General features: G+C 37.7%; 58 protein-coding genes and 3 pseudogenes (1 of these 61 running past the window's edge). 50 read left to right on the top strand and 11 right to left on the bottom strand.

Annotation, left to right across the window (positions count from 1 at the left end):
• Window positions 1-55, bottom strand: the beginning of a protein-coding gene (lacA, locus tag B7695_RS02255) for a galactose-6-phosphate isomerase subunit LacA (protein ID WP_084889529.1). Its footprint begins 374 nt before the window's first position; the window shows 55 of its 429 coding nt (coding positions 1-55); its start codon is at window positions 53-55; its stop codon lies beyond the left edge, outside the window.
• A gap of 152 nt (window positions 56-207) precedes the next feature.
• Window positions 208-684, bottom strand: a complete 477-nt coding sequence (locus tag B7695_RS02250; protein ID WP_001239965.1) for an RrF2 family transcriptional regulator — start codon at window positions 682-684, stop codon at window positions 208-210.
• Window positions 685-879: 195 nt separating this feature from the next.
• On the opposite strand from B7695_RS02250, the gene B7695_RS02245 reads away from it, so the two are divergent.
• From B7695_RS02245 to B7695_RS02210, 8 genes are all read left to right on the top strand, one after another.
• Window positions 880-1,794, top strand: coding sequence for a DMT family transporter (locus tag B7695_RS02245; protein ID WP_084889528.1), 915 nt, complete (start codon window positions 880-882; stop codon window positions 1,792-1,794).
• A 3-nt stretch (window positions 1,795-1,797) separates the two neighbouring features.
• Window positions 1,798-2,502 carry a methyltransferase domain-containing protein gene (locus B7695_RS02240; RefSeq protein WP_192855710.1) on the top strand — a complete coding sequence of 235 codons (705 nt, stop codon included), beginning with the start codon at window positions 1,798-1,800 and terminating at the stop codon, window positions 2,500-2,502.
• A complete protein-coding gene (locus B7695_RS02235; protein WP_033683558.1) occupies window positions 2,480-3,202 on the top strand; it encodes a class I SAM-dependent methyltransferase in 723 nt (240 codons plus the stop codon). Before B7695_RS02240 ends, B7695_RS02235 begins: the two co-directional genes overlap by 23 nt.
• 305 nt (window positions 3,203-3,507) lie before the next feature.
• On the top strand, window positions 3,508-4,344 hold the full coding sequence (locus tag B7695_RS02230) for a PRD domain-containing protein (RefSeq protein ID WP_084889527.1): 837 nt from the start codon (window positions 3,508-3,510) through the stop codon (window positions 4,342-4,344).
• Window positions 4,345-4,379: 35 nt separating this feature from the next.
• Window positions 4,380-4,697: a PTS lactose/cellobiose transporter subunit IIA gene (locus B7695_RS02225; RefSeq protein WP_084889526.1), complete on the top strand. Its 318-nt coding sequence runs from the start codon at window positions 4,380-4,382 to the stop codon at window positions 4,695-4,697.
• Complete coding sequence (locus B7695_RS02220; protein ID WP_084889525.1) at window positions 4,697-6,388, top strand: lactose-specific PTS transporter subunit EIIC; 1,692 nt, start codon at window positions 4,697-4,699, stop codon at window positions 6,386-6,388. The genes B7695_RS02225 and B7695_RS02220 overlap by 1 nt, the downstream gene beginning before the upstream one ends.
• 463 nt (window positions 6,389-6,851) lie before the next feature.
• Window positions 6,852-8,258 (top strand): 6-phospho-beta-galactosidase, encoded by a 1,407-nt coding sequence (gene lacG / locus B7695_RS02215; protein ID WP_084889524.1) that lies wholly within the window; start codon window positions 6,852-6,854, stop codon window positions 8,256-8,258.
• 42 nt (window positions 8,259-8,300) lie between these two features.
• Window positions 8,301-8,558 (top strand): DUF3884 family protein, encoded by a 258-nt coding sequence (locus B7695_RS02210; RefSeq protein ID WP_084889523.1) that lies wholly within the window; start codon window positions 8,301-8,303, stop codon window positions 8,556-8,558.
• 104 nt (window positions 8,559-8,662) lie between these two features.
• Here B7695_RS02210 and B7695_RS02205 read toward each other — a convergent pair whose 3' ends face one another.
• The 4 genes from B7695_RS02205 to nrdH all read right to left on the bottom strand — a co-directional run bounded on the left by B7695_RS02205 (window position 8,663) and on the right by nrdH (window position 13,192).
• Complete coding sequence (locus tag B7695_RS02205) at window positions 8,663-9,430, bottom strand: DeoR/GlpR family DNA-binding transcription regulator (RefSeq protein ID WP_000917573.1); 768 nt, start codon at window positions 9,428-9,430, stop codon at window positions 8,663-8,665.
• A gap of 142 nt (window positions 9,431-9,572) precedes the next feature.
• Window positions 9,573-10,535 carry a class 1b ribonucleoside-diphosphate reductase subunit beta gene (nrdF, locus tag B7695_RS02200; RefSeq protein ID WP_000451386.1) on the bottom strand — a complete coding sequence of 321 codons (963 nt, stop codon included), beginning with the start codon at window positions 10,533-10,535 and terminating at the stop codon, window positions 9,573-9,575.
• Between the two features lie 198 nt (window positions 10,536-10,733).
• The gene (nrdE, locus tag B7695_RS02195; RefSeq protein ID WP_084889522.1) at window positions 10,734-12,893 is read right to left on the bottom strand and encodes a class 1b ribonucleoside-diphosphate reductase subunit alpha; all 2,160 of its coding nucleotides are present in this window, start codon (window positions 12,891-12,893) and stop codon (window positions 10,734-10,736) included.
• An 80-nt stretch (window positions 12,894-12,973) separates the two neighbouring features.
• A complete protein-coding gene (gene nrdH / locus B7695_RS02190; RefSeq protein ID WP_000259240.1) occupies window positions 12,974-13,192 on the bottom strand; it encodes a glutaredoxin-like protein NrdH in 219 nt (72 codons plus the stop codon).
• A gap of 349 nt (window positions 13,193-13,541) precedes the next feature.
• Between nrdH and B7695_RS02185 the strand changes: the two genes are divergently transcribed.
• From B7695_RS02185 to B7695_RS02095, 19 genes and pseudogenes are all read left to right on the top strand, one after another.
• Window positions 13,542-13,805, top strand: coding sequence for a phosphocarrier protein HPr (locus tag B7695_RS02185; protein ID WP_000146947.1), 264 nt, complete (start codon window positions 13,542-13,544; stop codon window positions 13,803-13,805).
• Between the two features lie 5 nt (window positions 13,806-13,810).
• The gene (gene ptsP / locus B7695_RS02180) at window positions 13,811-15,544 is read left to right on the top strand and encodes a phosphoenolpyruvate--protein phosphotransferase (protein ID WP_023941216.1); all 1,734 of its coding nucleotides are present in this window, start codon (window positions 13,811-13,813) and stop codon (window positions 15,542-15,544) included.
• A gap of 134 nt (window positions 15,545-15,678) precedes the next feature.
• Entirely contained in the window at window positions 15,679-16,173 is a 495-nt protein-coding gene (locus B7695_RS02175) for a YkgJ family cysteine cluster protein (RefSeq protein ID WP_000031476.1), read from the top strand.
• A gap of 172 nt (window positions 16,174-16,345) precedes the next feature.
• Complete coding sequence (locus B7695_RS02170; protein WP_084889521.1) at window positions 16,346-17,389, top strand: bifunctional glycosyltransferase family 2/GtrA family protein; 1,044 nt, start codon at window positions 16,346-16,348, stop codon at window positions 17,387-17,389.
• On the top strand, window positions 17,386-18,297 hold the full coding sequence (locus tag B7695_RS02165; RefSeq protein ID WP_084889520.1) for a phosphodiester glycosidase family protein: 912 nt from the start codon (window positions 17,386-17,388) through the stop codon (window positions 18,295-18,297). The genes B7695_RS02170 and B7695_RS02165 overlap by 4 nt, the downstream gene beginning before the upstream one ends.
• Window positions 18,278-18,673, top strand: a complete 396-nt coding sequence (locus B7695_RS02160) for a hypothetical protein (RefSeq protein ID WP_192855709.1) — start codon at window positions 18,278-18,280, stop codon at window positions 18,671-18,673. The genes B7695_RS02165 and B7695_RS02160 overlap by 20 nt, the downstream gene beginning before the upstream one ends.
• A 112-nt stretch (window positions 18,674-18,785) precedes the next feature.
• Window positions 18,786-19,330, top strand: a pseudogene (locus tag B7695_RS02155) (ClbS/DfsB family four-helix bundle protein).
• Window positions 19,331-19,686: 356 nt separating this feature from the next.
• Window positions 19,687-20,322: a TetR/AcrR family transcriptional regulator gene (locus B7695_RS02150; RefSeq protein ID WP_084889518.1), complete on the top strand. Its 636-nt coding sequence runs from the start codon at window positions 19,687-19,689 to the stop codon at window positions 20,320-20,322.
• A 169-nt stretch (window positions 20,323-20,491) separates the two neighbouring features.
• Entirely contained in the window at window positions 20,492-21,232 is a 741-nt protein-coding gene (locus tag B7695_RS02145) for an ABC transporter permease (RefSeq protein WP_084889517.1), read from the top strand.
• Between the two features lie 131 nt (window positions 21,233-21,363).
• Window positions 21,364-22,083 (top strand): ABC transporter ATP-binding protein, encoded by a 720-nt coding sequence (locus tag B7695_RS02140; RefSeq protein WP_084889516.1) that lies wholly within the window; start codon window positions 21,364-21,366, stop codon window positions 22,081-22,083.
• A gap of 21 nt (window positions 22,084-22,104) precedes the next feature.
• Window positions 22,105-23,787 (top strand): ABC transporter ATP-binding protein, encoded by a 1,683-nt coding sequence (locus B7695_RS02135; protein ID WP_084889515.1) that lies wholly within the window; start codon window positions 22,105-22,107, stop codon window positions 23,785-23,787.
• Window positions 23,788-24,137: 350 nt separating this feature from the next.
• The gene (locus tag B7695_RS11340) at window positions 24,138-24,350 is read left to right on the top strand and encodes a hypothetical protein (RefSeq protein ID WP_025169680.1); all 213 of its coding nucleotides are present in this window, start codon (window positions 24,138-24,140) and stop codon (window positions 24,348-24,350) included.
• Between the two features lie 118 nt (window positions 24,351-24,468).
• On the top strand, window positions 24,469-25,161 hold the full coding sequence (pynA, locus tag B7695_RS02125) for a pyrimidine 5'-nucleotidase PynA (RefSeq protein WP_084889514.1): 693 nt from the start codon (window positions 24,469-24,471) through the stop codon (window positions 25,159-25,161).
• Window positions 25,162-25,222: 61 nt separating this feature from the next.
• Entirely contained in the window at window positions 25,223-25,876 is a 654-nt protein-coding gene (locus B7695_RS02120) for a uracil-DNA glycosylase (RefSeq protein ID WP_084889513.1), read from the top strand.
• A 9-nt stretch (window positions 25,877-25,885) separates the two neighbouring features.
• Window positions 25,886-26,350 (top strand): NUDIX hydrolase, encoded by a 465-nt coding sequence (locus tag B7695_RS02115; RefSeq protein WP_001135786.1) that lies wholly within the window; start codon window positions 25,886-25,888, stop codon window positions 26,348-26,350.
• 12 nt (window positions 26,351-26,362) lie between these two features.
• Window positions 26,363-27,631 (top strand): dihydroorotase, encoded by a 1,269-nt coding sequence (locus B7695_RS02110; protein ID WP_084889512.1) that lies wholly within the window; start codon window positions 26,363-26,365, stop codon window positions 27,629-27,631.
• Between the two features lie 41 nt (window positions 27,632-27,672).
• A complete protein-coding gene (gene pdrM, locus B7695_RS02105) occupies window positions 27,673-29,034 on the top strand; it encodes a sodium-coupled multidrug efflux MATE transporter PdrM (RefSeq protein WP_084889511.1) in 1,362 nt (453 codons plus the stop codon).
• A gap of 154 nt (window positions 29,035-29,188) precedes the next feature.
• Window positions 29,189-30,157, top strand: a complete 969-nt coding sequence (locus B7695_RS02100; RefSeq protein ID WP_084889510.1) for a thiamine pyrophosphate-dependent dehydrogenase E1 component subunit alpha — start codon at window positions 29,189-29,191, stop codon at window positions 30,155-30,157.
• 15 nt (window positions 30,158-30,172) lie between these two features.
• Entirely contained in the window at window positions 30,173-31,165 is a 993-nt protein-coding gene (locus B7695_RS02095) for an alpha-ketoacid dehydrogenase subunit beta (RefSeq protein ID WP_000448714.1), read from the top strand.
• A 214-nt stretch (window positions 31,166-31,379) separates the two neighbouring features.
• Here the strand turns inward: B7695_RS02095 and B7695_RS11615 are convergent, their stop codons facing one another.
• Window positions 31,380-31,508, bottom strand: coding sequence for a hypothetical protein (locus B7695_RS11615; RefSeq protein ID WP_275655678.1), 129 nt, complete (start codon window positions 31,506-31,508; stop codon window positions 31,380-31,382).
• A 68-nt stretch (window positions 31,509-31,576) separates the two neighbouring features.
• On the opposite strand from B7695_RS11615, the gene B7695_RS02090 reads away from it, so the two are divergent.
• The 19 genes and pseudogenes from B7695_RS02090 to msr(D) all read left to right on the top strand — a co-directional run bounded on the left by B7695_RS02090 (window position 31,577) and on the right by msr(D) (window position 53,368).
• Window positions 31,577-32,620: a dihydrolipoamide acetyltransferase gene (locus tag B7695_RS02090; RefSeq protein ID WP_084889509.1), complete on the top strand. Its 1,044-nt coding sequence runs from the start codon at window positions 31,577-31,579 to the stop codon at window positions 32,618-32,620.
• Between the two features lie 45 nt (window positions 32,621-32,665).
• Window positions 32,666-34,369, top strand: a complete 1,704-nt coding sequence (gene lpdA, locus B7695_RS02085; RefSeq protein WP_084889508.1) for a dihydrolipoyl dehydrogenase — start codon at window positions 32,666-32,668, stop codon at window positions 34,367-34,369.
• 59 nt (window positions 34,370-34,428) lie between these two features.
• A complete protein-coding gene (locus B7695_RS02080) occupies window positions 34,429-35,418 on the top strand; it encodes a lipoate--protein ligase (protein WP_000873998.1) in 990 nt (329 codons plus the stop codon).
• A gap of 520 nt (window positions 35,419-35,938) precedes the next feature.
• A complete protein-coding gene (locus tag B7695_RS02075; RefSeq protein WP_084889507.1) occupies window positions 35,939-37,198 on the top strand; it encodes a UDP-N-acetylglucosamine 1-carboxyvinyltransferase in 1,260 nt (419 codons plus the stop codon).
• A 15-nt stretch (window positions 37,199-37,213) separates the two neighbouring features.
• Complete coding sequence (locus tag B7695_RS02070; RefSeq protein ID WP_049524053.1) at window positions 37,214-37,765, top strand: GNAT family N-acetyltransferase; 552 nt, start codon at window positions 37,214-37,216, stop codon at window positions 37,763-37,765.
• The gene (gene spxR / locus B7695_RS02065) at window positions 37,758-39,035 is read left to right on the top strand and encodes a CBS-HotDog domain-containing transcription factor SpxR (protein WP_084889506.1); all 1,278 of its coding nucleotides are present in this window, start codon (window positions 37,758-37,760) and stop codon (window positions 39,033-39,035) included. Before B7695_RS02070 ends, spxR begins: the two co-directional genes overlap by 8 nt.
• A gap of 15 nt (window positions 39,036-39,050) precedes the next feature.
• Window positions 39,051-39,911, top strand: a complete 861-nt coding sequence (locus B7695_RS02060) for a methionyl aminopeptidase (protein ID WP_084889505.1) — start codon at window positions 39,051-39,053, stop codon at window positions 39,909-39,911.
• A 267-nt stretch (window positions 39,912-40,178) separates the two neighbouring features.
• A complete protein-coding gene (gene ccdA2, locus B7695_RS02055; RefSeq protein WP_060805537.1) occupies window positions 40,179-40,886 on the top strand; it encodes a thiol-disulfide oxidoreductase-associated membrane protein CcdA2 in 708 nt (235 codons plus the stop codon).
• 10 nt (window positions 40,887-40,896) lie between these two features.
• Window positions 40,897-41,463 (top strand): thiol-disulfide oxidoreductase-associated lipoprotein SdbB, encoded by a 567-nt coding sequence (gene sdbB / locus B7695_RS02050; protein ID WP_084889504.1) that lies wholly within the window; start codon window positions 40,897-40,899, stop codon window positions 41,461-41,463.
• 96 nt (window positions 41,464-41,559) lie between these two features.
• Complete coding sequence (rlmD, locus tag B7695_RS02045) at window positions 41,560-42,918, top strand: 23S rRNA (uracil(1939)-C(5))-methyltransferase RlmD (RefSeq protein ID WP_084889503.1); 1,359 nt, start codon at window positions 41,560-41,562, stop codon at window positions 42,916-42,918.
• A gap of 182 nt (window positions 42,919-43,100) precedes the next feature.
• Window positions 43,101-43,529 (top strand): aminoglycoside 6'-N-acetyltransferase, encoded by a 429-nt coding sequence (aac(6'), locus tag B7695_RS02040; RefSeq protein ID WP_084889502.1) that lies wholly within the window; start codon window positions 43,101-43,103, stop codon window positions 43,527-43,529.
• 57 nt (window positions 43,530-43,586) lie between these two features.
• Window positions 43,587-44,195, top strand: a complete 609-nt coding sequence (locus tag B7695_RS02035) for a Type 1 glutamine amidotransferase-like domain-containing protein (RefSeq protein WP_084889501.1) — start codon at window positions 43,587-43,589, stop codon at window positions 44,193-44,195.
• 419 nt (window positions 44,196-44,614) lie between these two features.
• Window positions 44,615-45,214, top strand: coding sequence for a hypothetical protein (locus tag B7695_RS02030; protein WP_084889500.1), 600 nt, complete (start codon window positions 44,615-44,617; stop codon window positions 45,212-45,214).
• A 588-nt stretch (window positions 45,215-45,802) separates the two neighbouring features.
• A pseudogene (locus tag B7695_RS11335) lies at window positions 45,803-46,618 on the top strand (ZIP family metal transporter).
• Between the two features lie 14 nt (window positions 46,619-46,632).
• Complete coding sequence (locus B7695_RS02020; RefSeq protein ID WP_049495785.1) at window positions 46,633-47,010, top strand: ArsR/SmtB family transcription factor; 378 nt, start codon at window positions 46,633-46,635, stop codon at window positions 47,008-47,010.
• Window positions 46,979-49,066, top strand: coding sequence for a heavy metal translocating P-type ATPase (locus tag B7695_RS02015; protein WP_084889499.1), 2,088 nt, complete (start codon window positions 46,979-46,981; stop codon window positions 49,064-49,066). The genes B7695_RS02020 and B7695_RS02015 overlap by 32 nt, the downstream gene beginning before the upstream one ends.
• A 945-nt stretch (window positions 49,067-50,011) precedes the next feature.
• Window positions 50,012-50,182, top strand: coding sequence for a hypothetical protein (locus B7695_RS02010; RefSeq protein ID WP_000873143.1), 171 nt, complete (start codon window positions 50,012-50,014; stop codon window positions 50,180-50,182).
• A gap of 385 nt (window positions 50,183-50,567) precedes the next feature.
• Window positions 50,568-51,785 (top strand): macrolide efflux MFS transporter Mef(A), encoded by a 1,218-nt coding sequence (mef(A), locus tag B7695_RS02005; RefSeq protein WP_084889498.1) that lies wholly within the window; start codon window positions 50,568-50,570, stop codon window positions 51,783-51,785.
• Window positions 51,786-51,904: 119 nt separating this feature from the next.
• Window positions 51,905-53,368 (top strand): ABC-F type ribosomal protection protein Msr(D), encoded by a 1,464-nt coding sequence (msr(D), locus tag B7695_RS02000; protein ID WP_000420313.1) that lies wholly within the window; start codon window positions 51,905-51,907, stop codon window positions 53,366-53,368.
• Between the two features lie 117 nt (window positions 53,369-53,485).
• On the opposite strand, the gene B7695_RS01995 is transcribed toward msr(D), so the two are convergent.
• From B7695_RS01995 to B7695_RS01980, 4 genes are read right to left on the bottom strand one after another with little or no spacing between them, the layout of a single operon-like run.
• Complete coding sequence (locus B7695_RS01995; RefSeq protein ID WP_001072467.1) at window positions 53,486-53,785, bottom strand: DUF5960 family protein; 300 nt, start codon at window positions 53,783-53,785, stop codon at window positions 53,486-53,488.
• Window positions 53,772-54,140, bottom strand: a complete 369-nt coding sequence (locus B7695_RS01990; protein WP_000567222.1) for a hypothetical protein — start codon at window positions 54,138-54,140, stop codon at window positions 53,772-53,774. Before B7695_RS01990 ends, B7695_RS01995 begins: the two co-directional genes overlap by 14 nt.
• Before the next feature lie 12 nt (window positions 54,141-54,152).
• Window positions 54,153-54,488, bottom strand: coding sequence for a DinB/UmuC family translesion DNA polymerase (locus B7695_RS01985; protein ID WP_000806926.1), 336 nt, complete (start codon window positions 54,486-54,488; stop codon window positions 54,153-54,155).
• Complete coding sequence (locus B7695_RS01980; protein WP_001813542.1) at window positions 54,485-54,730, bottom strand: hypothetical protein; 246 nt, start codon at window positions 54,728-54,730, stop codon at window positions 54,485-54,487. The genes B7695_RS01985 and B7695_RS01980 overlap by 4 nt, the downstream gene beginning before the upstream one ends.
• A gap of 351 nt (window positions 54,731-55,081) precedes the next feature.
• On the opposite strand from B7695_RS01980, the gene B7695_RS01970 reads away from it, so the two are divergent.
• The 4 genes and pseudogenes from B7695_RS01970 (at window position 55,082) to B7695_RS01955 (ending at window position 57,419) form a co-directional block, all read left to right on the top strand.
• Window positions 55,082-55,699, top strand: coding sequence for an SAP domain-containing protein (locus tag B7695_RS01970; protein WP_084889497.1), 618 nt, complete (start codon window positions 55,082-55,084; stop codon window positions 55,697-55,699).
• Window positions 55,698-55,871 (top strand): annotated as a pseudogene (locus B7695_RS01965) (ADP-ribosylglycohydrolase family protein); the annotation flags it as partial. The gene B7695_RS01970 and the pseudogene B7695_RS01965, both read left to right, overlap by 2 nt.
• Before the next feature lie 111 nt (window positions 55,872-55,982).
• A complete protein-coding gene (locus tag B7695_RS01960) occupies window positions 55,983-56,864 on the top strand; it encodes a diacylglycerol/lipid kinase family protein (RefSeq protein ID WP_084889496.1) in 882 nt (293 codons plus the stop codon).
• Window positions 56,865-56,927: 63 nt separating this feature from the next.
• The gene (locus tag B7695_RS01955) at window positions 56,928-57,419 is read left to right on the top strand and encodes a phosphoribosylanthranilate isomerase (RefSeq protein ID WP_084889495.1); all 492 of its coding nucleotides are present in this window, start codon (window positions 56,928-56,930) and stop codon (window positions 57,417-57,419) included.
• Window positions 57,420-57,671 lie beyond the last annotated feature (252 nt).

The raw sequence follows: 57,671 nt of genomic DNA, 5'->3' as shown, positions 1-57,671 counted from the left end.
TGACGGTTTCTTTCAGTTGGAAACTATCTTGGTCAGTAGCTAAAATAACTTTCATAAGAACCTTCTTTCTTTAGCTATCCAAAAGTATGCAATGAAATATCATTATTGAAGATATAGAAGATAGATTATATCTTCAAATATAGTATAGTCCTTGTAAAATTATTTGTCAAGGATTTATAAAAACTAGCTGAAGAATTTTTTCTCCAGCTAGTTTTGGCATTTATTGACCCAATTTCTGATATCGGTTAAATCATAGTTAATCTCAGATTGATGGGCTACCTGGCTGAGTGTAATAGAAGTCAGGGTTGCAACTAAAGTGTTTTCAATAATATCAAGAGAGTTGGTTACGACGCATCTTTTAGCCTTTTTACTTTCCTCGTTGCCTAAGAATTTTTTTAGAAGATTTTGACTTTCAAAGATTCGATTTTTTCCTTCTATAGCTACAAATACATCGTAAAAGGTGATTTGGCTGAGGGGTTTAGAAAGAGCAACGCCTCCATTTTTCCCTCTAACGGATTTAACCAATCCTTCGTTGTCTAATAGTTTTATAATTTTTTTCAAATAAGAATCTGAAACTTCTAGCCGTTCACTCAAGGAAATTGTATTGATATATTTTCCTTCAGGGAGCTGATCTAACATGAGTAAGACATAGACTGACTGTTCCCAACCTGATGACAATCGCATGTTTGTACCTCCATATAAAAAGATAATCATTATCCACAATTACCAGTATAGTCTTTTTTTGTTTTTTTCTCAATACATAGGAGTTTAAAAAAATAATCTTGGAATTTTTTGATAAATCTCTTGACATTCATTTTTAAAAGAGTAGAATAAAAGACAAAAAATATCATCAATATCTTTTGAAAGAAGGCGAAATAAATGAAACGAGGTTCAAATTTTATTTTTTTGATTTCTATATTACTTACCACACTTTTTATGGGGTCGTCTTTTCCAACTGGGAAATATCTTATAGTAGTTGAAAAGACTCCTCCATTATTACTTGGGGGTGTTCGATTTATTATTGCTGGGTTAGTGATGTTAGTATTATCGTTTTTATTTTGCAAGGGAGGGACGATCATTCCTAAAAGTCAAGGTAGCAAGATAAAGGGGTTTATATTGGTTGTGACTATCGGGCTCTTACAGACAGCTGGAACCATGGGATTTCTTAATCTTGCCCTAGCTCATGATGTGTCGTCATCTATGTCTTCCATTATCTTATTTACGAATCCTCTTTGGTTAGCTTTCTTAGCACATTTTTTGTTAAAAGATACATTGACTATTCAGAAGATAAGTGCCTTAATATTAGGTGTGGCTGGAGTTGTTACTTGTATTGGACTAGATGTATCTGCGTTTAGTTTAGGTGCTTTGTTTGCTTTACTCGGTTCATTTTGTTGGTCAATCAATACAGTTGTCGCCAAGAAAATTCCTTTTGATAACGGTCCATGGATATTTACAGCTTGGCAATTGTTATTAGGTGGGGTATTCCTTTACTTATTCTCAATACCTGTGCATGAAAGTTATAACTTTCTAAATTTAGGATTTTGGGGCTGGGTTTGGTTTATATGGTTAATTATTCCTGCATCTGTTGGTTCGTTTGGACTGTGGTTTTATAGTCTAGGACAAAGGGGAGCAACAGTAGCTAGCAGTTTCTTGTTTTTAGTTCCAGTATTTTCAACTATCTTTTCTATTATGGGCTTACATGAGCCGTTTACATTGAATTTGGTTCTTGGGGGTTCGATGGTTGTGTTAGCATTGGTATTAGTAAACTGGAAAGTCAAGGGAGAAGAGGAGTAGTCTATGGAAGTTGGAAATGATATTGTTATTCAAAATGGAACACAATGGAGTTTTGGTAATGGTGTAGCTCAACATTTTGATGAGCATGTTAGACAATCTATTCCTTTATATGATGAAGGACATAACCTTGTTTGTCATCTAAGCGATTTTTTTATTCGTGACCATTCCTTATGTTATGAGCTAGGCTCTGCAACGGGTAATCTGATTGGTAAATTATATCAGCGTCATAAGTCTAAAAAAGAAGTTCGTTTTATCGGGATAGAAGAAATTCCAGAAATGAATCAGGTGGCACAATCAAAATTTCCTGAGCTTGAATTTATAACAAGCTCCGTGGAGGAAGCCAGGTTAGAACCCAGCGATTTAATTATTAGCTATTATTTCCTTCAGTTTATTCTCCCAGACAAGAGAATAAAGATTTTATCAAAAATATATGAATCTTTAGTTGAAGGTGGAGCGTTTATTCTATTTGAGAAAGAAATCATGACAGATTCGAAGGTAAATAAGTTGATAGTTTCCAATTATATTAAATTCAAGCAAGAACATGGATTTAGTCCAGAAGAAATTCTATCTAAGCAATTGAGCTTGGAGGGAGTTATGATTAACCATACTCACGCTGAAAATAAAGAAATGTTAAAGAGTGCTGGATTTCATCATGTAGAAACGATAATGAGATATGGAGAGTTCAATGGATACATTTGTTTTAAATGAAGATAATCACAAGAAATGGGAAGAATTACACGCCCAATCATCAAAAACAGAGACACGCTTAGTTCCTAATGATGCAGTTCAAAAGATTTTTTCTTTGAGAAATCAAATCGTTACTCAAAACGATGAGTGTAGGGTATTAGAAGTTGGTTGTGGTTTTGGAAGGAATCTTTACTATTTAATTGAAAATCATTATGCGGATACTTATTGTGGTGTAGATTTAACAAAAGAGGCCGCTGATAGTGCAAAACGATTATTGACTAAGTCATTTCCACAATTTAATTGTCATATAACACAGACAGATGTAGGTAAAGGTTTAGATTTTCCTGACAACCATTTCGATTCTATATTTGATATAATGTCTGCGATTACATTTATAGTGGATGAAAAAGATAGACAGAACTATTTTTCAGAGGTAAAAAGGATGTTGAAAACAGGAGGAATGTATTATTTTTATTGTCCACGGAAAGATGGAATTTTCCGAGACGCAATTCCGGATAATTCTTTACTAGAAAAAGGTTATATACGTAGAAAACTAGATTCAATGTTAGAAAGAGTTTATACAGAAAGTGAGTTAATTGAATTATTGGCTCCTATGCGTCTTGTAAAATTAGAAATCGGTTCAAAACATACTAGAGCTTTTGGTGATGAGTTGTTTATTAGGAATAATGGATTTTGGTTTGGAGCTTTCAAAAAAATATAGAGTTATTAGTACACTTGTTTTTGAATTGAGATGAAATTTTCTGCGCTATAAACACTTGTTTTCTAATTTTGTTTACGGTTTTATTTTTTGATAAAAATATGCTCAAATAAAGTAAAAAAAGTTATTCGTAAGGGTTTACAAAACAACCTACTTGTGCTATACTTAAATCACAAGTTAATACAAGGTGAGTGTTACTAAGTAAGATTAGGCATGATCACAGGTGAATTAGAAATCAGCTGATTTTCTAGTTCATTTGTGGTCATTTTTTGTACTCATATACCTTTAAGATATAAAAGGAGGTTGACATGTATCGAATTCTAAATCCAATGAATCATAATGTCTCGCTTGTCAGAAATGATAAAGGAGAAGAAGTGATTGTGATTGGTAAGGGGATTGCATTTGGAAAGAAGAAGGGGGATTTGATTGCTGAACATCAGGTTGAGAAAATCTTTCGGATGAAGACCGAAGAGTCAAGAGAAAACTTTATGGCTCTTCTCAAAGATGTTCCGCTAGATTTTATCACAGTGACCTATGAGATCATTGATAAGCTATCAAAGAAATATCACTATCCGATTCAAGAGTATCTCTATGTAACCTTGACAGATCATGTTTACTGTTCTTACCAAGCTCTAGCACAAGGAAGGTACAAGGATAGTAATCTACCAGATATTTCCACTAAGTATCCTGTCGCTTTTCAAATCGCAAATGAAGCATTTGAAATTTATCGCCAGAAGCTAGCGGATCATTTTCCTGGGGACGAAATTATTCGGATTGCTTATCATTTCATTAATGCCGAAGGTGAAAATGAAGTGGAACTTGTGGAGTCGATTGATAAGAGGAAAGAAATTCTCAGGAATGTTGAAGAAGTTTTAACGGACTATGCAATTCAACGAACTAAAGAGAATAACCATTTCTATGATCGTTTTATGATACATTTGAATTATTTCTTGGATTATTTAGACAGATCTAGAGATGATAACCAATCACTTCTGGATATGGAAGATCACATTAAACAATCCTATCCAAAAGCGTTCGAGATTGGTTCCAAGATCTATGATGTGATTACGCAACATACGGGTCTTGATTTGTATAAAAGTGAACGAGTTTATCTAGTTCTACATATCCAACGTTTATTGTCATAAAAATTTATTTAAAACTATATAAGGAGAATTCTATCATGAATAGAGAAGAAGTAACATTGTTAGGTTTTGAAATCGTAGCCTATGCTGGCGATGCTCGTTCAAAATTATTGGAAGCCTTGAAGGCTGCTGAAGCTGGCGATTTTGCGAAAGCAGATAGATTAGTCGAGGAAGCTGGTTCTTGCATTGCAGAGGCTCACCACGCGCAAACAAGTCTATTGACTAAGGAAGCAGCTGGTGAAGATTTGGCTTATAGTGTAACCATGATGCATGGCCAAGACCACTTGATGACAACCATCTTGTTAAAAGATTTGATGCATCATTTAATTGAACTCTATAAGAGAGGGGTTAAGTAATGAATAAATTAATTGCATTTATTGAGAAAGGAAAGCCTTTCTTTGAGAAGCTATCTCGTAATATCTATCTTCGTGCCATTCGTGATGGTTTCATTGCAGGTATGCCTGTTATTCTCTTCTCAAGCATCTTTATCTTGATTGCCTTTGTGCCAAACTCATGGGGCTTTAAATGGTCTGATGAAGTTGTAGCCTTTCTGATGAAACCTTACAGCTATTCAATGGGGATTTTGGCTCTATTGGTAGCTGGTACAACAGCTAAGTCATTGACTGACTCAGTAAACCGTAGCATGGAGAAAACTAATCAAATCAACTATATGTCAACATTGTTGGCAGCAATTGTTGGTTTGTTGATGTTGGCAGCTGATCCGATTGAAGGAGGCTTTGCAACAGGTTTCCTTGGAACAAAAGGTTTGCTTTCAGCCTTCCTTGCTGCCTTTGTTACCGTAGCTATCTATAAGGTCTGTGTTAAGAACAACGTTACCATTCGTATGCCTGACGAAGTTCCACCAAATATTTCACAAGTCTTTAAAGATGTGATTCCATTCACTCTATCTGTTGTTTCTCTTTATGTTCTTGATCTACTAGCTCGTCATTTTGTTGGCTCAAGTGTGGCAGAATCAATCGGTAAATTCTTCGCACCACTCTTCTCAGCAGCAGACGGATACCTTGGTATTACCATTATCTTTGGTGCCTTTGCCTTCTTCTGGTTTGTTGGTATCCATGGTCCATCTATCGTTGAGCCTGCTATCGCAGCTATTACCTATGCAAATGCCGAAGTCAACTTGAACCTTCTCCAACAAGGGATGCATGCAGACAAGATTCTTACTTCTGGTACACAAATGTTTATCGTTACCATGGGTGGTACTGGTGCGACACTGGTTGTTCCATTCATGTTCATGTGGTTAACAAAATCAAAACGTAACCGTGCAATCGGTCGTGCTTCAGTAGTTCCAACCTTCTTTGGTGTAAACGAACCAATCTTGTTTGGTGCACCGCTTGTATTGAACCCAATCTTCTTCATTCCATTTATCTTTGCTCCAATCGCAAACGTTTGGATCTTTAAGTTCTTTATTGAAACACTTGGAATGAACTCATTTACTGCTAATCTACCATGGACAACTCCAGCTCCACTAGGTCTAGTTCTTGGTACTAACTTCCAAGTTCTATCATTCATTCTTGCTGCCCTTCTAATCGTGGTTGACGTAGTCATTTACTATCCATTCCTTAAAGTCTATGATGAACAAATTCTTGAAGAAGAGCGTTCAGGTAAGTCTAATGACGAATTGAAAGAAAAAGTTGCTGCAAACTTCAACACTGCAAAAGCAGATGCTATTCTTGAAAAAGCGGGTGTCGATGCAGCACAAAATACCATCACTGAAGAAACAAATGTCCTCGTTCTCTGTGCAGGTGGAGGGACAAGTGGACTTCTTGCGAATGCTTTGAATAAGGCAGCTGCAGAATACAATGTTCCTGTGAAAGCAGCAGCAGGTGGCTATGGTGCTCACCGTGAAATGTTGCCAGAGTTTGATCTTGTTATACTTGCTCCTCAAGTTGCTTCAAACTTTGAAGACATGAAAGCAGAAACAGATAAGCTCGGTATTAAACTTGCGAAAACAGAAGGCGCTCAATACATCAAATTAACTCGTGATGGAAAAGGTGCTCTTGCATTCGTACAAGCTCAATTCGATTAACGATAGGGACTGTGAAACAGTCTCCTCTCGTTACGGAAATCGCTATGGCGAATTTCCTAATCGCCTTGTTAATTCGTCGGTAAAAAGATATCGTTTTTACCTCCTCATGTCACAATTCGATTAATAATAGGGACTCTGAAATAGTCTTCTATCGTTACGGAAATCGCTATGGCGAATTTCCTAATTGCCTTGTTAATTTGTTGGTAAAAAAATATTATTTTTACCTCCTCATGTCACAATTCGATTAATAATAGGGACTCTGAAATAGTTTCCTCTCGTTACGGAAATTGCTATGGCGAATTTCCTAATCGCCTTATTAATTCGTCGGTAAAAAGATATCGTTTTTACCTCCTCATGTCACAATTCGGTGACTTGGTACAAGAAGTGAGATGGAGAAGGATGGCTCACTGACTCCTCTCCTCTCACTTTTACTTTATTTTAAATCAAGAAATAGGTGAAAAAAATGACAAAAACACTTCCAAAAGACTTTATTTTTGGTGGCGCAACAGCTGCCTATCAAGCAGAAGGTGCTACACATACTGATGGAAAAGGACCAGTTGCGTGGGATAAATATCTTGAAGATAACTATTGGTACACTGCCGAACCAGCCAGTGATTTTTACAATCGATATCCAGTTGACCTCAAGCTAGCAGAAGAGTATGGTGTCAATGGCATTCGAATTTCTATTGCTTGGTCACGTATTTTCCCAACAGGCTACGGTCAAGTAAATGCTAAAGGTGTTGAATTCTATCATAATTTATTTGCAGAGTGTCACAAACGTCATGTTGAGCCCTTTGTAACTCTTCATCACTTTGACACGCCAGAAGCTCTCCACTCAAATGGCGACTTCTTAAACCGTGAAAATATTGAACACTTTGTAGACTACGCTGCCTTCTGTTTTGAAGAATTTCCAGAAGTAAACTATTGGACAACCTTTAATGAAATTGGACCAATCGGTGATGGTCAATATTTAGTTGGTAAATTCCCTCCAGGTATTCAGTATGACCTTGCCAAAGTCTTCCAATCGCACCACAATATGATGGTTTCTCATGCGCGTGCTGTAAAGCTATATAAAGATAAAGGATATAAAGGTGAAATTGGTGTTGTTCACGCTCTGCCGACCAAGTATCCTTTGGATCCTAAAAATCCAGCAGATGTTCGCGCTGCTGAATTGGAAGATATCATCCACAATAAATTTATCTTGGATGCAACTTATCTAGGTCACTATTCAGCTGAAACGATGGAAGGTGTCAACCATATCTTATCAGTCAATGGTGGTAGCTTGGATCTTCGTGAAGAAGATTTCACAGCATTAGAAGTTGCGAAAGACTTGAACGACTTCCTTGGAATTAATTACTATATGAGTGACTGGATGGAAGCATTTGATGGAGAAACTGAAATTATTCATAATGGTAAGGGTGAGAAAGGAAGCTCTAAATACCAAATCAAAGGTGTTGGTCGTCGTGTAGCTCCTGACTATGTACCACGTACGGATTGGGATTGGATTATCTACCCTCAAGGTTTGTATGACCAAATCATGCGCGTGAAGAAAGATTATCCGAACTACAAGAAGATTTACATCACTGAAAATGGTCTCGGCTATAAAGACGAGTTCGTTGATAATACTGTTTACGATGATGGCCGTATTGATTATGTCAAACAACACTTAGAGGTCTTGTCTGATGCTATTGCAGATGGAGCTAATGTAAAAGGCTACTTCATTTGGTCATTGATGGACGTCTTCTCATGGTCAAACGGTTATGAGAAACGTTACGGTCTCTTCTATGTAGACTTTGAAACTCAAGAACGTTATCCTAAGAAATCAGCTCACTGGTACAAGAAAGTAGCAGAAACTCAAGTGATTGAGTAGTAGAATTAGTAATTAGATATAGAATTTTAGTGAGGCAAAAAGATGTTCAAAGATTTTATCCAATCTATTTATGAAAAAGTTTATATTATCAATTTTGATAAATGTTCTCAAATACCTTGTTTGACGAATGAAGAGCTGAAAAATCTTGGGAAATGGTATGTCTCTACCGGTAAAGAATGGATTTGCCATTCAGACTATGAGCTAGAAGAATTTAAAAATATCTTTTTAAGTTTTATCAGTCCTGAAGAACGGAATAATATCTCCTTTGATTCAGATTTTATACCGTTTCAACAATCATAAATAATCTAGGAAACTCTTTGTAAAAATCTTCATCCAAAAATGCGTCATATCAAGATCCTTATTTTCTTGATATGACGCATTTTATTTTTTATCAATCCTCAGTTTTATGGTTTAGAAAGAATAATTTTTGTTTGTTTTGAAAGTTGTTCGAAGGTTTCTTTGCTCAGTTTAGAGTCTGAAACGATGGTATCAATATCAGAGATATTGTAGAAGGTATAGAAATCAAATTTATTGAACTTACTGTTGTCAGCTAGTAAGTATTTTTTATTGGAATTATTGAGGGCGATGCGTTGGGATTCACCTTCCTCTTCACTAAAGGTCGCAATCGCATTGTCCTTAATACCATTACAGCTAACGAAGGCTTTAGAAAATTGTAGATTGGCCAAGTTTTGCAAGGTTAGTGTTCCTACAAAAGCTCCAGTGATAGAGCGATAGTTACCACCAATTAAAATCAAATCTGTTAGTTTTCGTTCGTTTAGGATGAGAAAGACTGGTAAACTGTTTGTTACAACACGAATATTATCAATTGGAAGTTCACGGGCAAAAGATTCTAAGGTTGTACCAGGGCCGATAAAAATAGTTTCACCCTCATCAATTAAATGGCCTGCGAAACGGCTGATTTCTTGTTTTTCTGCAATCTGTAAGCTTTGTTTTTCAATATTGGAACGTTCATTGTTTAAAATAGAACCTGTGCGAATTTTCTCAGCTCCACCGTGAACCCGAACAAGTAGATCCTTGTCTGCCAACTCTTGCAAGTAGCGTCTAGCAGTCATATCTGACACATCCAAGCGAGTCATGATTTCTTTTACAGTAATAGTTCCCTTTGTATTTACCGTTTCTAGAATATTATCTAGTTTTTCCTGCTTTAACATCGTTATCACCTCTATTTCTATTACTATTTTATCATAAAGTATTCAATCAATCAATTTAAAAAACAAAAGAAAACAAAAACAAAAATATCATGGTTGTTTTAAACAAACCATGATATTTGTTATCAGTTCTGGGATAATTGAATTAGTCCAAACCGTAGTTGTAGTCATCGTCTTGCATGGCTTCAACTTCACCAAGAAGGTAACCATTTCCGACTTGAGAGAAGAAGTCGTGGTTGGAAGTTCCTGTTGAAATACCGTTCATAACGATTGGGTTGACATCATCAGCCGAATCTGGGAAGAGTGGATCTTGTCCCAGGTTCATGAGTGCCTTGTTGGCATTGTAGCGAAGGAAGGTTTTGACTTCTTCCGTCCAACCAACACCATCATAGAGGCTTTCTGTGTAGCCTTCTTCGTTTTCATAAAGAGTGTAGAGAAGGTCGTACATCCATTCTTTGAGTTTTTCTTGCTCTTCTTCAGGTAATTCATTGAAACCAAGTTGGAATTTATAACCAATGTAGGTTCCGTGAACAGACTCATCACGAATAATCAATTTAATGATTTCCGCAACGTTGGCTAGTTTGTTGTTACCAAGATAGTAGAGGGGAGTGAAGAAACCTGAATAGAAAAGGAAAGTTTCAAGGAAGACGCTGGCAACTTTCTTTTCAAGTGGGCTACCGTTTAGGTAGATTTCGTTGACAATCTCAGCCTTCTTTTGGAGGTAAGGGTTGGTATTGGTCCATTCGAAAATTTCTTCAATCTCAGCCTTAGTATTCAAAGTAGAAAAGATTGATGAGTAAGATTTTGCGTGGACAGATTCCATAAATTGGATGTTATTGAAAACAGCTTCCTCATGTGGTGTACGGATGTCTGCGCGAAGGGCTTGAACCCCAGTTTCAGATTGCATAGTATCGAGAAGTGTTAAACCACCAAAGACTTTTCCAACCAAGTCTTTTTCTACATTTGATAGCTTTCTCCAGTCATCCAAGTCATTTGACAAAGGAATACGTGTATCGAGCCAGAATTGCTCCGTCAGTTTTTCCCAAGTTGATTTGTCGATGACATCTTCGATGGCATTCCAGTTAATGGCTTTGTAGTAAGTTTCCATTTGAAATCTCTTTCTGTATATAATAATGCTGTTGTACAATCGTTTTTGCTTTATGATAATTCCTTTAGTGTATCGCACAAAAAGTCGGAGAACCGACTTTTACATGTGCTTAGCTAGTTTATAAAATGTTTGATTAAGTTCTCTTTTGATGCTAGCTTACTAAACTTACAGAGAAATAGTAATTCCTTTGATTAAAAACTAAATCACACAGCTTTCACATTGGTTAGCACCGACTTCTCCACCGTCGTCTGTAAAGGTACGGACGTAGTAGATAGACTTGATACCCTTGTTAAAGGCATAGTTACGAAGGATAGACAAGTCACGTGTTGTCTGTTTGTTTTCTTTCTTCCATTCGTAAAGACCTTTTGGAATGTCACTACGCATGAAGAGAGTAAGTGAAAGTCCTTGGTCTACGTGTTCAGTTGCAGCGGCGTAAACATCGATGACTTTACGCATATCCATGTCGTAGGCAGAAGTGTAGTAAGGAATGGTTTCTGTTGATAAGCCAGCAGCAGGGTAGTAGATTTTCCCGATTTTCTTTTCTTGACGTTCTTCGATACGTTGTGTAATCGGATGGATAGAAGCAGAAACGTCATTGATGTAACTGATAGAACCATTTGGCGCTACAGCAAGGCGGTTTTGGTGGTAAAGACCATCTGCTTGAACCTTGTCACGAAGTTCAGCCCAGTCAGCAGCACTCGGAATAAAGACGTCTTTGAAGAGTTCTTTAACACGGTCTGATTTTGGAACAAACTCGCCAGTTATATACTTGTCGAAGTAGCTTCCGTTAGCATAGTCTGATTTTTCAAAATTATGGAAGGTAATACCACGTTCACGCGCAATATTGTTTGACTCAACCAAAGTCCAGTAGTTCATAAGCATAAAGTAGATACTTGTAAACTCAACAGACTCAGGGGAACCGTACTCAATCAGTTGTTGGGCAAGGTAGCTGTGAAGTCCCATGGCACCGAGTCCAAAGGTGTGGGCTTGGCTATTTCCATGATCAATCGTAGGTACAGCTACGATGTGTGAACTATCTGTAACGAAAGTTAAAGCACGAACCATAGCACGGATAGAACGACCAAAGTCAGGTGAAGTCATCATGTTGACAACGTTTGTTGAACCAAGGTTACATGAAACGTCTGTTCCCATTTGAAGGAATTCTTGAGCATCGTTGATTAAGCTTGGTTCTTGGACTTGAAGAATCTCAGAACACAAGTTACTCATGATAATCTTACCATCAACAGGATTTGCACGGTTAGCCGTATCAATGTTGACTACATAAGGATAACCAGATTCTTGTTGCAGTTTAGAGATTTCAGTTTCCAAATCACGCGCCTTGATTTTTGTCTTGCGGATATTTGGATTTGCGACTAATTCATCGTATTTTTCAGTGATGTCGATGTAGTTGAATGGCACACCATACTCAAGCTCTACAGAGTATGGGCTGAAGAGGTACATTTCTTCATTTTCACGAGCCAATTCGTAGAATTTATCTGGAACCACAACACCAAGTGAAAGGGTCTTAACACGAACTTTTTCATCGGCGTTTTCTTTCTTAGTTGAAAGGAAGGCGATGATATCTGGGTGAAAGACGTTGAGGTAGACAACCCCAGCACCTTGACGTTGCCCCAATTGGTTGGAATAAGAGAAGCTGTCTTCAAAAAGCTTCATAACTGGTACGACACCAGAAGCTGCTCCTTCATAACCTTTGATAGGTGCGCCAGCTTCACGAAGGTTGCTGAGGGAAATTCCCACACCACCACCGATACGTGAAAGTTGAAGGGCAGAGTTGATAGAACGTCCAATAGAGTTCATGTCATCAGTTACTTGAATCAAGAAACAAGATACCAACTCCCCACGACGAGCACGTCCAGCATTCAAGAAGGAAGGAGTAGCAGGTTGGTAGCGTTGGTGGATGATTTCATTGGCAATATCGATGGCAACAGCTTCATTCCCATCAGCGAAATAAAGGGCGTTAAAGAAGACACGGTCTTCCATACTTTCAAGATAATATTCACCGTCGTTAGTTTTCAAAGCATATTGATTGTAAAATTTATAGGCAGCCATGAAAGACTTGAATTGGAAGTTTTGGTCTTTGATAAATTGAGACAATTCTTCCAAAAATTCTGGACGGTATTTCTTGATAAAGGCTGTTTCGATGTAGTTGTGTTCAATGAGGTAGCTGATTTTATCCTTGATTGAATCAAAAACCATAGTGTTTGGAACTACATTTTCTTTAAAGAAGGCAGCCAAGGCTTCCTTATCTTTATGAAGCATGATTTGTCCATTAACAGGACGGTTGATTTCGTTATTGAGACGGAAGTAAGTCACGTCCTCAAGATGTTTTAATCCCATAAAATTTCCCTTATCTAATTACAAAAGAAAGGCTTCTAAGTTAGCCCTAGAAGCAGTTTCTTCTGGATGATGTACTAAGATTATGCTAATTGTTTCAGTTTTCCTGGTTGGAAACCTGAAAAGACTTCAGTTGGTGTTTGGATAACAGGAGCTGCGCTGAAACCGAGCTCTTTAACTTGATCGATGTACTCAGGTTGCTCATCAAGATTGATTTCACGATAAGCGACATTATTACTGTCCAAGAAACGCTTGGTCATCTTACATTGGACACAGTTGTTTTTAGAATAAACGGTTACCATTGTGTAACTCCTCTTCAAAATTTAATACTATCTTAGTATATCAGAAATTAAAAATTTGTCAACGATTTAAAACTAAATATAGTGGTATGTTTTTCTACATAACCAAACAAAACACAATATGTAGTGTTTGTTTGGTAAAATAGTGATGATTATCCTACAAGTAGTTTTTTGGAAAACTATATCCTGTGTTTTGTTATCTAGAATAGAAGATTTTCAGGAAGTTATCTGAAAGGAAATCGAATAAATCCCATAAAATGCTTGAAAAAAATCCTAGAAGATGATATAATACCAAATTGTAAGGGTTATCACATATAACTCAAAAAAGAAAGAACAAAAGGAGAGTCAAACTATGGCTTCTAAAGATTTCCACGTAGTGGCAGAAACAGGTATTCACGCACGTCCAGCAACATTGTTGGTACAAACTGCTAGCAAATTTGCTTCAGATATCACTCTTGAGTACAAAGGTAAATCAGTTAACCTTAAATCAATCATGGGTGTTATGAGTCTTGGTGTTGGCCAAGGTGCTGACGTAACTATCTCAGCTGAAGGTGCAGATGCAGATGATGCTATCGCTGCAATCTCAGAAACAATGGAAAAAGAAGGATTGGCATAAGGAAAATGACAGAAATGCTTAAAGGAATCGCAGCATCTGATGGTGTTGCAGTTGCAAAAGCATATCTACTCGTTCAACCGGATTTGTCATTCGAGACTGTTTCAGTCGAAGATACAAACGCAGAAGAGGCTCGTTTGGATGTAGCTCTTGAAGCTTCTCAAAACGAGCTTTCTCTTATCCGTGAGAAAGCTGTAGGTACGCTTGGTGAAGAAGCGGCTCAAGTTTTTGACGCTCATTTGATGGTTCTTTCTGACCCAGAATTGATTGGTCAGATTAAAGAAACAATCCGTGCTAAGAAAGTCAATGCAGAAGCAGGTCTTAAAGAAGTGACTGATATGTTCATCACTATCTTTGAAGGTATGGAAGACAACCCATACATGCAAGAACGTGCAGCGGATATCCGCGACGTGACAAAACGTGTATTGGCAAATCTTCTTGGTAAAAAATTGCCAAACCCAGCTTCTATCAACGAAGAAGTAATTGTGATTGCGCATGACTTGACACCATCTGATACAGCTCAATTGGACAAAAACTTTGTAAAAGCTTTTGTAACAAATATCGGTGGACGTACAAGTCACTCAGCTATCATGGCACGTACACTTGAAATTGCAGCTGTATTGGGAACAAATAACATCACTGAAGTAGTGAAAGACGGTGATATCCTTGCCGTTAACGGAATTACTGGTGAAGTGATTATCAACCCAACAGATGAACAAGCGGCAGAATTTAAAGCAGCTGGTGAAGCTTATGCTAAACAAAAAGCTGAATGGGCCCTTTTGAAAGATGCTCAAACAGTGACTGCTGACGGTAAACACTTCGAGTTGGCAGCTAACATCGGTACTCCAAAAGACGTTGAAGGTGTTAACAACAACGGTGCAGAAGCTGTTGGACTTTACCGTACAGAGTTCTTATACATGGATTCTCAAGACTTCCCAACTGAAGATGAGCAGTATGAAGCGTATAAGGCTGTTCTTGAGGGAATGAATGGGAAACCAGTGGTTGTTCGTACAATGGATATCGGTGGAGATAAGGAACTTCCTTACTTTGATATGCCACATGAAATGAACCCATTCCTTGGATTCCGTGCTCTTCGTATCTCTATTTCTGAAACTGGAGATGCAATGTTCCGTACACAAATCCGTGCCCTTCTTCGTGCTTCTGTTCATGGTCAATTGCGTATCATGTTCCCAATGGTTGCCCTCTTGAAAGAATTCCGTGCAGCCAAAGCAGTCTTTGACGAAGAAAAAGCAAACCTTCTTGCTGAAGGAGTTGCAGTTGCGGATGACATCCAAGTTGGTATCATGATTGAAATTCCTGCAGCAGCCATGCTTGCAGACCAATTTGCTAAAGAAGTAGACTTCTTCTCAATTGGTACAAACGACTTGATCCAATATACAATGGCAGCAGACCGTATGAATGAGCAAGTTTCATACCTTTACCAACCATATAACCCATCAATCCTTCGCTTGATCAACAACGTTATCAAGGCAGCTCACGCTGAAGGTAAATGGGCTGGTATGTGTGGTGAGATGGCTGGTGACCAAAAAGCTGTTCCACTTCTTGTCGGAATGGGCTTGGATGAGTTCTCTATGTCAGCAACATCTGTACTTCGTACACGTAGCTTGATGAAGAAATTGGATACTGCTAAGATGGAAGAGTACGCTAACCGTGCCCTTACAGAGTGTTCAACAATGGAAGAAGTTCTTGAACTTCAAAAAGAATACGTTAACTTCGATTAATGTGATTAACCTTGTAACCTAGTTGCAAGGTTTTTTTGACGCATTTTGGAATAGTATAGTCTTGTAAAGTCCACTTTTCAATGACTCAGAGGCATGGTATAATAGGGGAAAGTAATTAGAATAAGAGAGAAACCATGTCTAAAGAAATTGATATTGAGTATTACCACCAGCTAGCCTTGCAAAAGCAGAAGGAGCATCGAAAAGTTTTAGCCAATCTAAAGAAAAAGCCACCAAAAAATCTAGATAAGATAGCCCAGCAGATTCACCAAGAAGTCTTTGCGGAGATTGATTGTACCGCCTGTGCTAACTGTTGTAAGACTTTGGGACCCGACTTCAAGGAAGCAGACATCACCCGTATTGCTAAGTACTTTAAGATGAAATTACCAGCTTTTGAAGCTGAATTTCTGCAGGTGGATGAAGATGGAGACAAGGTTTTTAAATCCATGCCTTGCCCATTTTTAGGAGGAGATAATCTCTGTTCCATCTATGACGTTCGGCCAAAGGCCTGTCGGGAATTTCCCCATACGGACCGTAAAAAGATCCATCAAATCAACCATCTAACGATTAAGAATACCTTGACCTGTCCAGCAGCCTATCTCTTTGTTGAGAAATTAAAGGATAAGTTATAGAGATTTATTATAAAGATACTGTTCTAACTCTGTAGAAATCATTTCTATGGAGTTTTCTCTTTGTGGTCTATTTTTGAGAAATCATCAATTTATTTTTATAAAAAAGCATTTATAAGGATTTTTTAAGCAAGTGAACGTATACTTATACAAACAAAAAGAAAGAGGTACAGCTATGAATTATTTAGTTATTCCAGCTTATCAACCTGATTTTAATTTGCTAACACTGATTGAAAAAATTCACAAGAAGAGTGATTTTTCTATCATTGTGATTGATGATGGTAGTTCTCCTGAATGTAAAGAAATATTTGCTCAGGCTGAAAACTATGGGACTGTACTTCGTCATCAGATCAATCAAGGTAAGGGTCAGGCTTTGAAAACAGCTTTTGCTTACATTCAATCTCTCAAGATGCCTGGAACTATCGTTACAGCAGATGCGGATGGTCAACACAAGATTTGGGACATACTCTGCACTAGTAACAAGGCCAACGAAAATCCTAGCACTCTGGTTCTTGGTGTTCGTGCTTTTACTGGCAAAGTTCCCTTGCGTAGTCGCTTTGGAAATCGCTTGACACGTATCTTATTTAAAATCCAAACAGGTGTAGTAGTTTCGGACACACAGACAGGACTTCGTGCTTTCACGACAGACTTGATTCCTTTTATGATGGAAGTGGAAGGACAACGCTATGAGTATGAAATGAACATGCTGTTGGAAGCCAGCAAGCAATATCCGATTTTGGAAGTTCCTATTGAAACAGTCTATATAAACGACAATCAAGCTTCTCACTTCCGACCTATTCGAGATGGTTTAATGATTTACAAAAACATTTTGAAATTCGCTCTTTCATCATTTAGTAGTTTTATCGTAGATTATCTAGTTTATGCTTTTTCTATTCTTTTCTTGAGCTTTATTCCATCAGGTTTACACCTCCTCCTATCAAATGGGCTGGCTCGTGTGACCAGCTCTATCTTCAACTTTTCGACTAATAAAAAATTGGTATTTAAAAATAAAGCAAGTAATTTAAAAACAGGTGCAGGTTATTTAACCTTGTCTGTTGTTCTCTTTTTCTTAGATACTCTCCTAATTAGCCTTTTTAATACAGGTTTCGGAATCAATTTATTCATGGCTAAAATTTTTGTAGGAATGCTTCTCTTTGTGGTATCTTGGACTGTTCAGACACGATTTATTTTCAAAGAAAGGACTTGTTATCCAGTATGAAATTTTTTAAGAAAGCTTATCTATACGCCTCGGTCTTTGGCTTGCTTCTGACAAGTTCCTTTACCTATTCGATGTTAAAGACATTCGTACTAGCAGAGACTATCTCCACTGTATCTAATACTAACTCGACATTTAACACAGCAGTAGCAAGTCAAGCAGCAAAAAATGCCCAAGTAACAGATACCAGATATTCAGATGGAAATATCAGTGTCAATCTAACTGAAAAGACGGTGAATGATACGCAAATCTATGTGGTAGATGTGACTCTGAGCTCTGCAGATTATCTGAAAACAGCCCTAGCTCAAAACTCCTATGGAACCAACGTCACAGCTAAAACCTCCGTGACAGCAGCTGAAAACAATGCTATTTTAGCTGTCAATGGCGACTACTATGGAGCCAATAGCTCAGGTTATGTTATCCGTAATGGTGTCGTCTATCGGGATAGTGTCCGTGAAGACGCCAGTAATGGTGACCTTGCCATTTACAAGGATGGCTCTTTTAAAATCATTTACGAGAATCAAATCTCAGCTGACCAGTTAGTTCAAGATGGTGTAGTTAATCTACTGGCATTTGGTCCGTCTCTAGTTGAAAATGGTGAGATTTCTGTAGGTGTCAATACAGAAGTTGGTCAGGCTATGGCTTCAAATCCTCGTACAGCTATTGGAATTATCGATGAAAACCACTATATCATTGTTGTTTCAGATGGTCGTACCTCGGAGAGCAAGGGCTTGTCTCTTTACCAGATGGCAGAAGTGATGAAATCTTACGGAGTGAAGACGGCCTACAACCTAGATGGTGGAGGTTCTTCAACTCTCTACTTTAATGGTCAGGTAATCAATAAACCGACTACAGGTGGAAGTAAAATATCAGAAAGGGCGGTGAGTGATATTGTCTACATCGGTTACTAAAAATAAAAACAAACGCCTCCAAAAGACGCTAGTCGGCTATAGCATTCTTACTATTTTCTTTTTAGTATTTAGCCGTATCTACGAGTCTTTCAGTTTTGGGGAAACCTCCCTTCATATGCACTATCTTTTTGTAGTCCCCCTAGTAGGGGGCATCATTCTGGCATTACTGCTGAAAATCATTCCAAACTTAGGGCGAATCAGTCTAAACTTATGGAACTCGTCAGTAGCTGTTCTAACAACTGGTATGCTTTTTCGCGGAATCGTCAATCTATCAGGTCGTTCAACAGCCCTAGATCAACCCTACTGGTATGTTGGTATAGCTTTTGCTATCTTAGCTATAGTATCACTTTTCTTTCAGAAGAAAAACAGTAAGTAATTAGTTGAAAAATGAAAAAACTGGTTGTTGAGAGAAACAGCCAGTTTTATTATGTGTGGTATAATGAAGTAAGAAAACACCTCAACCTACTTGAAAATGAAGGGAGAACTCTGTGCCTAGACCGAAAACAAAAGAGGAGCTAATGCTGGTCTCTAAGGAAAATTATGAAAGCTTAACCTCTTCATCTCCCAACTAAGTGAAGATGAGCTACAGACTCCATTTGATTTTTCAAGAGACCAAAAGAAAAAAGAAGCTCACTGGAAAAGGGATAAAAATCTGCGGGATGTCTTGATCCATCTTTATGAATGGCAGCAGTTACTTTTGACTTGGGTACATTCTAATCAAAAAGGTCACGAAAGACCTTTTCTTCCTGAACCTTATAATTGGAAAACTTATGGAGAAATGAATGTCGCTTTTTGGAAGAAGCACCAGAAAACGACATTAGAAGAAGCAACTAGAATCTTGGTGCAATCACATAGAGAGGTTTTAGAGTTGGTGGAAGGCTTTAGCACTGACGAACTCTTTACCAAAGGTGTCTATAAGTGGACAGGTGGGACAAGTCTAGGTTCCTACTTTGTCAGTAGTACCTCCAGTCATTATGATTGGGCTCTGAAAAAACTCAAAGCTCATCAGAAGAATTGTAAGTGTCATAGTTGAGGTGTGAATGTGTTCTTCTAGGTTTCGAATACCTTCGTTTTTCTTGTTTTAGAGCAATTCTAGCTTTAGAATTCTTTAAAAATTAACATTTAAGGCAATCAATGTCTTAGAAGAGTGTAAAAACATTTAGTTTATAGGAATTCTAGGTCTAGAATTACATAGATATTTATGAATTCAGAGTATTAGATAGTCAGGATAGTTCTATTCTGAAAGATTTGAGCTGTCAATTGTATAGGATAGTGTTTTACCAATGAATTTTGAAAATTAGAGGGGATAAAGTGTAAGAATCTTGACATTATTAGTTTCTTGCATTATAATGAGACTACGTACCGTTAGTATGTTGGAAAGGAGTTATAATGGCAAGGAATAGAAATCCGGAAGAAACAAGAAGGAAAATATTAGAAGTTTCGAAAGATTTATTTTTAGAAAAAGGATTTGATAATACCTCAATACAAGATATAATCGATGGGTTAGGTGGATTGACGAAAGGTGTTATTTATCATCATTTCGAGTCTAAAGATGAAATATTGCAATCAATCATTAGTGAAAATAATCAAGAAATTCTAAATTATAATTGGAGAGGAGATACTGCATTAGAAAAAATACAAAATTCTTTGATGGATTCTTTTTCTAATTTTGAACAACAAAGACTCGTATACTCAGCTTCAATTATGTTAAGAAGTCCACGTTTATTAGGCGAACAGTATCTAAATTTATTTTCTGATTTTTTACCAGGAATTAGAGAAAAAGTTTTCGAAGGTGTTGAAGATAAATCAATTAAAACAGAATATCCTGAAGAGCTAGCTGATTTGATTGTGTTAACTTTGAATATTTGGATTGGGTTCCAAATTTCTATTTATTCAGTAGAAGAATTAAAGCGTAAAATGAATTTCATTAAACTTACTTTTGAAGGACTAGGGGTGCAGTTGATTACTGATGAAATGATGGAAGTAATTTTCAAATTATTTGATCACTTAAAAAGTACTAAATAAATTTTACGTATTGATATATAAAAAATACCATACTCTAGATATGGTATTAAAAATACTACTATACATACCTACGGTATGTTTGTTTTTAAATTTTTACATACCGAAAGTATGTTAAGTGCTTTTTGAATAGTGCCATTAATATTAACAAAATTTTTTGGAGGAAAAATCTATGTTGTCGCTTATTAAAATTGAATTAAATAAAGTTTCAAAATCAAAATTATTTTTAGCCTGGTTGTGTACTATATTTATAGTGTTAGGTATTACAGTAATCATTATTATGGGATTAGGTACTGATAATAAACTAGGAGAGTTTGTTGGGCAGAGTACCAATAATATTAGAATTACTAGTAAATGGGAAGGTTGGGCAATTGCAACTTCATTATTTTCATCTTTATTTACAAAAGCAGCATTTTTGATTTTCGAATCTTATTTATTGTCTACGATTATTATTGATGAATTTAAACGAAGAACAATTTTTCAGCTGTTTTCCTACCCTGTTTCTAAAATAAAGTTACTATGGGGAAAAGTGCTTACAGTAATTCTGATATCATTTATTGCTCATTTTACTGCACATTTAGTTATTCAATTATTAATTAAATTAGTAGCAGTTTTAACCGAATCAAATTATATCCCAATAGCTAGTCAATTAATCAACTTAGCTGGAATAACGTTTGCAACAGTACTAATAGGGTTACTACCATTTGTTTTAGGTATGATTAGGCATTCAATAGCTATAACAATGCTTTCAGGACTTGGTTTAGCAGCGTTACTTTCGAATGTAAGTCCAGGCAGTTTAACGAATAACTTTGTTGATAACTTATTCTTCTTAATATTTGCTAGTTTCATAAGTTTAATGATTGTTTCATTTTCAATTTATACTATTTCAAGAAAAGATATTAATATCAAGTAGTATAGCTAAATTTAAAGGAAAGTGCTAATTTTGTGATGATTTATTTAAACGAAGAGACTGTATAAGTTAGTATTTATGCTCCTGAAGAAAAATTCTTGCATTTAAAGCTAGATATAGAAAGAGAGATAGAAATGAGAAATATTGTTGAAATAAAAGAAGTTTTTAAAACAATTGATAAAGAAGAAATTTTAAGTGGTATTAACTTACAAATTTCTGAAGGAGAAATCTATGGATTTTTAGGACCAAATGGCGCAGGGAAAACAACTTTAATGAAATGCATGTTATCCTTATCAACTGTTACATCTGGTAGTATTGAAATCTTTGGAAAAAATTTACAAGATCACAGAGAGGAGATTCTAAGTCAGGTTGGAAGTGTTATTGAAACACCAATTTTTTATGAAAACCTCACAGCAAAAGAAATTTTGGAAATTCATGCGCAATATATGAGGAAAAATATTACCGAATCAGATATAATAAGAGCCTTAAGGATGGTCGGATTAAAAAATACGACTAAAAAAGTAAAAGAGTTTTCGTTAGGAATGAGACAGAGACTTGGTTTAGCTCGGGCTTTCCTAACAAAACCTAAATTGTTAATTTTAGATGAACCAATCAATGGTTTAGATCCAATAGGAATTCAAGAAATTCGGAATCTTTTGTTGTCTCTTTCTAAGGAATGTGGTGTTACAATATTCATCTCAAGTCATATTTTATCGGAAATTTCACAGATAGCAGATAAGATTGGTGTTATCAAAAATGGAGAAATGCTAGAACAGGTCTCTATGAGAGAGCTTAGGAGAGAGAATATTGACTTAGAAGAATATTTTATGTCACATTTTCTAAATGAAATTTAAGAATTATGAGGTAGATTAGGAATGAAACAATTGACAAAGTACCATAAGAAGTCTTTTTATACTTTCATGATTTTTAATATACTAGTTCCTTTAACTAATATTGCTTTTGCTTATTCTATTAAAATTATAATTGATAGTGGAATGTCCCAAAATAGGGAAGCTCTAACCCAAGCGATACTCATAGGCGCTATCGTAATATTTATCTATGCCAGTCTTAATTTTATATCCCTTCGATTAAGAAATAAACTTGTTAGGCAGATTATGTCAAGATACAAAAATAAGGTGTTTAAATCTATTTTAGATAGGGATTATAGAGAATTTTCTATGGAAAAATCAGGGAAATTTATTTCAATATTAACTGAGAACATGAAGAAAATTGAGCAGGATTATTTGCACCAGTATTTTAATATTTCAAAAAATATTTCCTTAATGATTTTCTCACTAGTAGCCATGTTTATAGGTAATTGGTTTTTGACCTTATTAGTTATCATTGCTAGCATTATTCCTATGATGATTTCAGGATTTATTGGACAAAAATCAGCCTCTCTACAAAATAGTTCTATGATAGCCGATCAGAAATATTTAGCTAAGGTTAAAGATATTTTAGCAGGGTTTCTAGTTATAAAAAGTTTTAATGTGAAAGAGGCTATCCGTCAAGATTACAAAAACGAAAGCGAAAAATTGGATGAGATATATTTCATCAAAGGGAAATTTGATGTTTTATCTAATGTTATTTCTCAACTTTCAGGGATGATTGTTTTTTTAGTAGCCTTTGGTGGAGGAATGTATCTGGTCTTCGGTGGGCATACCACAATTGGGAGTGTTACAGCTATTGTTCAACTAGTCAATTTTGTAGTAATGCCACTAAATGAAATTGGTATGGGAATGAGTAAATTCCGTGAAGGTCAGGCTACACTGAATTCATTTGAGGTAAAAGATGTAATCGAACTTCAAACTGGTAAAACGAAAGAATATTTTGATGATGTCATTTCTTTTTCAAATGTAGATTTTTCCTACCCTAATGCTGAGGAAAAGATTTTTAATCATTTATCTTTGCAGATCAAAAAGGGGGAAAAAATTGCAATAGTAGGTATGTCAGGTAGTGGAAAATCAACTTTACTCAATCTATTACTGCGTTTCTATGATGTAACAAGTGGGTATATCTCAATTGATAATCAAGATTTGCAAGCTATTTCAGCAGAGAGCCTTTATAACTTAATGACTATTGTTCAGCAAGATGTTTATATCTTTGATGATACTTTAAAAGCAAATATTACCCTTAGTCAATCCTTTACTGAAGATGATATAAAAAAAGCTGTACAGCAGTCTGGCTTAGAAAGTTATATTTTAGAAAATGAAGTAGGTCTACAAACTTTATGTGGCGAGAATGGATCAAATCTATCTGGGGGAGAAAGACAGAGACTTAGTATTGCGCGTGCTTTAATTCGAAAAACACCAATCTTATTATTAGATGAGGCTACCTCGTCTTTAGATAATAAAGTTACTACTGAAATTGAAAATTCAATTTTAGAAATTCAAGATTTGACGGTTCTTGTTGTTACGCATAAGTTAAATAAGAGCATGTTGAAAAAATACAATAGAATTCTTTTTATGAAAAATGGAGTTATTGTTGAAGATGGTTCTTTTGATAACTTGATGGATAGGAAAGGTGAATTTTATAAATTGGTTGAGTTGAGTGTGTAGTGCTACCAGAATAAAAAGAGGATGAAAATCTTTAATCTCAAGTTGTTTTTCAATAATATTATGGTTGTATAAACAAAGGGAATTTGAGAATTAAAAAGTAACTAAAAAAGAAGGCTAAATAATATTAATCTGTAAAATACAACTCATCGAATATGATTAAATGGTAAATATCAATTAAATTGAAAATTTTATAGTGTTATAATATAATTAAACTATAAGAGCAAGAAAGTTGTGCTTAAAAAATAATCTTAGTATAGCTTATCTCTGACAAATATTTAGATTTTAGAGCTGTTTAATTTTAAGCAGTCATTATTTTTAAACATTAGGGGCTTCAAAGGAGAATATTTAAAATGAAACATTTTTTTGCAGGAATTGGTGAGATAAGATTTAGTAATTATCTATTGTCTCTATGTGTAGGACTAGCCCCTCTTTTTCATATCTATGTAATAGGCTCTGAAATGAATTTTGTGAAAATAGTGTTATCTATTTTGGGAATTATATTTGTTTGTATTTTAACTATTGCTCGAATTTATAGAAGATTTTTCTATAATTCACTAGAATAGTATGGGTTAGTTAATCAATTGGAACTATTATTTTTGTTATACTTTACTACTTTTAAGTTTTTACATTAAACAACCGAATGAAGTGAAAGTTGTTTATTTTAGAAAGGAAAACACCAAATTGTCCTACAAATTTCTACTATTCGACCTTGACCACACTCTTCTTGATTTTGATGCTGCTGAGGATGTGGCTTTAACGCAACTTCTAAAAGAAGAAGGGGTTGCAGATATTCAGGCTTATAAAGACTATTACGTTCCTATGAACAAGGCTCTATGGAAGGACTTGGAGCAAAAGAAAATCAGTAAACAAGACTTGGTTAACACGCGCTTTTCTCGTTTATTTGCTCATTTTGGACTGGAGAAAGATGGTACGTTACTTGCTCAGCGTTACCAATTTTATCTCGCTCAGCAGGGGCAAACTCTTTCGGGAGCTCATGAACTCTTGGATATCCTCATCGAGCGAGATTATGACTTGTATGCTGCGACAAATGGCATTACTGCTATCCAGACAGGGCGTTTGGCTCAATCTGGTCTAGCACCTTATTTCAATCAATTCTTTATCTCAGAACAGTTGCAAACACAAAAGCCGGATGCTCTCTTTTATGAAAAGATTGGTCAGCAGATTACAGGCTTTAGCAAAGAAAAGACGCTGATGATTGGAGATTCCCTGACCGCCGACATTCAAGGTGGCAATAATGCTGGGATAGACACTATCTGGTACAATCCTCATCACCTCGAAAATCACACACAAGCCCAGCCGACTTACGAAGTCCATTCTTACCAAGACTTGCTGGATTGTTTAGATAAACTGTAAAAAGTGGTTTAGAAAGCCACTTTTTGCTATAATAGAGGCAGTAAAAACGAAGGAGTCGGCTATGGAACACTCGTCTTGGCATGCTTTGATTAAGGAGCAATTACCTGAGGGTTATTTCGGGAAAATCAATCAGTTTATGAATCAGGTCTATGCTCAGGGGGCTGTTTATCCGCCCAAGGAAAAGGTTTTTCAGGCTCTCTTGACCACACCGCTTGAAGAAGTTAAGGTGGTTATTCTAGGGCAAGATCCCTATCACGGTCCAGGTCAAGCGCAGGGTTTGAGTTTTTCTGTACCTGATTCTATTCCAGCTCCGCCATCCTTGCAAAATATCTTGAAAGAATTATCAGATGATATCGGCGTTAAGAAATCCCATGATTTGACAGCTTGGGCTGAGCAAGGAGTCTTGCTTCTTAATGCTTGTTTAACTGTTCCTGCTGGACAGGCCAATGGTCATGCTGGTCAGATATGGGAGCCATTTACGGATGCCGTGATCCAGGTGGTCAATAATCTAGACAGGCCAGTAGTTTTTGTACTCTGGGGAGCCTATGCACGTAAGAAGAAGGCCTTAGTTACCAATCCTCACCACTTGATTATCGAATCAGCACATCCCAGTCCTTTGTCAGTTTATAGAGGATTTTGGGGTTCCAAACCTTTTTCCAAGGCCAATGCATTCTTAACAGAGACAGGACAAGAGCCAATTGATTGGCTTAGATAAGGAGAAAATATGCCTCAGTTAGCGACGATTTGCTACATTGATAATGGGAAAGAACTGCTCATGCTCCATCGCAATAAAAAGCCAAATGATGTTCATAAAGGAAAATGGATTGGTGTGGGTGGTAAGCTGGAGCGTGGAGAGACGCCTCAGGAATGCGCGGCGCGTGAAATCCTTGAAGAAACAGGACTCAAAGCCAAACCAGTTCTAAAAGGTGTTATCACTTTTCCTGAATTTACGCCAGATTTAGACTGGTACACCTATGTTTTTAAAGTGACGGAGTTCGAGGGGGACTTGATTGACTGCAATGAGGGAACGCTAGAATGGGTTCCCTATGATGAGGTTTTGAGCAAGCCAACTTGGGAAGGGGATCATACCTTTGTTGAGTGGCTTTTAGAGGATAAACCCTTCTTTTCAGCTAAGTTTGTTTATGATGGTGATAAATTGTTGGATACCCAAGTCGATTTCTATGAATAAAGGAGAAAGTAGATGCTACTAATCAAAAATGGTCGTGTAATGGATCCCAAATCTGGTTTGGATCAAGTGTGTGATGTCTTAGTTCAAGATGGGAAAATTATCAAAATTGCGCCTGAAATCACTGAAGAAGGAGCAGAAAAGATTGATGCTAGTGGTCTTGTAGTTGCTCCTGGCTTGGTCGATATTCATGTTCATTTCCGTGAACCTGGTCAAACCCACAAGGAGGATATCCATACTGGTGCCCTAGCAGCCGCTGCAGGTGGTTTTACAACGGTTGTCATGATGGCTAATACTAGTCCAACCATTTCGGACGTGGAGACCTTGCAAGAAGTTCTCCAGTCAGCTGCCAAGGAAAATATCAATGTCAAGACGGTTGCGACCATTACTAAGAACTTTAATGGCCAAGACTTGACTGACTTTAAGGCGCTTTTAGAAGCAGGTGCCGTTGGTTTTTCTGATGACGGTATTCCGCTTGAAAGCAGTAAAGTTGTCAAGGAAGCCATGGAAGAAGCCAAAAAGCTCAATACCTTTATCAGTCTTCATGAGGAAGATCCAGGTCTGAATGGGATTCTTGGATTTAATGAAAACATTGCTAAAGAACATTTCCATATCTGCGGTGCGACTGGAGTAGCTGAGTATGCTATGATGGCGCGTGATGTCATGATTGCCTATGCAACTAAGGCTCATGTTCACATTCAGCATTTGTCTAAGGAAGAAAGTGTTAAAGTAGTTGAGTTCGCTCAAAGTTTGGGAGCGCAAGTCACAGCAGAAATAGCGCCACAGCATTTCTCTAAGACGGAAGCACTTCTTTTGACACAAGGAAGCAATGCTAAGATGAATCCGCCACTTCGTTTGGAATCAGACCGTCGTGCTGTTATCGAAGGTCTCAAGTCAGGTGTCATCACAGTTATCGCAACTGATCATGCCCCTCACCATGCAGATGAGAAAAATGTTGAGGATATTACCAAAGCGCCATCTGGTATGACTGGTTTAGAAACATCACTGTCCCTTGGCTTAACCTATTTGGTCGAAGCAGGAGAGTTGACCTTGATGGAATTACTTGAAAAAATGACATACAACCCAGCCAAGCTTTATAACTTTGAAGCAGGTTACTTGGCTGAGAATGGTCCAGCAGATATCACTATTTTTGATGCCAAGGTTGACCGCCTTGTGAACTCCCATTTTGCTTCCAAAGCAGCTAATTCACCATTCATTGGTGAAAGCTTAAAAGGGCAGGTTAAATATACCATCTGTAAGGGACAAATCGTCTATCAAAACTAGGTGGAAGTCTGCTCTGTAAACAAAAAGAATAGAGAGCCTATATGTACCAGACCCATCATTTTAAAGACAAATTTATCTTATTTTTAAAGATATTTTTCCCTATCCTGATTTATCAATTTGCCAATTATTCTGCATCCTTTGTTGATACGACTATGACTGGTCAATACAATACCATGGACTTGGCTGGTGTGTCTATGGCAACCAGTATCTGGAATCCTTTCTTTACCTTTCTAACAGGGATTGTATCGGCCTTGGTGCCCATCATTGGTCACCATCTTGGACGAGGAAAAAAGGAAGAAGTTGCGTCTGATTTTTACCAGTTCATCTATTTGGCCTTGGGTCTATCTGTGGTCTTGCTGGGGATGGTGCTTTTCTTGGCACCACCAATCTTGAATCGTATTGGACTCGAAGCACCAGTGGCGGCAGTAGCGGTTCGCTATCTTTGGTTTTTATCTATCGGAATTATCCCCTTGTTGCTCTTTAGTGTCATTCGTTCCTTGCTGGATTCGCTGGGCTTGACCAAACTTTCCATGTATCTCATGCTTTTGTTACTTCCTCTCAATAGTGGATTTAACTATCTCTTGATTTACGGGGCCTTTGGAGTTCCGGAGCTGGGAGGTGCTGGGTCTGGTTTAGGAACTTCCTTGGCCTACTGGGTCTTACTGGGAATTTCTGTACTGGTTTTATTTAAACAGGAGAAGCTTAAAGCCCTACGCCTTGAGAAACGAATTCCACTTAATATGGATAAAATCAAGGAAGGAGTTCGCTTAGGTCTGCCTATTGGGGGAACTGTCTTCGCGGAAGTGGCTATCTTTTCCGTGGTTGGTTTGATTATGGCTAAGTTTTCGTCCTTGATTATCGCTAGTCACCAGTCAGCTATGAATTTTTCATCTCTCATGTATGCTTTCCCTATGAGTATCTCATCGGCTATGGCTATTGTCGTTTCCTATGAAGTTGGAGCCAAGCGGTTTGATGATGCGAAAACCTATATTGGTCTAGGAAGATGGACTGCCCTCATTTTTGCGGCCTTCACCTTAACCTTCCTTTACATTTTTAGGGGAAATGTGGCCAGTCTTTATGGTAACGACCCAGAATTTATTGATTTGACAGCGCGTTTTTTAACTTATAGTCTTTTCTTTCAGTTAGCAGATACCTTTGCGGCACCGCTTCAGGGAATTTTACGAGGTTATAAGGATACAGTTATCCCTTTTTACCTTGGTTTGCTTGGTTACTGGGGCGTAGCAATCCCAGTGGCTATGGTATTCGACTCTCTAACAGATTTTGGAGCTTATTCTTACTGGATTGGTTTGATTATTAGTCTAATTGTGAGCGGGGCTCTCTACCGTTGGCGTTTAACTGTGATTATGAAGAGATTTGAATCCTTAGCAAAATCTAAATGTTAAAAAAGTTTGTGAAAAAATATTCTTAGTAAGAAAATCCCTTGTTCTAATTGGGTTTTCTTTTTTATTTTGTGAAATTTCCTTTAGAAAAACTTTGACAGTATTTTCTAAAAACGGTAAAATAGTAAGGTAAGAAGAAAGTTAGAAAGGCAAGAAGATGTCGACTTTAGATAAAAATCTTTTGCTAGAAATGTTCCGTAAGATGGAAGAAATCCGTCGTATGGACTTAAAAATTGCGCAATTAGTAAAGAAAGGAAAAGTGCCAGGAATGACGCACTTTTCTGTTGGAGAAGAGGCAGCTAACGTGGGTGCTATGTTAGCTCTCAATCCAGATGATCTGATCACATCAAACCACCGTGGTCATGGACAAGCTATTGCCAAAGGAATTGACCTTAATGGAATGATGGCTGAAATCCTTGGAAAATACACCGGAACCTGTAAAGGTAAAGGTGGATCTATGCATATAGCCGACCTTGATGCTGGTAACCTTGGTGCCAATGGTATCGTAGGTGGAGGTATGGGAATCGCTGTTGGTGCAGCCCTCAGTCAACAAATGCAAAATACTGGAAAAATCGTCGTTTGCTTCTTTGGAGATGGAGCGACCAACGAAGGTGTTTTCCACGAAGCAGTGAACATGGCTTCTATCTGGAACCTGCCAGTTATTTTCTATTGCATTAACAACGGTTACGGTATCTCTGCGGATATCAAGAAAATGACTAATGTAGAACATATCCATCAACGTAGCGCCGCTTATGGAATTCCTGGAATGTTCATCGAAGATGGAAACAATGTCATCGATGTCTATGAAGGATTTAAGAAAGCTGTAGATTATGTTCGTGGTGGTAATGGTCCAGTCTTGATTGAAAGTGTAACTTATCGCTGGCTCGGTCACTCATCATCTGACCCTGGTAAATATCGCACGCGCGAAGAAGTGGAATTGTGGAAACAAAAAGACCCAATCGAAAACCTCCGCAATTACCTTATTGAAAATAACATTGCAAGTGCCGAAGAATTGGAAGAAATTCAAGCGCAAGTTAAGGAAGCAGTAGAAGCTTCTGTGAAATTTGCAGAAGAAAGTCCATTCCCACCGCTTGAATCAGCATTTGAAGATATTTACGCAGACTAAGGAGAAAGAGATAAAATGGAAACAAAAACAATGTCCTTCCGTGACACCATTATCCTTGCTATGTCTGAGGAAATGCGTCGCGATGAAAATGTGTTCTTGATGGGAGAAGACGTCGGCGTCTTCGGAGGAGACTTCGGAACTTCTGTTGGAATGCTTGAAGAATTTGGTCCAGAACGTGTCCGTGACTGTCCGATTTCTGAAGCTGCCATCTCTGGAGCAGCAGCAGGAGCAGCCATGACAGGACTTCGTCCAATCGTCGATATGACTTTCATGGACTTTTCTGTCATTGCCATGGACAATATCGTCAACCAAGCTGCTAAAACACGCTATATGTTTGGTGGTAAGGGACAGGTTCCAATGACTGTCCGTTGTGCAGCTGGTAACGGAGTTGGTTCTGCCGCCCAGCACTCGCAATCACTAGAGTCTTGGTTTACTCACATTCCTGGACTTAAGGTTGTGGCTCCAGGTACACCTGCGGACATGAAAGGACTGCTTAAGTCTTCTATCCGTGATAATAACCCAGTTATCATCCTTGAGTACAAGTCAGAATTTAACCAAAAAGGGGAAGTGCCAGTTGATCCAGACTACACAATACCACTTGGGGTTGGGGAAATCAAACGCGAAGGAACGGATGTAACAGTTGTTACTTATGGGAAAATGCTTCGCCGTGTGGTTCAAGCTGCTGAAGAATTAGCAGAAGAAGGAATTTCTGTTGAGATTGTTGACCCACGTACCCTTGTTCCGCTTGATAAGGATATTATCATTAACTCAGTTAAGAAGACTGGTAAGGTTGTTCTGGTCAACGATGCCCACAAAACAAGTGGCTATATCGGAGAGATTTCAGCAATTATTTCAGAGTCAGAGGCATTTGACTATCTAGATGCACCAATCCGCCGTTGCGCAGGAGAAGATGTGCCGATGCCTTATGCACAAAACCTAGAAAATGCAATGATTCCAACAGTTGAAAGCATCAAAGATGCCATCCGTAAGACTTATAACAAAGAATAGATTTACATAAGATAAGTTATGTAAAAAACTGTATCCTATAGCAAAAAGAGTCGGTTCGATAATAACCGACGAATGAATTAGTAAGTCTACAAGGTTGACCGCTGATAGCGGCAACCGTAGCAACTTGAGACACGTGTTGTATCCAAGTGATCTGAAGAGTTGCGACATGAGTGAGTCGAATCGATAATATTCGACAAATGAATTAGTAAGTCTACTAGGTTGTCCGCATGATAGCGGCAACCGTAGCAACTTGAGATACGTGTTGTATCCAAGTTGCTTGTAGAGTTGAATTCGGACGGAGGTCTGCGAAAAAAAGATAGATTTCCTTGTGTTCATCGAACACATCGTCAATCTCCTATTTTTTCATTGCCCTCTGCGTCCTTAATATCTTAGTATAGAATTGGAGAGGTCATGGCTGATGACAAGCTAAGAGCGACTCCTGCAGCTAGAAAGTTAGCGGATGATTTAGGTATCAACCTCTACGACGTTTCTGGCTCAGGTGCAAACGGTCGTGTCCACAAAGAAGACGTGGAAACTTATAAAGACACAAACGTGGTTCGCATTTCGCCACTTGCAAAACGAATTGCCCTCGAACATAACATTGCTTGGCAGGAAATCCAAGGAACTGGTCATCGTGGTAAAATCATGAAGAAGGATGTTTTGGCCTTGCTTCCTGAAAATATTGAAAACGATACTATCAAGTCTCCTGCTCAGATTGAAAAAGTGGAAGAAGTTCCTGATAACGTAACACCATACGGTGAAATTGAACGTATTCCAATGACACCAATGCGTAAGGTTATTGCCCAACGGATGGTTGAATCTTACCTAACTGCTCCAACCTTCACACTCAATTATGAAGTTGATATGACTGAAATGTTGACTCTTCGTAAGAAGGTTCTTGAGCCAATCATGGAAGCAACTGGGAAGAAGACTACTGTAACAGACCTTCTTTCACTTGCAGTTGTTAAGACTCTTATGAAACACCCGTACATCAACGCTTCATTGACAGAAGACGGCAAGACTATTATTACTCATAATTATGTCAACCTTGCCATGGCAGTTGGGATGGATAATGGATTGATGACACCTGTTGTTTACAATGCGGAGAAGATGAGTCTTTCAGAGTTGGTTGTTGCATTCAAAGACGTTATTGGCCGTACCTTGGATGGTAAATTGGCTCCAAGTGAGTTGCAAAATTCAACATTTACTATCAGTAACTTGGGAATGTTTGGCGTGCAGTCCTTTGGTCCTATCATTAACCAACCCAACTCAGCTATCCTTGGTGTCAGTTCGACAATCGAGAGGCCAGTTGTCGTCAATGGTGAAATTGTGATTCGCCCTATCATGAGCCTAGGATTAACCATTGACCACCGTGTTGTAGATGGTATGGCTGGTGCTAAGTTTATGAAAGACTTGAAAGAATTGATTGAAAATCCAATCTCAATGTTGATTTAAGAACAAGAGTATTCATTTTTAAGATATAGATAAAGGAAGGAAGACATGGCCTTAGAAGTAATTATGCCGAAAGCCGGCGTGGATATGACAGAAGGACAAATCGTCCAATGGAATAAAAAAGTCGGAGAATTTGTAAAAGAAGGAGAAATCCTTTTAGAAATCATGACTGACAAAGTCAGCATGGAATTGGAAGCAGAAGAAGATGGTTATTTGATTGCTATCCTCAAAGGAGATGGCGAAACTGTCCCTGTAACGGAAGTTATCGGTTACCTGGGCGAAGAAGGGGAAAATATCCCAACAGCTGGAGCCGCAGCGCCAGAAGCTAGCCCTGCACCTGTAGCAAGTGCCTCAAACGATGATGGTAAGAGCGATGATGCTTTTGATATCGTTGTGATTGGTGGAGGTCCTGCTGGTTATGTTGCAGCCATCAAAGCTGCCCAACTCGGCGGTAAGGTTGCCCTTGTTGAGAAATCTGAACTTGGTGGAACCTGCTTAAACCGTGGATGTATTCCAACCAAGACCTACCTTCATAACGCTGAAATTATCGAAAACATCGGTCATGCCGCAAACCGTGGTATCGTAATCGAAAATCCAAACTTCACTGTAGATATGGACAAACTCCTTGAAACTAAGTCTAAGGTTGTCAATACTTTGGTTGGCGGAGTTGCAGGTCTTCTTCGTAGCTATGGAGTTACTGTTCATAAGGGAATTGGTACCATCACTAAAGACAAGAATGTCTTGGTAAATGGTTCGGAATTGCTTGAAACCAAGAAAATCATCCTTGCTGGTGGTTCAAAAGTCAGCAAGATCAACGTCCCTGGTATGGAATCTCCACTTGTCATGACCAGTGATGACATTCTCGAAATGAACGAAGTTCCAGAAAGTCTTGTCATCATCGGTGGTGGAGTTGTCGGTATCGAACTCGGTCAGGCCTTCATGACATTTGGTTCAAAAGTAACTGTTATCGAAATGATGGACCGTATCGTGCCAGCTATGGATGCAGAAGTGTCTAAGAACCTTCGCTTGATCCTTGAGCGTAAAGGAATGACCATCTTGACTGGTACTAAACTGCAAGAAATCATCGAGGAAAATGGTCAACTTCGTATCAAAGTTGAAGGAAAAGACGATATCATCGCTAGCAAAGCTCTCCTTTCAATTGGTCGTGTTCCAGACCTTGAAGGTATCGGAGATGTTGAATTTGAATTAGACCGTGGTCGCATCAAGGTCAACGAATACATGGAAACTTCTGTACCAGGCATTTATGCACCAGGTGACATCAATGGTACTAAGATGTTGGCTCACGCAGCCTTCCGTATGGGTGAAGTTGCCGCTGAAAATGCTCTTAAAGGAAATCATGCTGTTGCCAAGTTGAATTTGACTCCTGCAGCTATCTACACACTTCCAGAAGTAGCAGCAGTTGGTTTGACTGAAGAACAAGCCCGTGAGAAATATGATGTCCAAATCGGTAAATTCAACTTTGCTGCTAACGGTCGTGCCATTGCCTCAGATGCAGCTCAAGGTTTCGTAAAAGTCATTGCAGATAAGAAATACGGAGAAATCCTTGGTGTTCATATCATCGGTCCTGCAGCTGCAGAATTGATCAATGAAGCGTCGAGCATTATCGAAATGGAAATTACTGTTGAAGAAATGCTGAAGACTATCCACGGACACCCAACCTACTCTGAAGTGATGTATGAAGCATTTGCGGATGTTTTAGGAATGGCCATCCATTCACCTAAGAAAAAATAAAACAAAGATAGAATAGACTGGAAAGGTGTTTTCAAGTCTCTATCGTATAAAGGGATATCATGAAATATATTATCAATCATTCAAACGACACTGCCTTTAATATCGCCTTGGAAGAATATGCCTTTAAACATCTTTTGGATGAGGATCAAATCTTCCTTCTTTGGATCAATAAACCATCTATCATTGTTGGTCGTCACCAGAACACTATCGAAGAAATCAACCGTGATTATGTTCGCGAAAATGGTATTGAGGTGGTTCGCCGTATCAGTGGTGGTGGGGCTGTTTACCATGATTTGAACAATCTCAACTATACCATCATTTCAAAAGAAGATGAAAACAAGGCTTTTGACTTCAAGAGCTTCTCAACTCCAGTTATCAATACTTTGGCACAACTCGGTGTTAAAGCTGAGTTCACAGGCCGTAACGACTTAGAAATCGACGGTAAGAAATTCTGTGGTAATGCCCAAGCCTATATCAATGGCCGTATCATGCACCACGGTTGCTTGCTCTTTGACGTTGATTTGTCAGTCCTTGCTAACGCCCTCAAGGTTTCAAAGGACAAATTTGAGTCAAAAGGTGTCAAATCCGTCCGTGCTCGTGTCACCAATATTGTCAATGAATTACCAGAAAAAATCACAGTCGAAGAATTCCGTGATTTACTCTTGGAATACATGAAAAAAGAGTATCCAGAGATGACAGAATACGTTTTTTCTGAGGAAGAACTAGCTGAAATTAACCGTATCAAAGATACTAAGTTTGGAACTTGGGACTGGAACTACGGTAAATCACCTGAATTTAACGTCCGTCGTGGAACAAAATTCACCAGTGGTAAGGTCGAAGTCTTTGCTAATGTCGTCGAATCAAAAATCCAAGACATCAAGATTTATGGTGACTTCTTTGGTATCGAAGACGTTGCAGCTGTAGAAGATGTCCTTCGTGGCGTTAAATACGAACGCGAAGATGTTCTTAAAGCGCTAGAAACCATTGATATCACACGCTACTTCGCTGGTATTAGCCGTGAAGAAATCGCTGAAGCGGTAGTAGAGTAAAGAAAAGCTATTTGTTAGTTATTGTGGGTTGCAAAAAAGATATTATCTGGATAGGACAAGTCTTAAAACCTGCTGAACGAGAATCAAAAAGAACTCACTTCCAATGCTTAATAAAAAAACTCGGAAGTTTGTTCTGAGTCAACTAAATACGACTATTTGCAATTGAATATAGAGATGAGAAGGTCAGTAGTAGATTATCTGTGAGGTGACACAGACATGAGTTATTTTTGATTTCCGCATAGTATTAACACCCCAAAAGACTATTATTTCTATAGTTGAACGATACCTCAAAAGTTAGACATAGAAAATCTAATTTTTGGGGTATTTTATAATTCTTAATTTAGGATTTTTTAGTATCAAAAGATGTTTCATAAAATATGGACTCAACCTTTCAACTTAATCCGATTTATTGCTTACTATCTCCAATAAAATTGAAAAGGATGGAAAAAAGGATAAATTTATGATATACTTTATTTTAAAGACCTTATTAGAAATCTTGAAAGAGTATTGAAAACTTAGAATGAGAAAAATTGTTATCAATGGTGGATTACCACTACAAGGTGAAATCACTATTAGTGGTGCTAAAAATAGCGTTGTGGCCTTAATTCCAGCTATCATATTGGCTGATGATGTGGTGACTTTGGATTGCGTTCCAGATATTTCGGATGTAGCAAGCCTTGTCGAAATTATGGAATTGATGGGAGCTACTGTTAAGCGTTATGACGATGTCTTGGAGATTGATCCAAGAGGTGTTCAAAATATTCCAATGCCTTATGGTAAAATTAATAGTCTTCGTGCATCTTACTATTTTTATGGGAGCCTCTTAGGCCGTTTTGGTGAAGCGACAGTTGGTCTACCGGGAGGATGTGATCTAGGTCCTCGTCCTATTGACCTACACCTTAAGGCTTTTGAAGCTATGGGTGCCACTGTTAGCTACGAGGGAGATAACATGAAGTTATCTGCTAAAGATACAGGACTTCACGGTGCAAGTATTTACATGGATACGGTTAGTGTTGGTGCGACGATTAATACGATGATTGCTGCGGTTAAAGCAAATGGTCGTACTATTATTGAAAATGCAGCCCGTGAACCTGAGATTATTGATGTTGCAACTCTCTTGAATAATATGGGAGCTCATATCCGTGGTGCAGGAACTAATATCATCATTATTGATGGTGTTGAAATATTACATGGAACCCGTCATCAGGTGATTCCAGACCGTATCGAAGCTGGAACCTATATTTCTTTAGCTGCTGCAGTCGGCAAGGGGATTCGTATAAATAATGTTCTTTACGAACACCTAGAAGGATTTATTGCTAAGCTGGAAGAAATGGGAGTGAGAATGACTGTATCTGAAGACAGCATTTTTGTCGAAGAGCAGTCTAATTTGAAAGCAATCAATATTAAGACAGCTCCTTACCCAGGATTTGCAACTGATTTGCAACAACCGATTACCCCACTTTTACTAAGAGCGAATGGTCGTGGTACAATTGTTGATACGATTTACGAAAAACGTGTAAATCATGTTTTTGAACTAGCAAGGATGGATGCGGACATTTTGACAACAAATGGTCATATTTTGTACACAGGTGGACGTGATTTGCGTGGGGCAACTGTTAAAGCAACTGACCTGAGAGCTGGGGCTGCACTAGTCATTGCTGGGCTTATGGCTGAAGGTAAAACTGAAATTACAAATATCGAGTTTATCTTACGTGGTTATTCTGATATTATTGAAAAATTACGTAATCTAGGAGCGGATATTACACTTGTTGAGGATTAAACCGTAGAGGTGTTTATGAATATTTGGACCAAATTAGCAATGTTTTCTTTTTTTGAAACGGATCGCTTGTATTTGCGTCCTTTCTTTTTTAGTGATAGTCAAGACTTCCATGAGATAGCCTCAAATCCTGAAAATTTACAATTTATTTTCCCAACTCAGGCAAGTCTGGAAGAAAGTCAATATGCACTGGCCAATTACTTTATGAAGTCCCCTTTGGGAGTGTGGGCTATTTGTGACCAGAAAAATCAACAAATGATTGGTTCTATTAAATTTGAGAAGTTAGATGAAATCAAAAAAGAAGCTGAGCTTGGCTATTTTTTGAGAAAAGATGCTTGGTCGCAAGGATTTATGACAGAGGTTGTTAGAAAAATTTGTCAGCTTTCTTTTGAGGAATTTGGATTAAAACAATTATCCATCATTACCCATCTTGAAAATGAATCTAGTCAACGGGTTGCCCTTAAGTCTGGATTCCGTTTGATTCGTCAGTTTAAGGGAAGTGATCGTTACACAAGAAAAATGCGGGATTATCTTGAATTTCGGTATGTAAAAGGAGAATTCAATGAGTAAGCATCAGGAAATTCTAAGCTATTTGGAGGAATTACCAGTAGGTAAAAGGGTCAGTGTGCGTAGCATTTCAAACCATCTGGGAGTCAGTGATGGAACTGCCTATCGGGCCATTAAAGAAGCTGAAAATCGTGGAATTGTGGAGACTCGACCAAGAAGTGGTACTATCCGTGTTAAATCTCAGAAAGTTGCTATCGAAAGATTAACATTTGCAGAAATTGCAGAAGTGACTTCTTCTGAGGTTTTGGCTGGGCAAGAAGGTTTAGAGAGAGAATTTAGCAAGTTTTCAATCGGTGCCATGACTGAACAAAATATCCTGTCCTACCTTCATGATGGGGGACTCTTGATTGTTGGAGACCGGACTCGTATTCAATTATTAGCGCTGGAAAATGAAAATGCTGTTCTGGTTACAGGTGGATTTCAGATTCATGATGATGTGCTTAAACTGGCCAATCAAAAAGGAATTCCTGTTTTAAGAAGCAAACATGACACTTTCACTGTCGCGACCATGATCAATAAAGCCTTGTCAAATGTTCAAATCAAAACAGATATTTTGACAGTTGAGAAACTTTACCGTCCGAGTCATGAGTATGGTTTTCTGAGAGAGACTGACACTGTTAAAGATTATTTGGACTTAGTACGTAAGAATCGAAGCAGTCGTTTTCCAGTTATTAACCAACATCAGGTTGTCGTTGGAGTTGTAACTATGAGAGATGCGGGCGATAAGTCACCAAGTACCACAATTGATAAGGTCATGTCTCGTAGTCTATTTTTGGTTGGATTATCGACAAATATTGCCAATGTGAGTCAACGGATGATCGCAGAAGATTTTGAAATGGTACCGGTTGTTCGGAATAATCAAACCTTGCTTGGAGTTGTGACACGGCGAGATGTCATGGAGAAGATGAGTCGTTCTCAAGTTTCGGCTCTACCAACTTTTTCTGAGCAGATTGGTCAAAAACTCGCTTATCACCATGATGAAGTCGTCATTACAGTGGAACCCTTTATGCTTGAGAAAAACGGTGTTTTAGCTAACGGTGTATTGGCAGAGATACTGACTCATATGACCCAAGATTTAGTTGTGAATAGTGGTCGCAATCTCATTATCGAACAAATGCTGATCTACTTTTTGCAGGCTGTTCAGATAGATGATATACTGCGCATTCAAGCACGGATTATCCATCATACGAGACGATCAGCTATTATTGATTATGATATTTATCATGGTCACCAGATTGTTTCAAAAGCAAATGTGACTGTTAAAATTAATTAGAAACTAGGAGAAAAAATGATAACATTAAAATCAGCTCGTGAAATCGAAGCTATGGACAAGGCTGGAGATTTTCTAGCAAGTATTCATATCGGCTTACGTGATTTGATTAAGCCAGGCGTAGATATGTGGGAAGTTGAAGAATACGTCCGCCGTCGTTGTAAGGAAGAAAATTTCCTTCCACTTCAGATTGGGGTTGACGGTGCCATGATGGACTATCCTTATGCTACCTGTTGCTCTCTTAACGATGAAGTAGCTCATGCCTTCCCTCGTCACTATATCTTGAAAGATGGTGATTTGCTCAAGGTCGACATGGTTTTGGGAGGCCCAATTGCTAAATCTGACCTGAATGTCTCAAAATTAAACTTCAACAATGTGGAGCAAATGAAAAAATACACTCAGAGCTATGCTGGTGGTCTTGCAGACTCATGTTGGGCTTATGCTGTTGGTACACCGTCCGAAGAAGTGAAAAATCTGATGGATGTAACTAAAGAAGCCATGTATAAGGGGATTGAGCAAGCTGTTGTTGGAAATCGTATCGGGGATATCGGTGCGACTATTCAAGAATACGCTGAAAGCCGTGGTTACGGTGTAGTGCGTGATTTGGTTGGTCATGGTGTTGGCCCAACTATGCACGAAGAACCAATGGTTCCTAACTATGGTATTGCTGGTCGTGGACTCCGTCTTCGTGAAGGAATGGTCTTGACCATTGAACCGATGATTAATACAGGTGACTGGGAAATCGATACAGATATGAAGACTGGTTGGGCGCATAAGACCATTGACGGTGGCCTATCTTGTCAATATGAACACCAATTTGTCATTACTAAGGATGGTCCGGTAATCTTGACTAGCCAAGGTGAAGAAGGGACTTATTAAAATAAGTAAAAGTAGATTGAAGAAAAAGTGGCTCTTTGGACAATTTTCTTCAATTTTTTCTTTTATCTATAGTGAAATGAAAAAACCGAACAATTTGATTGAGAAATTCAAATCAATTTCTAACAATGTTTTAGAAAACATAGTGTACTATTAAAGAGTTTGTTTCATATAATATAATTACAAAAACAGTTAACCGTAGCAAACTTGATACAAATTTTAATATTTATAGTACAATAGGTTTAAATTCTTAAGAAAGTTGGTTCTTTATTGGAAACGCTAGTATTTTCAATCTCCGTTTTTTTAGCAGGGGTCTTGTCCTTCTTTTCTCCTTGTATTTTTCCACTTCTGCCAGTTTATGCTGGAATTTTGCTGGATGATCAGGAAAGTGCAAAAAGTTTCTCCTTATTTGGAAGAAAAGTTGCCTGGTCAGGTCTGATTCGAACACTTTGCTTTATCGCAGGTATCTCTCTTATTTTCTTTATTTTAGGATTTGGTGCTGGTTACTTTGGTAATATTCTCTATGCCAATTGGTTTCGCTATACCATGGGAACAATTATTATCATTTTAGGCCTTCACCAGATGGAAATTTTTCATTTTAAGAAATTAGAGGTTCAAAAAAGCTTTACTTTTAAGAAATCAGAAGCCAATCGTTATTGGTCGGCCTTTTTACTTGGTATTACCTTTAGCTTTGGTTGGACGCCGTGTATTGGTCCGGTTTTAAGTTCTGTTTTAGCGCTTGCAGCTTCTGGGGGCAATGGCGCTTGGCAAGGTGCTATCTATACCTTGATTTACACTCTAGGGATGGCCATTCCTTTCTTGGTTTTGGCTCTAGCTTCAGGAGTCGTGATGCCTTATTTTAGTAAAATCAAGCGTCATATGATGCTGCTGAAGAAAATTGGTGGTTTCCTCATTATTTTAATGGGAATTTTGTTACTATTAGGACAAGTAAATGTTCTAGCTGGAATTTTTGAATAAAGGAGAACAAATGAAAAAAGTAATATTTGCTGGCTTAAGCCTCTTGTCATTAGTTGTATTGATGGCCTGTGGTGAGGAAGAAACTAAAAAGACTCAAGCAGCACAACAATCCCCAAAACAACAGCAACAAACGCCTGTACAACAAATTGCTGTTGGGAAAGATGCTCCAGACTTCACATTGCAATCCATGGATGGTAAAGAAGTTAAGTTATCGGATTATAAGGGTAAAAAAGTTTATTTGAAGTTTTGGGCTTCCTGGTGTGGTCCATGTAAGAAAAGTATGCCAGAGTTGATGGAACTAGCGGCGAAACCAGATCGTGATTTCGAAATTCTTAGTGTCATTGCACCAGGAATTCAAGGTGAAAAAACCGTTGAGCAATTCCCACAATGGTTCCAAGATCAAGGTTATAAGGATATCCCAGTTCTTTATGACACAAAAGCAACCACCTTCCAAGCTTATCAAATTCGAAGCATTCCTACAGAATATTTAATTGATAGCCAAGGAAAGATTGGGAAGATTCAATTTGGTGCTATCAGCAATGCGGATGCAGAAGCAGCATTTAAAGAAATGAACTAGCATAGATAAAGAGAATCTGATTACAAATTTCATGGTATAATAGATGGTAACCGTAACGTTGCCGTCTTTTTTGTCGGCCAATAGAAAGAGAAGAGAATGTTAAAGAAAAATGATATTGTAGAAGTTGAAATTGTTGATTTGACCCACGAAGGGGCAGGAGTTGCCAAGGTGGATGGTTTGGTATTCTTTGTCGAGAATGCTTTACCAAGTGAAAAAATCCTCATGCGTGTCCTCAAGGTTAATAAAAAGATTGGTTTTGGGAAGGTTGAAGAATACCTTGTTAAATCACCACACCGTAATCAAGATTTAGATTTGGCTTACCTGCGTTCAGGAATCGCGGATTTAGGTCATCTTGCCTATCCAGAACAGCTCAAATTTAAAACCAAGCAAGTCAAGGACAGTCTTTACAAGATTGCTGGAATTGCTGATGTAGAGGTTGCTGAAACTTTGGGTATGAAAAATCCAGTCAAGTACCGTAACAAGGCACAGGTCCCTGTCCGTAGAGTGAATGGTATCTTGGAAACAGGATTTTTCCGTAAGAATTCCCACGACCTCATGCCTCTAGAAGATTTCTTTATCCAAGATCCTGTGATTGATGAGGTAGTAGTAGGCCTACGTGACTTGCTCCGCCGTTATGATTTGAAACCTTATGATGAAAAGGAACAATCTGGCTTGATTCGAAACCTTGTGGTGCGTCGCGGACACTATTCAGGGCAAATCATGGTTATCTTGGTAACAACTCGTCCCAAAGTTTTTCGTGTGGACCAATTGATTGAACAATTAATCAAGCAATTCCCAGAGATTGTGTCTGTTATGCAAAATATCAATGACCAGAACACTAATGCTATTTTTGGTAAGGAATGGCGCACACTTTATGGACAAGACTTTATCACTGACCAAATGTTGGGAAATGACTACCAAATCGCTGGACCAGCATTTTACCAAGTCAATACTGAAATGGCTGAAAAACTTTATCAAACAGCCATTGACTTTGCGGAGTTAAAAGAAGATGATGTGGTCATTGATGCCTATTCTGGTATCGGGACGATTGGCCTTTCTGTTGCGAAACACGTCAAGGAAGTCTATGGTGTTGAAGTGATTCCAGAAGCAGTTGAGAATAGTAAGAAGAATGCTCAATTGAACAATATTGCAAACGCCCACTATGTCTGTGATACAGCTGAAAATGCCATGAAGAATTGGCTCAAAGACGGTATTCAACCAAGTGTTATATTAGTAGACCCACCAAGAAAAGGGCTCACAGAAAGCTTTATCAAGGCAAGCGCTCAAACAGGAGCTGACCGCATAGCCTATATTTCATGTAATGTCGCAACCATGGCACGTGATATCAAACTCTATCAAGAATTGGGCTATGAATTGAAGAAAGTACAGCCAGTGGATCTATTTCCTCAGACGCATCATGTTGAGTGTGTAAGCTTGTTGGAGAAACGTAGTTAATCCTCAAAAGGTTCCCCAAACCTTTTGAGTCCCGCAGACGCATTATGTTGAGGCGGTATCACTGCTCTTCCGATCTGATACAGTCGAAAAGTAGAAGGGGATGGTATTGGTATCAATCAATGAGTAACAAAGTAACAGCATGATTCGAAACATTTGCTTGTAATTTGCGGAGGAACATCAATATGGATGGAATAACAAAAGATTTTATAAAAACGGCTAAACTAATGAAACAATTATGGCCCCAATTGACCGATAAAGAAGCTATTGATGAAGTAAAAGGATATACGAATGGCAAAAATACTGCAATCTTTACTGAAGTTGAAGGTGACACAATTGTAGGTCTAGCACTATGTTCACTCAGATTTGATTATGTTGAAGGTTGTAAATATAGTCCTGTTGGATTCTTAGAAGGGATTATTGTCGACGAGGAATATCGTTTAAAGGATATTGCTAAAAATCTCTGTACAAAATGTGAGGAATGGGCGAAAAATAAAGGATGTAAGGAATTTGCAAGTGACTGTACTTTAACGAATACCGATTCTATAAGATTTCATCTCAATATTGGATTTCAGGAGGCAAATAGAATTATTCATTTTAAGAAAAAATTATAATTTAGAAACGTAAATAAACTTGTTTAAACTTTATGTATCTTTAGAAAGTGTGAAAGATTGGACGAACAAATTTTTTTGATGGGTGGAAATCCGCCGATAAAGAACCATACGATTGTTAATAAAATTGTGTCATCAAGGAAGATTGAAAGAATTGTTATTTTTACAGTTTTTCGAGATAATTGGCAACCCTATATGAAAAAGTACACGGAAGTTTTCCAAAGTCAATTTCCTAATCCAAACACTGATTACTTACTTTTGGACACTGAGCAGATTGATTTTGATAGCTATTTAGATGCTGATCTAATCATCATCGGTGGAGAAAATACAGAAAAATATATATCTACTTATGTCAATCAGGAGTTCAAAAATTATATCGATCATATGCTTAATAAAGGTACAAAAGTTATAGGGTTCTCTGCAGGAGCCCTATTATTAGGAGAAAAAGTCTATGTTTCACCTAATGATAATTCAGATCATCAGATAAAGATAAAAAATGGATTAGAAGTCTTTAGTCAGTTTTTAATTAGTGTCCATTATGATTCATGGAATGATAAAGCAAATAAGGATAGAGCTGAAGAACTCGTTAATGTTCCCATAATTCCACTAAATGATTATTCCTGTCTTGTATTGGATAAACTTGGAAATATCATAGAGAAAATTGACTAGTTTTAATCATGCGAATCTGAATCTACGAAACTAAAGTATTGATGAAATGAATAACGAAAAGCCTTGATTGTAAGGCTTTTTGTATTGAGGTGGGGAAGTATTATAGTGAGAGTTCAAGTTGAGTGTATTGATGTGACAGCTTGATAGGCTGTCATTCTATTTTCATAAACCCTAGGGAGTACGTGTTTGTTTTCATTGAAAAGGAGTTTTAGAGGAAGAAACATAGTTAACAGACATGAATAAATTATTGAAATGCTTCTATTACTACCAATATTTTCTGTTCCGAATGTGGTTCAGCATAAGGAACTGAGGTAGATTTATAAGAAACTATGACTGGGAAGTTGCAGTCTTTTTAGGAGTTTAATGGTATAATGAGATTATAAATGTGGATATTGTTTAAATTCTCTGGAGAATGCATAATGTTGAATTTAGTAAAAGGTCACCAAGTTAGCTTGGTAGAAAACCTGTTTGAATCATTTACAAAGTTAACTGAACATCATTTGATGGCGAATGTACACGCAGAAAAAATATTAGAAGTTTTTCAACACTTTATTGTGATTCATGACGAGCCCTTGTTTTTTATTTTGGAATTACCTGTCAGTATTGATAGAGAAAAAGTGGTAGCAAAGAATATTATCAAGGAATCCCATAAGGATTTTTATTATATTGATGGTTGTTCAAGAGAGGAATGCTTAGCACTGTTGATTAGATACGGTGATTTACTTGTTAATGATGGACTAAGTAAGTTTGGATTTGGTGGACATAAAAGTCATGATGAGATCATGCTTGATAGCTATAATGTTGTGACAATTTATAGTAAAGAACTATCGAAATTTAATGACTTTTTTGAACCTCATAATATTCAATTTGTAGAAGAACTAGTGACAGCTTGGGGAACTTTTTCTAAGACTTCACCAGGAATCTCTGAAATCTATGAAAGTAATGGAAAAACTGTTTATGATTTGCCTGTAGAATTAGCTGAATGGGGAATATACTTAGTTGAAACTCGAACCGAATAGGCATAACTATAGGTTAGAAATAGGATATTTCAGTTCCTCTAATACTCCAAATTTAACTTTAGTCAATTTGTAGAAGGAAAAGCAAGATGTAAGCACATATCGAGGTTTTGGGACTACTGGAGAAAAAGATATAGTCTACCGTTTCAGGGTTTACAAAAGGCTTGATATTAAGCCTTTTTTGAATTTTGAGTGAAGTATAAATCTAACAGTCTGAGTTGAGATAGTATTATTGATAGCAGTAATGTCTGAAATTTATTTCCACATACTCAGTGGAGGTTCAAAATGTTCCTGCATGTGAGGTGTCTGTGGGAATAGTTTTGGCCCCCCTTTTTTATTTTCAGATATCACTATGATGGTTTGTGGAACTATTTTTCTTATATGGTAGGATAGGTATCAGAGTGAGTAGAATACCCTATAGGTATGTGTTTGTTTCCATAGACTAGGAGGTAATGGGAATAAACATACCCACCTAGCTATGGGGATTTCTCATAGCTTTTTTACTTTCTTCCTTGACAATTGAGCAACTGTTCAACTATAATGGTAATAGTTGAACAGTTGCTCAACTATTATCGATTATTGAGGTATAAGATGTCATTTTTTTCATCTCTATCACCAGTAATGCAAGCTTTATTAGCTGGCTTATTCACCTGTTTTGTACCATTATCGGTGCTAGTTTGGTCTTTTTTGTCAAAACCATTCATCAAAAATTCATGGATATGATGATGGGCTTGGCAGCGGGTATTATGACGGCAGCTGCAGTCTGGTCTTTGCTTGTCCTTTCATTTGGCTATAGCCAGTCAATGGCTGCAAACAGATTTTACTGGTTGCCGACGGCTGTTGGTTTTTATTGTCGGGGGCTTAATTATCCGCTTTATTGATTATTTGGTTCCCCACATGCATTTGAATCAACAGATGAGTGATAAGGAAGGGATTTTGAATCCCCAAAGACCCTTATCAAAGACCATGCTGCTTTATCTGGCGGTAGTGATTCATAATATACCAGAGGGCTTAGCAGTTGGTGTGGCAAATGCCACAACTGGACTTTCCTTTACGTGGATGAGTGCCCTTGGATTAGCCTTGTGAATTGGTATCCAAAATATTCCAGAAGGCTCTGCCTTGTCCTTGCCGCTACGGGCAGAAGGGCGAAGTAGGAAATCAGCTTTCTACTATGGCGCCATGTCAGCGATTGTTGAGCCGATTGCAGTTGTTTTAGGGGCCTATGCTGTTATGTCTATGCCCCAGCTACTATCTTATGCTCTCTCATTTGCGGCAGGAGCCATGATTTATGTTGTAGTGGAAAAACTTGTGTCAGGTGCTCAAGAACACAAGAATACCGATATTGCAACAGGTGAGTTTATGGACGGATTTCTAATTATGATGTTACTTGATACAACTTTAGGATAGGAGGAATACAAAATATGTCACAGTGTTTAACAGCTTGTAATCCAGATTTAATTCAAGGGGTCCATGAGACGGAGTTTGATACCGTTACATTGCTAAATATGTCCAATTTTTTTAAGGCGATTTCTGATCCAACTCGTTTGCGGATTTTACAAGCAGTACGGCAAAATCCAATTTGTGTCGGAGACTTAGCGATTGCGTTACAGATGACCAAATCTGCTATTTCTCACCAACTACGCTATCTGCGGGACTGCCAATTGGTCAAGGGGGAGAAAAAAGGAAAGATGACCTATTATGAACTTGCGGATAATCATGTCGCATCAGTCTTGTCTTTGACACTGAAGCATTTGAAGGAGGAAAAACATGAAGAAAGAGTATGTACTTCGGGGAATTGACTGTGGCAATTGTGCTGCTAAGATTGAACGTGCTGTCAATCAATTGGAGCAGGTAGAATCTGCCACTGTCAATCTGATAGCTCAAAAGCTGACTTTGGAAACAAAAAGCGAAGATGGGATAGATAAGGAAATTATTGACTTAGTAGATGCTATTGAACCTGGAATCGAAGTGATCAGTGAGAAAAAGGAAGAGGCACTTCCAGAAAAACGAGATTGGGCGAAAGAGCTGCTACTTGCTGTTACGATTCTATTTGCCTTCGGCTTTTTCCTGCCAGAGGAGTATTTCTGGATTCGTCTGGTCTATTATCTGACCCTATATATCATTATCGGTCATAAGGTTCTTATCAAGATGGTTCAAAATATTCAACGTGGCAATATTTTTGATGAAAACTTTTTGATGAGTATCGCGACCTTAGGAGCCTTTCTCTTGGGAGAATTTCCAGAGGCAGTAGCCGTCATGCTTTTTTATCAGATTGGGGAGTATTTCCAAGACAAGGCCACCTCTCAATCTCGTCAGTCCATTGCACAATTGATGGATATTCGGTCGGTTAAGGCTTGGAGACTAGAGGGGGGAGAAGCCGTTCAAGTAGACCCTGAAACAGTAAGGGTTGCGGACCATATTTTAGTTAAGCCTGGGGAGAAGGTGCCCCTAGATGGTCTGGTCAGAAAAGGTCGTTCTATTCTGGATACGTCAGCCTTGACAGGAGAATCACTGCCTAGGGAAATTGGCGTTGGTGAGGACATTACAAGTGGTGTGATCAATTTGACTAGTCCATTGGTAATTGAAGTGAGAAAGACTTTTTCGCAATCAACGGTCAACAAAATTTTGGAATTAGTTGAAAATGTAAGCAATAAAAAAGCGGAGACGGAACGGATGATCACACGTTTTTCGCGTGTGTATACACCAGTGGTTGTCGGAATCGCTTTTCTGCTTGCAAGCCTGCCTCCCTTGCTTGGTTTAGGGGAGTGGTCGACTTGGCTTTATCGGGCACTTACCTTTTTAGTCATTTCTTGCCCTTGTGCTCTTGCGGTTTCGGTACCAATGAGTTTCTTTGGCGGGCTAGGGGGAGCATCTAAATTAGGTGTCTTAGTGAAAGGTGGAAATTATTTAGAGGCTCTTGCCAAGTTGGATACGGTCGTATTTGATAAGACGGGGACAATTACAAAAGGTATCTTTGCGGTAGATACCGTTGTCAACGCAGAAGGTATCGAGGATAATATTCTGTACCTCGCTGCCCATTTGGAAAGCTATTCCAATCATCCAATCGCAAACTCGATTCGAACAGCCTATGGACAGGAAGTGGACGAGAATAGGGTGAGTCAGATTACCGAGCTACCAGGGCAGGGCATGTCCGGTAGGATAGATGGCAGACAGCTCTATCTTGGGAATGCTAGATTAATGGAAGTTCAAGGGATTGCTTATCCAGCTATTGACAGCACAGGAACAGTTCTCTATTTGGCAGAGGACAGTCACTTTTTAGGCTATTTCCTTATCACAGACCAAGTGAAGGAGACGAGCATCGAGGCCTTGAAGGATTTACAGGCGGTCGGAATTAAAAAAACGGTTCTCCTTTCAGGTGATCGTCAGGCAGTGGTTGATGAATTTGCACAGCAATTTGCCTTCAATGATGCATTTGGAGATTGCTTGCCTCAGGATAAGGTGAGTACATTTGAGGAAATTCTGACTCAGTCTCAGCAGGCTGTTGCCTTTGTTGGAGATGGAGTGAATGATGCACCGGTTCTTGCTAGGGCAGATGTTGGTATTGCTATGGGAGGGCTAGGTTCGGACGCAGCCATTGAATCAGCAGATGTTGTACTGATGGATGATGACCTTGGAAAACTTCCTCAAGTCATTCGACTGGCTAAAAAGACAGTCAGAATAGCTCGGCAAAACATGACCTTGGCTATTGTAGTTAAACTAATTTTCTTGGTTCTAAGTGGATTGGGAATTTCTAATATGTGGGAGGCAATCTTTGCAGATGTTGGTGTAACGCTACTGGCAGTATGGAATGCATTGAGGACCTTGAGGATAGATACCTCCACTTTGTCAAAGTAAGTGAACAAACAGAGCGATATACAAGTTTTTGTATAATCGCTTTTTTAAACTATGATATGGGCTTTAACGATTTTAACCTAAATCTAGTAACCGTTGAACGTGCATCAATAGAACACACTATGACCATCAACAAGAACTACGTTACTTTCATTAAGGGTATTTTCTGGTAAATTTCAAAAATAAAACCTTGATTTTGCGCCATTTCTTTTTTTCCTTCCCGAAGGCGCGGGAGTACACCCCTTTTGTTAAGGATTTATCCCTTTTTAAATAAAAATAATACAAGTAGGACACTTCTAAAAGTGATCTACTTTTTTTAAATATTTTCATTCTAAAGTTTAATTTTAAACAACAACTCTATCACTTTCGTTATATAATATAGATGTTGACTAACTCCACACGTTGAGTGTGTAAGTTTGTTAGTCAAGGAGTAAAACGACGAAGATTAGCATTTACTTCCGCCCATGCGATAGCTGTCCGTGATTGACAAGTGCTAGCACGCAGACAGAACGGAGATAGCGAACCGCTGAGTGTGTCGCTCTGCTCGTAAAAGCTTAGAAACCTTTGAACGAAAGGGATAATGAAAGCCTTGATTGCAAGGATTTTTGCTTTATGGTGGGTAAGTATCAGAGTGAGAAAATTTTTGGAATGAGTAGAAGTGATAGCTAGAAATTATCAGTTTCTATTTCCATTTACCCTGTGGGTACGTGTTTGTTTCCATTGACAAGGAGTTTGTGGGAATAGAAATGTACCCACCTTGTTTGAATCAAGTGAAGTGTAGTTGAAGGAAATCTGTTGAAAGCAATACTTCATTTTACCGAATAAGTAATAATTTAGGCAACTTCAAATCGATTAAAAAAAACTATTTTAAAGGTTAAGAGTAGACAAAAATTGTCCACTCTTTTTTGCAAACTCAATTTATCAATAAATGAAATGAGGGAATGTAAAATGAAATATTTTGAGGTTGAGTTAGAAAATCCTGATGAATTTTTAAAACTACAAACAGAAGATTTTGTGAAAGCTAATCGCTTGCTACTAAGGAAGATAATCCAGAGCGTTACAGTCTATGAAGAAAACTTCGTCATATCCTTTAAATCTGGCATCGAATTGGAAGTATGAGTCTCATTCCATAACTTTTATATTGAACATATCATCTTTTTGTGTTATACTATAAATTGATATAAACAAAGATGTAGGAGGAACCGAAACTATGACAGCCTCAATGCGTTTAAGATAAGCTGGCAATAAAAAAAGCAGAATCTATACCCGATGATAGGCTTTTTTGTTGTGCTTATTTATACGATATTGAGCATTCATTAGTTACGGTGAGGATATTGGTTATTTAACTATACCTTTATTTAACTATGTCTTTAATATGAATGTTTCCAAATTGTATGTATGCAGACCAAAAGCCACATTGTGGGGTTTGGCCTGCATTTTTTATTGCCTAGAATGCTATTCAAAATAGAAATTCAAGCAAAATAATATGCAGGAGATAATATAAATGGAAAAATACAACAATTGGAAACGAAAATTTTATGCAATATGGGCAGGGCAAGCAGTATCATTAATCACTAGTGCCATCCTGCAAATGGCGATTATTTTTTACCTTACAGAAAAAACAGGATCTGCGATGGTCTTGTCTATGGCTTCATTAGTAGGTTTTTTACCCTATGCGATTTTGGGACCTGCCATTGGTGTGATAGTGGATCGTCATGATAGGAAGAAGATAATGATTGGTGCCGATTTAATTATCGCAGCAGCTGGTGCAGTGCTTGCTATTGTTGCATTCTGTATGGAGCTACCTGTCTGGATGATTATGATAGTATTGTTTATCCGTAGCATTGGAACAGCTTTTCATACCCCAGCACTCAATGCGGTTACACCACTTTTAGTACCAGAAGAACAGCTAACGAAATGCGCAGGCTATAGTCAGTCTTTGCAGTCTATAAGCTATATTGTTAGTCCGGCAGTTGCAGCACTCTTATACTCCGTTTGGGATTTAAATGCTATTATTGCCATCGACGTATTGGGTGCTGTGATTGCATCTATTACGGTAGCAATTGTACGTATACCTAAGCTGGGTAATCAAGTGCAAAGTTTAGAACCAAATTTCATAAGGGAGATGAAAGAAGGAGTTGTGGTTCTGAGACAAAACAAAGGATTGTTTGCCTTATTACTCTTAGGAACACTATATACTTTTGTTTATATGCCAATCAATGCACTATTTCCTTTAATAAGCATGGAACACTTTAATGGAACGCCTGTGCATATTTCTATTACGGAAATTTCCTTTGCATTTGGGATGCTAGCAGGAGGCTTATTATTAGGAAGATTAGGGGGCTTCGAAAAGCATGTATTACTAATAACAAGTTCATTTTTTATAATGGGGACCAGTTTAGCCGTTTCGGGAATACTTCCTCCAAATGGATTTGTAATATTCGTAGTTTGCTGTGCAATAATGGGGCTTTCGGTGCCATTTTATAGCGGTGTGCAAACAGCTCTTTTTCAGGAGAAAATTAAGCCTGAATATTTAGGACGTGTATTTTCTTTGATCGGAAGTATCATGTCACTTGCTATGCCAATTGGGTTAATTCTTTCTGGATTCTTTGCTGATAAAATCGGTGTAAATCATTGGTTTTTACTATCAGGTATTTTAATTATTGGCATTGCTATAGTTTGCCAAATGATAACTGAGGTTAGAAAATTAGATTTAAAATAAACAATATTGGAGGAATATTTATGTATCTTATTTTCATGTAACTCTTCCTGCTAAAATCGCAGGGTTTTCCCTGCATACAAGCAAATGAAAGCATGCGATTATAGACAGGAGGAAATGTTATGGAATTAATATTAAAAGCAAAAGACATTCGTGTGGAATTCAAAGGACGCGATGTTTTAGATATAAATGAATTAGAAGTATATGATTATGACCGTATTGGTTTAGTAGGAGCAAATGGTGCTGGAAAAAGCACTTTACTCAGGGTACTTTTAGGAGAATTAACTCCCCCAGGATGTAAAATGAATCGTCTGGGTGAACTTGCCTATATTCCCCAGTTGGACGAAGTAACTCTGCAGGAGGAAAAAGATTTTGCACTTGTAGGCAAGCTAGGTGTTGAGCAATTAAATATACAGACTATGAGCGGTGGTGAAGAAACAAGGCTTAAAATAGCACAGGCCTTATCGGCACAGGTTCATGGTATTTTAGCGGATGAACCTACGAGCCATTTAGACCGTGAAGGAATTGATTTTCTAATAGGACAGCTAAAATATTTTACAGGTGCACTGTTAGTTATTAGCCATGACCGCTATTTTCTTGATGAAATAGTAGATAAAATATGGGAACTGAAAGATGGCAAAATCACTGAGTATTGGGGAAACTATTCTGATTATCTTCGTCAGAAAGAGGAAGAACGTAAGAGCCAAGCTGCAGAATACGAACAATTTATTGCGGAACGTGCCCGATTGGAAAGGGCTGCGGAGGAAAAGCGAAAACAGGCTCGTAAAATAGAACAGAAGGCAAAAGGTTCTTCAAAGAAAAAAAGTACTGAAGACGGAGGGCGTTTAGCTCATCAAAAATCAATAGGAAGTAAGGAAAAAAAGATGTATAATGCTGCTAAAACCCTAGAGCACAGGATTGCGGCCTTAGGAAAAGTAGAAGCTCCGGAAGGCATTCGCAGAATTCGTTTCAGGCAAAGTAAAGCATTGGAGCTCCATAATCCATACCCTATAGTCGGTGCAGAAATTAATAAAGTATTTGGGGATAAGGCTCTGTTTGAAAATGCATCTTTTCAAATTCCGTTAGGAGCAAAAGTGGCGTTAACTGGTGGTAATGGAATCGGAAAAACAACTTTAATCCAAATGATCTTAAACCATGAAGAAGGAATTTCTATTTCGCCTAAGGCAAAAATAGGTTACTTTGCACAGAATGGTTACAAGTACAACAGTAATCAGAATGTTATGGAGTTTATGCAGAAGGATTGTGACTACAATATATCAGAAATTCGTTCAGTGCTAGCATCTATGGGGTTCAAACAGAACGATATTGGAAAAAGTTTATCTGTTTTAAGCGGTGGAGAAATTATAAAATTGTTGCTTGCTAAAATGCTCATGGGTAGATATAACATCCTAATAATGGATGAACCCAGTAACTTCCTTGACATACCAAGTTTAGAGGCTTTGGAAATACTAATGAAGGAGTACACCGGAACTATCGTGTTTATCACCCACGATAAACGATTACTCGAAAATGTAGCAGATGTAGTTTATGAAATTAGAGATAAGAAAATAAATCTGAAACATTAAATTTAAGGTAGTCGCTGGTCAGTATAGTCTGTTCTGGTTGGCGACTCCATTGTTAAAGAGTATAAAGACTTTAGATTTTATGAATATTAAAAATAGGAACAGTCAATTGAACTGCTCCTATTTTTCTGCTAAATATATTGTAGTTTTCTTATATGTATAATGATAGATTAGCGGATTCTCATCTACGGTACTTACTTCAAATATGAAGAAGTGATCGCGGTTATCTCTGGACTTTTCCTTATTGAGGACAAAGTAATTCTTACGTGAAGTCGCCATTGTTTTTAGGATATCATCAGTTAGGAAGGTCAATGGAATATTCATGTTAGAGTAGCGGTAGAAGTCACGTTCAAAATCTTGGTAGCTCTCGCTATAATAGTCCATTTGTAGGTGATTACGCTGAAACTCAAGCTGATTCATAGAGCACCTCCTCGACAAGTTCAATACTAATAATGTCTTTTAATTTCAAATTGATGTGACCTGTTGTAGTTTTTATCAAAATGAAATCTTTGGTCAGACTTGGTATTGTTCCAGTGTAGGAAACACGCTTGTTTTTTTCAATCACTTGAATGCGTGTGCGTAGCTGCCCGGCGTATACTTGACTGAGGAGTAATAATTTCTTCTCTAGTGATAAGTCAGACATGTACGTTACTTTGTTTGTATCATCAGAGAGTGCTGATGCATGTTCAGATAGGAAAAAGCCCATCCATTTTTGCATCTTTGTATCCTGGTACTCTCTTGCTGATTGAAATGGTAAATATGAACGGTCAATCATATCAAATCCTTTCTATGCAGAGGCAAGGGTATTTTTATCAAATTGAATCGTAAAACCTTGAATTCCCCCACCTGTGTAACATTCTTTAAAGCGATTGATTACCTCAGTATAGATTATCACAGATGAGCTTGTTGGCTTAATGCTAAATGTAAATTCCAATGGTAATCGGTTTTCAGATTTAGCATGTACTAGTCGTATCGATATTTCAGTTGTTTTGAGTTTTCTCTGACGAAGTTTTGAAGTTGCTGTTTCAACGATTCCATGTAAAAATCTTTCAAGCATTTCAATATCATTACATCCTTTGCTACGGATTTCTGAAAATTGTACTGTATTTTTTTCTTGTTTCATTTTAATCCCTCCAATCCACCCGCGGAATGACCACCGATAAGTTTACTGCGTTCAATATTTCTGGAACCTTCAGTTAGGACGGTTCCTTTTTGTATGGCTAAAAAACCAAACTGTTCTCTGACAACATCAATAGCTGTCTGAAGTCTATTATCTTTTTCAATTTGTTCTACATCATCAAAGAGTGATAGTAGAGTATAGCTTTCATCTACGAAGCCACTATAAGATACACCAATTTGTCTCACTGCACCAGAGGTGTATTTTTTCGGAATAATACAAGTACATGACTCACCATTGTTTTGGGGAGATTTGCGGGTTCAATTTTATTCTGAGCATTTATAGATTTTTTCATCTCAGTCCTAGAATAGCCAATATGAATAGAAACGACAGTAGTCAATACTAGGGCTACTGTTCCGTTCCACAGTATCATTTAAAAATCATTTTCACACCCTTTCGTCTATTAGTATAGAAGAAAGCTCTCAGCACACGTGGAGTGTGTAAGTTTGGTAGTGAAACAGAGCTAATGCTCAAAATAAAGAAACTAAAACTCCATTATTTTAAGATGAAAAACTAAATTTTTCTGTGGAGCTAAAATATTGATAGAGAACAGACCAGAATTTGATAAAATCGTATCCTTTGATGAATTTAATAAGTACTATTGGTATCGTGATGAACTTTCGCAAATATGCAAGTTATTAGAACTTGAATATAGAGGTACCAAACAAGAACTCAATCATATTATTGAGCAGTACTTTAAGGGTAATTTGATTAAAAAATCATCAATAAAAAGGAAAAAGAAACGAGTAGAAGTCGTTACCTTAAATACGCCCTTACTTGAATGTGGATTCTCTTTTAACACTCACTTTAGAGAATATTTCTCAACTTTAACAGATGTTTCGCCATTTAAATTTACTGCTGATATGGCGACTGCTTGGAGAAAAGTAAAAAGAGAAAATGATTTGAGTTTTACAATCCAAGATATGCTAAAAGTTTATTATGGAAATTCAGATTATGCCAAGTATGATCATTCGGTTTGTCAATGGAACCAATTTCTAAAGGATTTCTGTGCAGACGAAAATAGTCTTAACTACTCAAACAAGTTAAAAGTAGCTTCTATTCTTTGGAAAGAAGTTAGAAATTTAAAGGCTGAAAAAATTTATTCAAGGAATCTTTTGACTGAATATGCTGATGAAATAAAAGAGTATGACAAGTAGAAACTCCATTTCCCTTGGTGGCGATAGTGATACACTCGCAGCAATCACAGGAAGCATAGCAGAGGCAGCATATGGTATTCCTGACTGGATAAAGGATAAGGCCTTTTCTTATTTGGATGAATCCTTAAAGTATGTAGTTATGCGATGGGAAAATAGAATAAAAGTCTATTAATCTCCAGTACGTGAGATTTCTCTTTTCTGTAATTTCATTGTATAATGGGAGTACATTTACTTGCATACGACGAAATGTAACCATTTCTAACGAATATTAAGGAGAACATTAATGAAAAAAGCAATGGTAATTATTAACCCTACTTCTGGTGGTGAGAAGGCTTTGGATTACAAAGATAAACTGGAAAATAAAGTAAAAGAATACTTTGAGCACGTAGAAACCAAAATTACTGAAAAAGCTTTGGATGCAACACATTTTGCTGAAGAAGCTTCTCGTGAGCAGTACGATGCAGTGGTTGTGTTTGGTGGAGATGGGACTGTCAATGAAGTTATTTCGGGTATTGCTGAGAGAGACTACATTCCTAAGTTAGGGATTATCCCTGGTGGAACAGGTAACCTCATTACAAAACTTTTGGAAATCAATCAAGACATCGATGGCGCGATTGATGAACTGGATTTTGATTTAACCAATAAGATTGATATCGGTAAAGCAAATGACAATTATTTTGGTTATATCTTTAGTATCGGTTCTCTTCCTGAAGCGATCCACAATGTGGAAATCGAGGACAAGACAAAATTTGGTATTTTAGCCTATGCTGTAAATACCATGAAGTCTGTTATGACGGATCAGGTCTTTAACATTAAGGTTGAGACAGAAAATGGAAATTATGTTGGTGAAGCTAGCCATGTTTTGGTTCTCTTGACAAATTACTTCGCTGATAAGAAAATTTTTGAAGAGAACAAAGACGGCTATGCCAATATTTTGATTCTTAAAGATGCTTCTATATTCTCTAAATTATCCGTTATTCCTGATTTACTAAAAGGAGATGTTGTCTCAAATGACAATATTGAGTATATCAGAGCGCGTAATATCAAGATCTCTTCGGATAGTGAATTGGAGTCTGATGTTGACGGCGATAAATCGGATAACCTACCTGTTGAAATAAAAGTCCTAGCTCAGCGAGTAGAAGTATTTTCGAAACCGAAAGAGTAGAAGGTAAAAATTAGTTTATTATTCACAACGAAATTAAGTTCTATATCAACGATTGGAGGAGGAATGAATTCTCTATTTGATGAATTTCGAACAATTTGTTCTCATTTAAACCAAGTTGGAATCACTCCGACGCTCATGGGGTCTTTGGGGTTTGAATACCGATCAAATGAAGAATGGGGGCCGTCTGACATTGACATTCATGTGCCTGGTGACCCTAGAGGTTGGGAAGCACCCGATCATCTCAGAATTTATGAGTGGGATAAGATAATGAAAGTGATGAAACACTTAGGCTATGCCTTAATAGATATTCATGAGCATGAATTCCAAAAAGATGGTCTGAGTGTTGAATTCGGAAGTATCGATTCTTTACCTGATTTTGCTGGAGTTTCGGAATCGGATATAGAGTTGATTCATCTCGAAAACATCACTTTTCGCGTTCCAAGTTTGGAACAGTTTTTAAGTATTTACAAGGCTTCTTCCCAAGATTCTTATCGAAATGAGCACAATAACAATAAGGATTTTAAAAAAATAGAGTGGTTGCAAAGATATTTGTAAATTATCATTTGAAAAGTAGCAAGTTGTAAGACCAATGTCATTAAGTTAAGAAATTCAAATACAATTCTGTATTTGGGTTTCTTTTTTATGTGATAAACTTATAGTTAAGGAGGGATTTTCCATGATAAAACAAATAAAAGCCCACTTGAATAATAGTATTCAGAGTATCATTAGTCAAAAAGTTGAGTTCGTCAAACAAGATGAACAGGCCTTTACTCGTAAAAGAAGTTTATCACTAGAAACTATGATTCG

It is taken from the genome of Streptococcus mitis (genome assembly GCF_002096845.1).
In the GTDB taxonomy this organism is placed as follows: Bacteria; Bacillota; Bacilli; order Lactobacillales; family Streptococcaceae; genus Streptococcus; species Streptococcus mitis_A.
Note: the sequence above shows the minus strand (reverse complement) of the source record. Positions and strands in the feature narration are given on the sequence as shown.

Bases quoted from the DNA above. Each gene is read 5' to 3' on its own strand.
- B7695_RS02250 (WP_001239965.1), bottom strand. From the start codon at position 684: ATGCGATTGTCATCAGGTTGGGAACAGTCAGTCTATGTCTTACTCATG.
- B7695_RS02245 (WP_084889528.1), top strand. From the start codon at position 880: ATGAAACGAGGTTCAAATTTTATTTTTTTGATTTCTATATTACTTACC.
- B7695_RS02240 (WP_192855710.1), top strand. From the start codon at position 1,798: ATGGAAGTTGGAAATGATATTGTTATTCAAAATGGAACACAATGGAGT.
- B7695_RS02235 (WP_033683558.1), top strand. From the start codon at position 2,480: ATGGATACATTTGTTTTAAATGAAGATAATCACAAGAAATGGGAAGAA.
- B7695_RS02230 (WP_084889527.1), top strand. From the start codon at position 3,508: ATGTATCGAATTCTAAATCCAATGAATCATAATGTCTCGCTTGTCAGA.
- B7695_RS02225 (WP_084889526.1), top strand. From the start codon at position 4,380: ATGAATAGAGAAGAAGTAACATTGTTAGGTTTTGAAATCGTAGCCTAT.
- B7695_RS02220 (WP_084889525.1), top strand. From the start codon at position 4,697: ATGAATAAATTAATTGCATTTATTGAGAAAGGAAAGCCTTTCTTTGAG.
- lacG (WP_084889524.1), top strand. From the start codon at position 6,852: ATGACAAAAACACTTCCAAAAGACTTTATTTTTGGTGGCGCAACAGCT.
- B7695_RS02210 (WP_084889523.1), top strand. From the start codon at position 8,301: ATGTTCAAAGATTTTATCCAATCTATTTATGAAAAAGTTTATATTATC.
- B7695_RS02205 (WP_000917573.1), bottom strand. From the start codon at position 9,430: ATGTTAAAGCAGGAAAAACTAGATAATATTCTAGAAACGGTAAATACA.
- nrdF (WP_000451386.1), bottom strand. From the start codon at position 10,535: ATGGAAACTTACTACAAAGCCATTAACTGGAATGCCATCGAAGATGTC.
- nrdE (WP_084889522.1), bottom strand. From the start codon at position 12,893: ATGGGATTAAAACATCTTGAGGACGTGACTTACTTCCGTCTCAATAAC.
- nrdH (WP_000259240.1), bottom strand. From the start codon at position 13,192: ATGGTAACCGTTTATTCTAAAAACAACTGTGTCCAATGTAAGATGACC.
- B7695_RS02185 (WP_000146947.1), top strand. From the start codon at position 13,542: ATGGCTTCTAAAGATTTCCACGTAGTGGCAGAAACAGGTATTCACGCA.
- ptsP (WP_023941216.1), top strand. From the start codon at position 13,811: ATGACAGAAATGCTTAAAGGAATCGCAGCATCTGATGGTGTTGCAGTT.
- B7695_RS02175 (WP_000031476.1), top strand. From the start codon at position 15,679: ATGTCTAAAGAAATTGATATTGAGTATTACCACCAGCTAGCCTTGCAA.
- B7695_RS02170 (WP_084889521.1), top strand. From the start codon at position 16,346: ATGAATTATTTAGTTATTCCAGCTTATCAACCTGATTTTAATTTGCTA.
- B7695_RS02165 (WP_084889520.1), top strand. From the start codon at position 17,386: ATGAAATTTTTTAAGAAAGCTTATCTATACGCCTCGGTCTTTGGCTTG.
- B7695_RS02150 (WP_084889518.1), top strand. From the start codon at position 19,687: ATGGCAAGGAATAGAAATCCGGAAGAAACAAGAAGGAAAATATTAGAA.
- B7695_RS02145 (WP_084889517.1), top strand. From the start codon at position 20,492: ATGTTGTCGCTTATTAAAATTGAATTAAATAAAGTTTCAAAATCAAAA.
- B7695_RS02140 (WP_084889516.1), top strand. From the start codon at position 21,364: ATGAGAAATATTGTTGAAATAAAAGAAGTTTTTAAAACAATTGATAAA.
- B7695_RS02135 (WP_084889515.1), top strand. From the start codon at position 22,105: ATGAAACAATTGACAAAGTACCATAAGAAGTCTTTTTATACTTTCATG.
- B7695_RS11340 (WP_025169680.1), top strand. From the start codon at position 24,138: ATGAAACATTTTTTTGCAGGAATTGGTGAGATAAGATTTAGTAATTAT.
- B7695_RS02120 (WP_084889513.1), top strand. From the start codon at position 25,223: ATGGAACACTCGTCTTGGCATGCTTTGATTAAGGAGCAATTACCTGAG.
- B7695_RS02115 (WP_001135786.1), top strand. From the start codon at position 25,886: ATGCCTCAGTTAGCGACGATTTGCTACATTGATAATGGGAAAGAACTG.
- B7695_RS02110 (WP_084889512.1), top strand. From the start codon at position 26,363: ATGCTACTAATCAAAAATGGTCGTGTAATGGATCCCAAATCTGGTTTG.
- pdrM (WP_084889511.1), top strand. From the start codon at position 27,673: ATGTACCAGACCCATCATTTTAAAGACAAATTTATCTTATTTTTAAAG.
- B7695_RS02100 (WP_084889510.1), top strand. From the start codon at position 29,189: ATGTCGACTTTAGATAAAAATCTTTTGCTAGAAATGTTCCGTAAGATG.
- B7695_RS02095 (WP_000448714.1), top strand. From the start codon at position 30,173: ATGGAAACAAAAACAATGTCCTTCCGTGACACCATTATCCTTGCTATG.
- B7695_RS02090 (WP_084889509.1), top strand. From the start codon at position 31,577: ATGGCTGATGACAAGCTAAGAGCGACTCCTGCAGCTAGAAAGTTAGCG.
- lpdA (WP_084889508.1), top strand. From the start codon at position 32,666: ATGGCCTTAGAAGTAATTATGCCGAAAGCCGGCGTGGATATGACAGAA.
- B7695_RS02080 (WP_000873998.1), top strand. From the start codon at position 34,429: ATGAAATATATTATCAATCATTCAAACGACACTGCCTTTAATATCGCC.
- B7695_RS02075 (WP_084889507.1), top strand. From the start codon at position 35,939: ATGAGAAAAATTGTTATCAATGGTGGATTACCACTACAAGGTGAAATC.
- B7695_RS02070 (WP_049524053.1), top strand. From the start codon at position 37,214: ATGAATATTTGGACCAAATTAGCAATGTTTTCTTTTTTTGAAACGGAT.
- spxR (WP_084889506.1), top strand. From the start codon at position 37,758: ATGAGTAAGCATCAGGAAATTCTAAGCTATTTGGAGGAATTACCAGTA.
- B7695_RS02060 (WP_084889505.1), top strand. From the start codon at position 39,051: ATGATAACATTAAAATCAGCTCGTGAAATCGAAGCTATGGACAAGGCT.
- sdbB (WP_084889504.1), top strand. From the start codon at position 40,897: ATGAAAAAAGTAATATTTGCTGGCTTAAGCCTCTTGTCATTAGTTGTA.
- rlmD (WP_084889503.1), top strand. From the start codon at position 41,560: ATGTTAAAGAAAAATGATATTGTAGAAGTTGAAATTGTTGATTTGACC.
- B7695_RS02030 (WP_084889500.1), top strand. From the start codon at position 44,615: ATGTTGAATTTAGTAAAAGGTCACCAAGTTAGCTTGGTAGAAAACCTG.
- B7695_RS02020 (WP_049495785.1), top strand. From the start codon at position 46,633: ATGTCACAGTGTTTAACAGCTTGTAATCCAGATTTAATTCAAGGGGTC.
- B7695_RS02015 (WP_084889499.1), top strand. From the start codon at position 46,979: ATGAAGAAAGAGTATGTACTTCGGGGAATTGACTGTGGCAATTGTGCT.
- B7695_RS02010 (WP_000873143.1), top strand. From the start codon at position 50,012: ATGAAATATTTTGAGGTTGAGTTAGAAAATCCTGATGAATTTTTAAAA.
- B7695_RS01995 (WP_001072467.1), bottom strand. From the start codon at position 53,785: ATGAATCAGCTTGAGTTTCAGCGTAATCACCTACAAATGGACTATTAT.
- B7695_RS01990 (WP_000567222.1), bottom strand. From the start codon at position 54,140: ATGATTGACCGTTCATATTTACCATTTCAATCAGCAAGAGAGTACCAG.
- B7695_RS01985 (WP_000806926.1), bottom strand. From the start codon at position 54,488: ATGAAACAAGAAAAAAATACAGTACAATTTTCAGAAATCCGTAGCAAA.
- B7695_RS01960 (WP_084889496.1), top strand. From the start codon at position 55,983: ATGAAAAAAGCAATGGTAATTATTAACCCTACTTCTGGTGGTGAGAAG.
- B7695_RS01955 (WP_084889495.1), top strand. From the start codon at position 56,928: ATGAATTCTCTATTTGATGAATTTCGAACAATTTGTTCTCATTTAAAC.